The 56,839-nt window shown below is 70.0% G+C and carries 53 protein-coding genes and 1 tRNA gene (1 of these 54 cut by a window edge); 24 read left to right on the forward strand and 30 right to left on the reverse strand.

Features of this window, described 5'->3' with window-relative positions; all coding sequences use genetic code 11:
- From VNT50_RS13550 to VNT50_RS13570, 5 genes are all read left to right on the forward strand, one after another.
- On the forward strand, nt 1–448 hold a 448-nt coding region (locus VNT50_RS13550), incomplete at its 5' end, for a quinolinate synthase NadA (protein WP_325485638.1).
- Nucleotides 445–2,058, forward strand: coding sequence for an L-aspartate oxidase (gene nadB / locus VNT50_RS13555; protein ID WP_325485639.1), 1,614 nt, complete (start codon nt 445–447; stop codon nt 2,056–2,058). The genes VNT50_RS13550 and nadB, both read left to right, overlap by 4 nt.
- Nucleotides 2,052–2,909, forward strand: a complete 858-nt coding sequence (gene nadC / locus VNT50_RS13560; protein WP_325485640.1) for a carboxylating nicotinate-nucleotide diphosphorylase — start codon at nt 2,052–2,054, stop codon at nt 2,907–2,909. The genes nadB and nadC overlap by 7 nt, the downstream gene beginning before the upstream one ends.
- A 7-nt stretch (nt 2,910–2,916) precedes the next feature.
- The gene (locus VNT50_RS13565; protein ID WP_325485641.1) at nt 2,917–4,062 is read left to right on the forward strand and encodes a cysteine desulfurase family protein; all 1,146 of its coding nucleotides are present in this window, start codon (nt 2,917–2,919) and stop codon (nt 4,060–4,062) included.
- Nucleotides 4,059–5,024, forward strand: a complete 966-nt coding sequence (locus VNT50_RS13570; RefSeq protein ID WP_325485642.1) for a glycosyltransferase family 2 protein — start codon at nt 4,059–4,061, stop codon at nt 5,022–5,024. The genes VNT50_RS13565 and VNT50_RS13570 overlap by 4 nt, the downstream gene beginning before the upstream one ends.
- Nucleotides 5,025–5,506: 482 nt before the next feature.
- On the opposite strand, the gene VNT50_RS13575 is transcribed toward VNT50_RS13570, so the two are convergent.
- Entirely contained in the window at nt 5,507–7,540 is a 2,034-nt protein-coding gene (locus VNT50_RS13575; protein WP_325485689.1) for an ABC transporter ATP-binding protein, read from the reverse strand.
- 58 nt (nt 7,541–7,598) lie between these two features.
- Here VNT50_RS13575 and VNT50_RS13580 point away from each other — a divergent pair, with 58 nt between their 5' ends.
- Nucleotides 7,599–7,790 (forward strand): hypothetical protein, encoded by a 192-nt coding sequence (locus VNT50_RS13580; RefSeq protein WP_325485643.1) that lies wholly within the window; start codon nt 7,599–7,601, stop codon nt 7,788–7,790.
- A 16-nt stretch (nt 7,791–7,806) separates the two neighbouring features.
- Here VNT50_RS13580 and VNT50_RS13585 read toward each other — a convergent pair whose 3' ends face one another.
- Complete coding sequence (locus tag VNT50_RS13585) at nt 7,807–8,457, reverse strand: DUF1345 domain-containing protein (protein WP_325485644.1); 651 nt, start codon at nt 8,455–8,457, stop codon at nt 7,807–7,809.
- Nucleotides 8,458–8,569: 112 nt separating this feature from the next.
- Between VNT50_RS13585 and VNT50_RS13590 the strand changes: the two genes are divergently transcribed.
- Nucleotides 8,570–10,066 (forward strand): DHA2 family efflux MFS transporter permease subunit, encoded by a 1,497-nt coding sequence (locus tag VNT50_RS13590; protein ID WP_325485645.1) that lies wholly within the window; start codon nt 8,570–8,572, stop codon nt 10,064–10,066.
- Between the two features lie 212 nt (nt 10,067–10,278).
- On the opposite strand, the gene VNT50_RS13595 is transcribed toward VNT50_RS13590, so the two are convergent.
- Genes VNT50_RS13595 through VNT50_RS13605 form a run of 3 tightly spaced genes read right to left on the reverse strand, consistent with a single transcriptional unit; the run spans nt 10,279 to nt 12,945 of the window.
- Nucleotides 10,279–11,130, reverse strand: a complete 852-nt coding sequence (locus tag VNT50_RS13595; RefSeq protein WP_325485646.1) for an Fpg/Nei family DNA glycosylase — start codon at nt 11,128–11,130, stop codon at nt 10,279–10,281.
- A 58-nt stretch (nt 11,131–11,188) separates the two neighbouring features.
- The gene (gene sufU, locus VNT50_RS13600) at nt 11,189–11,617 is read right to left on the reverse strand and encodes a Fe-S cluster assembly sulfur transfer protein SufU (protein WP_325485690.1); all 429 of its coding nucleotides are present in this window, start codon (nt 11,615–11,617) and stop codon (nt 11,189–11,191) included.
- A gap of 20 nt (nt 11,618–11,637) precedes the next feature.
- Nucleotides 11,638–12,945: a cysteine desulfurase gene (locus VNT50_RS13605; RefSeq protein WP_325485647.1), complete on the reverse strand. Its 1,308-nt coding sequence runs from the start codon at nt 12,943–12,945 to the stop codon at nt 11,638–11,640.
- Between the two features lie 244 nt (nt 12,946–13,189).
- On the opposite strand from VNT50_RS13605, the gene VNT50_RS13610 reads away from it, so the two are divergent.
- The gene (locus VNT50_RS13610) at nt 13,190–13,630 is read left to right on the forward strand and encodes an iron chaperone (protein WP_325485648.1); all 441 of its coding nucleotides are present in this window, start codon (nt 13,190–13,192) and stop codon (nt 13,628–13,630) included.
- 55 nt (nt 13,631–13,685) lie between these two features.
- Here the strand turns inward: VNT50_RS13610 and VNT50_RS13615 are convergent, their stop codons facing one another.
- From VNT50_RS13615 to VNT50_RS13630, 4 genes are all read right to left on the reverse strand, one after another.
- Nucleotides 13,686–13,856, reverse strand: a complete 171-nt coding sequence (locus VNT50_RS13615) for a CsbD family protein (RefSeq protein ID WP_325485649.1) — start codon at nt 13,854–13,856, stop codon at nt 13,686–13,688.
- Nucleotides 13,857–13,973: 117 nt separating this feature from the next.
- Nucleotides 13,974–14,426: an SRPBCC family protein gene (locus VNT50_RS13620; RefSeq protein WP_325485650.1), complete on the reverse strand. Its 453-nt coding sequence runs from the start codon at nt 14,424–14,426 to the stop codon at nt 13,974–13,976.
- Nucleotides 14,427–14,520: 94 nt separating this feature from the next.
- Nucleotides 14,521–15,594 (reverse strand): redox-regulated ATPase YchF, encoded by a 1,074-nt coding sequence (ychF, locus tag VNT50_RS13625; RefSeq protein ID WP_325485651.1) that lies wholly within the window; start codon nt 15,592–15,594, stop codon nt 14,521–14,523.
- Between the two features lie 54 nt (nt 15,595–15,648).
- Nucleotides 15,649–16,398: a class I SAM-dependent methyltransferase gene (locus VNT50_RS13630; protein ID WP_325485652.1), complete on the reverse strand. Its 750-nt coding sequence runs from the start codon at nt 16,396–16,398 to the stop codon at nt 15,649–15,651.
- A gap of 68 nt (nt 16,399–16,466) precedes the next feature.
- On the opposite strand from VNT50_RS13630, the gene VNT50_RS13635 reads away from it, so the two are divergent.
- Nucleotides 16,467–17,087 carry an exonuclease domain-containing protein gene (locus VNT50_RS13635; protein ID WP_325485653.1) on the forward strand — a complete coding sequence of 207 codons (621 nt, stop codon included), beginning with the start codon at nt 16,467–16,469 and terminating at the stop codon, nt 17,085–17,087.
- A gap of 38 nt (nt 17,088–17,125) precedes the next feature.
- Nucleotides 17,126–18,421, forward strand: coding sequence for a DNA recombination protein RmuC (locus tag VNT50_RS13640; protein WP_325485654.1), 1,296 nt, complete (start codon nt 17,126–17,128; stop codon nt 18,419–18,421).
- 37 nt (nt 18,422–18,458) lie between these two features.
- Here VNT50_RS13640 and VNT50_RS13645 read toward each other — a convergent pair whose 3' ends face one another.
- Nucleotides 18,459–18,734, reverse strand: coding sequence for a hypothetical protein (locus tag VNT50_RS13645; RefSeq protein WP_325485655.1), 276 nt, complete (start codon nt 18,732–18,734; stop codon nt 18,459–18,461).
- A gap of 140 nt (nt 18,735–18,874) precedes the next feature.
- Nucleotides 18,875–19,861, reverse strand: a complete 987-nt coding sequence (glpX, locus tag VNT50_RS13650) for a class II fructose-bisphosphatase (RefSeq protein ID WP_325485656.1) — start codon at nt 19,859–19,861, stop codon at nt 18,875–18,877.
- Between the two features lie 220 nt (nt 19,862–20,081).
- Between glpX and fbaA the strand changes: the two genes are divergently transcribed.
- Nucleotides 20,082–21,110, forward strand: a complete 1,029-nt coding sequence (gene fbaA / locus VNT50_RS13655; protein WP_325485657.1) for a class II fructose-bisphosphate aldolase — start codon at nt 20,082–20,084, stop codon at nt 21,108–21,110.
- 51 nt (nt 21,111–21,161) lie between these two features.
- On the opposite strand, the gene VNT50_RS13660 is transcribed toward fbaA, so the two are convergent.
- Both VNT50_RS13660 and VNT50_RS13665 read right to left on the reverse strand, forming a co-directional pair.
- The gene (locus VNT50_RS13660) at nt 21,162–21,725 is read right to left on the reverse strand and encodes a DUF6264 family protein (RefSeq protein ID WP_325485658.1); all 564 of its coding nucleotides are present in this window, start codon (nt 21,723–21,725) and stop codon (nt 21,162–21,164) included.
- Nucleotides 21,722–22,753, reverse strand: a complete 1,032-nt coding sequence (locus VNT50_RS13665) for a 4-hydroxy-3-methylbut-2-enyl diphosphate reductase (RefSeq protein WP_414683973.1) — start codon at nt 22,751–22,753, stop codon at nt 21,722–21,724. The genes VNT50_RS13660 and VNT50_RS13665 overlap by 4 nt, the downstream gene beginning before the upstream one ends.
- A gap of 147 nt (nt 22,754–22,900) precedes the next feature.
- Between VNT50_RS13665 and xseA the strand changes: the two genes are divergently transcribed.
- Genes xseA through VNT50_RS13700 form a run of 7 tightly spaced genes read left to right on the forward strand, consistent with a single transcriptional unit; the run spans nt 22,901 to nt 29,417 of the window.
- On the forward strand, nt 22,901–24,193 hold the full coding sequence (gene xseA / locus VNT50_RS13670) for an exodeoxyribonuclease VII large subunit (protein ID WP_325485660.1): 1,293 nt from the start codon (nt 22,901–22,903) through the stop codon (nt 24,191–24,193).
- A 10-nt stretch (nt 24,194–24,203) separates the two neighbouring features.
- The gene (locus VNT50_RS13675; protein ID WP_325485661.1) at nt 24,204–24,473 is read left to right on the forward strand and encodes an exodeoxyribonuclease VII small subunit; all 270 of its coding nucleotides are present in this window, start codon (nt 24,204–24,206) and stop codon (nt 24,471–24,473) included.
- Nucleotides 24,473–25,102, forward strand: a complete 630-nt coding sequence (locus VNT50_RS13680) for a DUF4245 family protein (protein ID WP_325485691.1) — start codon at nt 24,473–24,475, stop codon at nt 25,100–25,102. Before VNT50_RS13675 ends, VNT50_RS13680 begins: the two co-directional genes overlap by 1 nt.
- A gap of 35 nt (nt 25,103–25,137) precedes the next feature.
- On the forward strand, nt 25,138–25,746 hold the full coding sequence (locus VNT50_RS13685) for a carbonic anhydrase (RefSeq protein WP_325485692.1): 609 nt from the start codon (nt 25,138–25,140) through the stop codon (nt 25,744–25,746).
- Nucleotides 25,747–25,785: 39 nt separating this feature from the next.
- On the forward strand, nt 25,786–27,180 hold the full coding sequence (locus tag VNT50_RS13690) for a class II fumarate hydratase (RefSeq protein ID WP_325485662.1): 1,395 nt from the start codon (nt 25,786–25,788) through the stop codon (nt 27,178–27,180).
- A gap of 45 nt (nt 27,181–27,225) precedes the next feature.
- Nucleotides 27,226–28,761 carry a sensor histidine kinase gene (locus VNT50_RS13695; RefSeq protein ID WP_325485663.1) on the forward strand — a complete coding sequence of 512 codons (1,536 nt, stop codon included), beginning with the start codon at nt 27,226–27,228 and terminating at the stop codon, nt 28,759–28,761.
- Entirely contained in the window at nt 28,758–29,417 is a 660-nt protein-coding gene (locus VNT50_RS13700; protein WP_325485664.1) for a response regulator transcription factor, read from the forward strand. Before VNT50_RS13695 ends, VNT50_RS13700 begins: the two co-directional genes overlap by 4 nt.
- Before the next feature lie 835 nt (nt 29,418–30,252).
- Here the strand turns inward: VNT50_RS13700 and phoH2 are convergent.
- The 3 genes from phoH2 to VNT50_RS13715 form a co-directional block, all read right to left on the reverse strand.
- Nucleotides 30,253–31,623: an RNA 5'-3' helicase PhoH2 gene (phoH2, locus tag VNT50_RS13705; protein WP_325485665.1), complete on the reverse strand. Its 1,371-nt coding sequence runs from the start codon at nt 31,621–31,623 to the stop codon at nt 30,253–30,255.
- Nucleotides 31,624–31,816: 193 nt separating this feature from the next.
- On the reverse strand, nt 31,817–32,941 hold the full coding sequence (locus VNT50_RS13710) for an aminotransferase class V-fold PLP-dependent enzyme (protein ID WP_325485666.1): 1,125 nt from the start codon (nt 32,939–32,941) through the stop codon (nt 31,817–31,819).
- Between the two features lie 60 nt (nt 32,942–33,001).
- Nucleotides 33,002–33,787, reverse strand: coding sequence for an isoprenyl transferase (locus VNT50_RS13715; RefSeq protein ID WP_325485667.1), 786 nt, complete (start codon nt 33,785–33,787; stop codon nt 33,002–33,004).
- Between the two features lie 81 nt (nt 33,788–33,868).
- Between VNT50_RS13715 and trhA the strand changes: the two genes are divergently transcribed.
- The gene (gene trhA / locus VNT50_RS13720) at nt 33,869–34,606 is read left to right on the forward strand and encodes a PAQR family membrane homeostasis protein TrhA (protein ID WP_325485668.1); all 738 of its coding nucleotides are present in this window, start codon (nt 33,869–33,871) and stop codon (nt 34,604–34,606) included.
- A 7-nt stretch (nt 34,607–34,613) separates the two neighbouring features.
- Here trhA and VNT50_RS13725 read toward each other — a convergent pair whose 3' ends face one another.
- Nucleotides 34,614–34,937: a hypothetical protein gene (locus VNT50_RS13725; protein WP_325485669.1), complete on the reverse strand. Its 324-nt coding sequence runs from the start codon at nt 34,935–34,937 to the stop codon at nt 34,614–34,616.
- A 66-nt stretch (nt 34,938–35,003) separates the two neighbouring features.
- Here VNT50_RS13725 and VNT50_RS13730 point away from each other — a divergent pair, with 66 nt between their 5' ends.
- Together VNT50_RS13730 and greA are read left to right on the forward strand one after the other, a co-directional pair.
- Entirely contained in the window at nt 35,004–35,399 is a 396-nt protein-coding gene (locus VNT50_RS13730) for a DUF4307 domain-containing protein (RefSeq protein ID WP_325485670.1), read from the forward strand.
- A gap of 120 nt (nt 35,400–35,519) precedes the next feature.
- On the forward strand, nt 35,520–36,011 hold the full coding sequence (gene greA, locus VNT50_RS13735) for a transcription elongation factor GreA (RefSeq protein WP_325485671.1): 492 nt from the start codon (nt 35,520–35,522) through the stop codon (nt 36,009–36,011).
- A gap of 33 nt (nt 36,012–36,044) precedes the next feature.
- Here greA and ilvA read toward each other — a convergent pair whose 3' ends face one another.
- Together ilvA and VNT50_RS13745 are read right to left on the reverse strand one after the other, a co-directional pair.
- Nucleotides 36,045–37,268 (reverse strand): threonine ammonia-lyase, encoded by a 1,224-nt coding sequence (gene ilvA, locus VNT50_RS13740; RefSeq protein ID WP_325485672.1) that lies wholly within the window; start codon nt 37,266–37,268, stop codon nt 36,045–36,047.
- A complete protein-coding gene (locus VNT50_RS13745) occupies nt 37,265–38,449 on the reverse strand; it encodes an AI-2E family transporter (protein WP_325485673.1) in 1,185 nt (394 codons plus the stop codon). Before VNT50_RS13745 ends, ilvA begins: the two co-directional genes overlap by 4 nt.
- 134 nt (nt 38,450–38,583) lie before the next feature.
- Between VNT50_RS13745 and VNT50_RS13750 the strand changes: the two genes are divergently transcribed.
- Both VNT50_RS13750 and VNT50_RS13755 read left to right on the forward strand, forming a co-directional pair.
- Nucleotides 38,584–39,867: a winged helix-turn-helix domain-containing protein gene (locus VNT50_RS13750; protein ID WP_325485674.1), complete on the forward strand. Its 1,284-nt coding sequence runs from the start codon at nt 38,584–38,586 to the stop codon at nt 39,865–39,867.
- Nucleotides 39,864–40,805, forward strand: coding sequence for a hypothetical protein (locus VNT50_RS13755; RefSeq protein WP_325485675.1), 942 nt, complete (start codon nt 39,864–39,866; stop codon nt 40,803–40,805). Before VNT50_RS13750 ends, VNT50_RS13755 begins: the two co-directional genes overlap by 4 nt.
- 24 nt (nt 40,806–40,829) lie before the next feature.
- Here VNT50_RS13755 and VNT50_RS13760 read toward each other — a convergent pair whose 3' ends face one another.
- From VNT50_RS13760 to VNT50_RS13810, 11 genes are all read right to left on the reverse strand, one after another.
- Nucleotides 40,830–41,399 carry a LemA family protein gene (locus tag VNT50_RS13760; protein ID WP_325485693.1) on the reverse strand — a complete coding sequence of 190 codons (570 nt, stop codon included), beginning with the start codon at nt 41,397–41,399 and terminating at the stop codon, nt 40,830–40,832.
- Nucleotides 41,400–41,500: 101 nt separating this feature from the next.
- On the reverse strand, nt 41,501–42,811 hold the full coding sequence (locus VNT50_RS13765) for a D-arabinono-1,4-lactone oxidase (RefSeq protein WP_325485676.1): 1,311 nt from the start codon (nt 42,809–42,811) through the stop codon (nt 41,501–41,503).
- Nucleotides 42,808–44,049 carry an alanine racemase gene (locus tag VNT50_RS13770; protein WP_414683974.1) on the reverse strand — a complete coding sequence of 414 codons (1,242 nt, stop codon included), beginning with the start codon at nt 44,047–44,049 and terminating at the stop codon, nt 42,808–42,810. The genes VNT50_RS13765 and VNT50_RS13770 overlap by 4 nt, the downstream gene beginning before the upstream one ends.
- 55 nt (nt 44,050–44,104) lie before the next feature.
- Entirely contained in the window at nt 44,105–50,491 is a 6,387-nt protein-coding gene (locus VNT50_RS13775) for an SdrD B-like domain-containing protein (RefSeq protein WP_325485678.1), read from the reverse strand.
- Nucleotides 50,492–50,629: 138 nt separating this feature from the next.
- Nucleotides 50,630–50,703 (reverse strand) — tRNA-Leu (locus VNT50_RS13780).
- A 6-nt stretch (nt 50,704–50,709) separates the two neighbouring features.
- Nucleotides 50,710–52,107 carry an NAD(P)/FAD-dependent oxidoreductase gene (locus VNT50_RS13785; protein WP_325485679.1) on the reverse strand — a complete coding sequence of 466 codons (1,398 nt, stop codon included), beginning with the start codon at nt 52,105–52,107 and terminating at the stop codon, nt 50,710–50,712.
- 7 nt (nt 52,108–52,114) lie between these two features.
- A complete protein-coding gene (locus VNT50_RS13790; RefSeq protein WP_414683972.1) occupies nt 52,115–53,419 on the reverse strand; it encodes a S8 family peptidase in 1,305 nt (434 codons plus the stop codon).
- On the reverse strand, nt 53,416–53,934 hold the full coding sequence (locus tag VNT50_RS13795; RefSeq protein ID WP_325485680.1) for a DUF501 domain-containing protein: 519 nt from the start codon (nt 53,932–53,934) through the stop codon (nt 53,416–53,418). The genes VNT50_RS13790 and VNT50_RS13795 overlap by 4 nt, the downstream gene beginning before the upstream one ends.
- A 40-nt stretch (nt 53,935–53,974) precedes the next feature.
- Nucleotides 53,975–54,505 (reverse strand): FtsB family cell division protein, encoded by a 531-nt coding sequence (locus tag VNT50_RS13800; protein WP_325485681.1) that lies wholly within the window; start codon nt 54,503–54,505, stop codon nt 53,975–53,977.
- A 65-nt stretch (nt 54,506–54,570) separates the two neighbouring features.
- On the reverse strand, nt 54,571–55,851 hold the full coding sequence (gene eno, locus VNT50_RS13805) for a phosphopyruvate hydratase (protein WP_325485682.1): 1,281 nt from the start codon (nt 55,849–55,851) through the stop codon (nt 54,571–54,573).
- 71 nt (nt 55,852–55,922) lie between these two features.
- Nucleotides 55,923–56,591 (reverse strand): O-methyltransferase, encoded by a 669-nt coding sequence (locus tag VNT50_RS13810; RefSeq protein WP_325485683.1) that lies wholly within the window; start codon nt 56,589–56,591, stop codon nt 55,923–55,925.
- Nucleotides 56,592–56,729: 138 nt separating this feature from the next.
- Here VNT50_RS13810 and VNT50_RS13815 point away from each other — a divergent pair, with 138 nt between their 5' ends.
- On the forward strand, nt 56,730–56,839 hold the 5' portion of the coding sequence (locus VNT50_RS13815) for a DUF4442 domain-containing protein (protein ID WP_325485684.1). The gene runs 370 nt beyond the window's last position; 110 of the gene's 480 nt are visible here — the first part of the coding sequence; its start codon is at nt 56,730–56,732; the stop codon falls past the right edge of the window.

Genomic DNA, 56,839 nt, shown 5'->3' on the forward strand with positions numbered 1-56,839 from the left:
GCACGGCTTCTGCTCCGTGCACCGGCGCTTCACCGTGGCGCAGATCGACCAGGCTCGCGCCGAGCACCCCGGCGTGCGCGTGATCGTGCACCCGGAGTGCCCGATGGAGGTCGTCGACGCCGCCGATGAGGCCGGTTCCACCGACTACATCCGCCGGGCGATCGAGGCGGCGACCGAACCCACCACCTTCGCGATCGGCACCGAGATCAACCTGGTGCAGCGCCTCGCCGCCCAGTACCCGCAGCACACGATCTTCTGCCTCGACGACGTGGTCTGCCCGTGCTCGACGATGTACCGCATCCACCCGGGCTACCTCGCCTGGGTGCTCGAGGGGCTGGTCGCCGGCGAGGTGCTGAACCGCGTCACCGTGCCGCAGGACGTCGCCGACCCCGCGCGTCTCGCGCTCGAGCGGATGCTTGCCGCGAGGCCGCCCGAGGTGGTCGCATGACCCGCGCCCTCATCGTCGGCAGCGGCATCGCCGGGCTGACGGTCGCGCTCCACGCCGTTCACACCGGAGTGGATGTCACCCTCGTCACGAAGGACGTGCTCGAGCACGCCAACACCCGCTACGCGCAGGGCGGCATCGCCGGTGTGATGTTCGACGACGATCGCGCCGCCGACCACATCGCCGACACCCTGCGGGCGGGGGCCGGCATCGCCGACCCCGAGGCCGTCCGCGTGCTCGTCGATGAGGGGCCCGCGCGGATCCGCGAGCTGGTCGCCCTCGGCGTCGCGTTCGACCGCGACGAGGAGGGCGCGTTCGTGAAGGGCCTGGAGGCCGCCCACTCCTACCCGCGCATCCTGCACGCGGGAGGGGATGCCACGGGCACGGCGATCGAGAAGGCACTGGTGGGCCGCCTTCGGGCCAGTGGCGCCCGCGTCATCGAGCACGCGTTCCTCGTCGACCTCGTGGTGGCCTCCGGCCGCGTCACCGGCGCCGACCTGCTCGTGGACGACCCGTCGACGGCGACGGGGACCGGGACGAGCCGCGTCGTGATCGAGGCGGATGCGGTCGTGCTGGCGACCGGCGGGGCCGGACAGCTGTACGCCCACACCACGAACCCGACGGTCGCGACGGGCGACGGCATCGCGGCGGCCCTGCGCGCCGGCGTGGCCGTGACCGAGCTCGAGTTCATGCAGTTCCACCCCACCGTGCTCGCGGCCGGGGAGCCGTTCCTGATCTCCGAGGCCGTACGCGGCGAGGGTGCGACGCTCATCGATGAGGACGGCTGCCGCTTCGCCTTCGATTTCCACCCGGACGGCGAACTCGCGCCGCGGGATGTCGTGGCACGCGCGATCGTCCGTCAGATGGAGCTGCAGGACGGACGCCCCGTGCGCCTCGACGCCACGGCGCTCGGCGCCGCCTTCCTCGCGAAGCGGTTCCCGACGATCGACGCGGCAGTGCGGGCGCGCGGGCTCGACTGGGCACGCGACGCGATCCCCGTGACACCGGCGGCGCACTACCTGATGGGCGGCGTGACGACCGATCTGTTCGGGCGAACGAGCCTGCCCGGGCTCTACGCCGTCGGCGAGGTCGCCCGCACGGGTGTGCACGGCGCCAACCGCCTCGCGTCGAACTCGCTGCTCGAGGGCGCGGTGTTCGGCGCGCGTGCCGGCTCGGTGATCGCGACCGATGCGGCCGGTGGTGCGTGGCCCGTAGCATCCGCTGCCCCCATCGTCACCGCTGCCCACCCGGTCCCTGCGCCCCACCCGGTGCCTGCGCCCCACCCGGTGCCTGCGCCCCACCCGGTGAGCGGTGCCTCCGGATTCTCACGCGCGGCCCTTCAGCGGCTGATGTGGGAAGACGCGGGTCTCGTCCGCGACGAGCCCGGCCTCGCGCACGCGGCGGCGGTGCTGGAGGCGTGGGCGTCGGCCGCACGCGCGCCCGTCACCGAGGCCGAGTTCGAGGACGAGAACCTGCTGGAGGTGGCGATCGCCCTCGTCGACGCCGCGCGGGCACGCCGCGGATCGGTGGGTGCCCACTTCCGTTCCGACGAGAACGTGGCGCACGATGGTGTGGATGCCGCATCCCCCTCGATCGGAGCCCCTGCATGCTGACGCGCACGATCATCGACCGCACCGTCGCGGCCGCGCTCGAGGAGGACGCGCCGTGGGGCGACCTCACGAGCGAGGCCCTGATCACTGCGGAGGCGACCGCGCGGGCGGAGCTCGTGGGACGCGAGACCGGCGTCTTCTCGGGCGGTGAGGTCTTCGCCGCGGCGTTCCGCCTCACCGATCCGCGCATCGAGGTCGAGCTCATCGTCGAAGATGGCGAGTTCTTCCCCGCGGGCACCACCTTGGCGGTCGTATCGGGCCCGGCTCGCGGCATCCTGACGGGCGAGCGCGTCGGGCTGAACTTCGCCCAGCGCATGAGCGGCATCGCCACGCTGACCAGCCTCTATGTCGCCGAGGTCGCACACACCGGCGCGCGCATCGCCGACACGCGGAAGACGACGCCCGGTCTGCGTGCCTTCGAGCGGCACGCGGTGGTCAACGGCGGCGGACACAACCACCGGCACTCGCTGTCGGACGCCGTGATGGCCAAAGACAACCACCTCGCGGTGCTCGCGCAGAAGGGCGTGTCGGTGACCGCGGCTCTGCAGGGCGCGATCGCGAGGCTCCCCCACACGACGCACGTCGAGGTCGAGGTCGATCGACTCGACCAGATCGACGCGGTGCTCGCCGCCGGCGTCGGCACGATCATGCTCGACAACTTCTCGCTCGGTGACCTGCGCCGCGGAGTCGAGCAGGTGGGCGGCCGCACCACGGTCGAGGCCAGCGGCGGGGTGTCGCTGGCGTCGGTGCGCGCGATCGCCGAGACCGGCGTCGACGTCATCTCGGTCGGGGCCCTCACCCACTCGGCGCCCGCGCTCGACCTCGGCCTCGACATCCGGATCGACGCCCCTTGAGCCGGCCATGAGCGTCCTCTACCTCGACAACGCGGCGACGACGCCCGTGCGCGCCGAGGTCCTCGAGGCGATGATGCCGTACCTCACCGGGGTCTACGGAAATCCCTCGAGCCACCACACCCTCGGCGAACGCGCCGCGCAGGCCCTCGCCGACGCGCGGGCCCGGATCGCCACCGTGCTCGGGATGCGGCAGGGCGACATCGTCTTCACCTCGGGCGGCACAGAGGCCAACAACCTCGCGGTCAAAGGGATCGCGATCGCCGCCCAGATCGGGCGCGACGCCGGCCACGTCGTCACGACGCCGATCGAGCACGAATCGATCCTGGAGTCGGTGGACTACCTCGCCCGGGTGCACGGCTTCGACGCCTCACGAGTGCGGGTCGACGCGACCGGGGTGGTCGATCCGGATGCCGTCGCGGCGGCGCTCCGCGAAGACACGGCCCTCGTCAGCGTCGGCTACGCGAACAACGAGGTGGGAACGATCCAGGATGTCGCGGCCATCGCCCGCGTGGCCCACGACCACGGGGCGCCCCTTCACGTCGACGCCGTCCAGGCGGCCGGCTGGCTGCCCCTTGCCGGCCTCGGCGCCGACGCGATCTCGATCGCGGGACACAAGATCGGCGCCCCGAAGGGCACCGGCGCTCTCGGCGTGCGCGGGCGCATCCCGGTGGAGCCGCTTCTGCACGGCGGCGGGCAGGAGCGCGGCCGCCGCAGCGGCACCGAGCACGTCGCGGGGGCCGTCGCCCTCGCCACGGCGCTCGAGCTTGCCGAGGCCGAGCGGGACGAGGCATCCGTTCGGGTCGCGCGCCTGCGCGACGCATTCATCGCGCGCGTGCTCGACCTCGTGCCCTCGGCCGCGCTGACCGGCCACCCCGTCGAGCGCCTGCCCGGCACCGCGAGCTTCACGTTCGCGGGGACGAGCGGAGAAGCCGTCCTCCTCGAGCTCGAACGCCGAGGGATCGTCTCATCGAGCGGGTCGGCCTGCGCCGCCGGAAGCGACGAAGCATCCCACGTGCTGGTGGCGATGGGCGTCGATCCGACGATCGCGCAGACCGCCGTGCGCTTCACACTCGCCCACGGTGCGAAGACGCCGCTGGACGCCGTCGCGGACGCGGTCGCGGCCTCCGTGGCCGCCGTACAATCGACCGGGTGACCCTCGCCCGAGCCACCGTGACCGTCATCGTGCCCGGCCATGATGTGGCACCGTACGCGCAAGAGGCCATCGACTCCCTGACCGCGCAGACCCTGACACACTGGCGCGCCGTGCTCGTCGACGACGCGTCGAAGGATGCCACGGGTGAGATCTTCGCCGCGGCCTGTTCGGCCGATCCGCGTTTCCGCGTCGTGACCCAGGACAGGCGGCGCGGCCTCGGCGCCGCGCGCAACGCGGGGCTCGACCTCGTCGACACGGAGTTCATCGGCTTCCTCGACGCCGACGATGTGCTGGAGCCGGGAGCGCTCGAGCGGCTCGTCGGGGTGCTGCGCCGCTCTGGCAGCGACTTCGCCGCGGGCGCGTACGTCCGTCTTCACCCGGAGGGCACGGGCTACACGCCGGGCCCGGTGCAGCCATGGGTGGCCGCCGCCACCGATCCGGAGCGACTCGGCACCACGATCGACGCGCACCCCGAGGCGACGTCGAACATCGTCGCATGGTCGAAGGTGAGCCGGCGCGCCTTCTGGGAACGGACCGGCCTGCGCTTTCCCGAGGGGATGCTCTACGAAGACCAGGTGCTGGCGCAGCGGATGTACGCCGCGGCGGATGCCTTCGACGTCGTGCCCGATGTCGTCGTGCAGTGGCGCATCCGGGCCGACGGGTCATCGATCACTCAGCGCGAGGCGGCGCTCGCGGTGCTGCACGACTGCCTCGACGCGATGGCTGCGGGCCTCGCGGTGCTGACCGACGGCGGGCACAGCGCCGCCGCGGCGGCACGGCGGCGCGCGATTCTGAGCATGGACGTACCCCGGCTCGCCGGAATCGCGACGGGACACCCGGATGCCGCCTACCGCAGCGCCCTCGGCGCCTTCACCCGCGACATCTGGGACGGATCCGGAGCAGAGCGCGACGGCCTGCCCGAGGCATCCGCCGCAGCCGTCGAGGACGCACGGGGCTGGTAGCCGCCCCCGCGCCCGGCGTCAGGCCGCACCTCCGGGTTTGGGGCGCGTCAGCGCCGCACACCCGGGTTTGGGGCGCGTCAGCGACATCGGGGCGCATCTCGTGCGCCCCAAAGGAGGGAATGCGCCCCAAACCCGGTTCCCCGCGCCCCAAGCCCGCGGCGCGCCGGTGTCGACGCGGCCCGAAGGAGGAAACGCGCCCCGAACCGAGGCATCCGCCGCAGCCGTCGAGGACCCACGGGGCTGGTACGCGCCCCGTCCCCGGCGTCAGGCCGCACACCCGGGTTTGGGGCGCGTCAGCGCCGCACACCCTGGTTTGGGGCGCGTCAGCGACATTGGGGCGCATCCCGTGCGCCCCAAAGGAGGGAATGCGCCCCAAACCCGGTTTCGTCGCGCGCGGAAAGATCGGCGCGCGCGGAAAGAGCGTCGCGCCCGGAAAGAGCGCTGCGCCCGACGGAGGAAACGCGCCCCGAGGGCGCGGTCGGTCAGCGTGCGTCGGGCAGCACCGGCGAGCCGAGGTCGTTCACATGCGGCCAGTCCGGCTCGACCGCGGGCGCATCGGTGACCGGCGAAGCCGCGTCGGTCGGCGAACGGTCCGCGCGGCGGTCGGGGTGGTCTGCGGGGGGCACCGATTCCTCGACCTCGAGGATGCGGGAGGCGGCCAACTGCTCCGCCGCGAGCTCGGAGTAGAGGCCGCCGGCCGCGAGAAGCGAGGAGTGGGTGCCGGTCTCGACGATGCGACCCCCGTCGACGACGTGGATGACGTCGGCGCCGATGACGGTGGACAGCCGGTGCGCGATCGACAGTGTCGTGCGTCCCGCCGCGGCGGTGTCGAGCGCCTCCTGAACGACCCGCTCCGACACCGTGTCGAGGGCGCTCGTCGCCTCGTCGAGAAGCAGCACCGGCGGATCCTTGAGCAGCACGCGCGCGATCGCGATGCGCTGCTTCTCGCCGCCGGACAGGCGATAGCCGCGCTCCCCCACGATCGTGTCGTAGCCGTGCTCGAACTGCTCGATGATGTGGTGGATGTTGGCCGCCCGGCACGCCGCGACCAGCTCCTCATCGGTCGCATCCGCCTTGGCGTAACGCAGATTCTCGCGGATCGTGGCGTGGAACAGATACGTCTCCTGGCTCACGATGCCGACGTGATCGATGATCGATTCCTGGGTGAGGCCGCGGACGTCCTCCCCCGAGAACAGCACCGTGCCGTCGGAGGCCTCGTACATGCGCGGGGTGAGGTAGATCACCGTCGTCTTGCCGGCGCCGCTCGGCCCGACGAAGGCCACGTGCTGCCCTGGTTCGGCCGTGAACGACACACCTCGGAGTGTCGGGCGCGAGTCGGCCGCGGCATCCGGATAACGGAACACGACGTCGCGGAACTCGATCTGCCCGACCGGACCCGGTGCCTGATCGACGCCGATCGCGTCGGGCGCGTCGCTGATCGCGGGCACCATGTCGAGGTACTCGAAGATCCGCGCGAAGAGGGCGGCGGATGTCTGGATGTCGAGCGCGACGCGCATCAGCCCGAGCAGCGGCTGCAGCAGCCGTGCCTGCACCGTCGTGAACGCGACGATGGTGCCAGCGGTGATCGCGTCGGTTCCCCCGGTGATGAGGTACCCCGACACGAGGTAGATCACGGCGGGCACGCTCGCGATCATGACGTGCACGACGCCGAAGAACCATTGCCCGCTCATCGCCCAGCGCACCTGCAGGCGCACCTGGTTGAGATTCTCGACGCGGTAGCGGGCGGATTCGGCGCGCTGCCGGTTGAACGACTTCGAGAGCAGGATGCCGGAGACGCTCAGGGTCTCCTGCGTGATGGAGGTCAGCTCCGACAGCGATTCCTGCGTCTCGCCGGCGATGCGGGCGCGCACCTGGCCGACCCGCCGCTGCACGATCACGAGGATCGGCATCATCACGATCGCGATGATCGTGAGCCGCCAGTCGATGAGGACCATCGCGACGACCGACGCGATCACGGTGACGACGTTTCCGAGGATGCTGGTCACGGTGTTGGTGAGAACCCCGGCCACACCCCCGACGTCGTTCTGCAGGCGCGACTGGATGACGCCGGTCTTGGTGCGGGTGAAGAAGCTCAGCTCCATCGCCTGGAGGTGCTCGAACAGGCGCACGCGCAGGTCGCCCGTGACCCGGTTGCCGACCGTCGCCGTGAGCCACGTCTGGATGACGCCGAGCCCCGCGCCGACGAGGAAAAGCAGCACCATGACGCAGACGAGGCGCAGCAGCAGCGCAAGATCGGGTCCCGAGCCGTCGACCGGGAAGAGCGCCCGGTCGAAGATCGCCTGTACGAGCAGGGGCGGGACCACCGCGATGGCGGCGCTGACGATGACGAGCAGCGCCGTGAAGGCGATCTGCACGCGGTATGGGCGAAAGAGCGCCACCACCCGCCGGCCGAGGTCGGGGATCTGCGGCGCCTGGGCGTTGAGCTTCTTCTGGGTCTCGACATCCACCGCGCGGAAGCCGCCCCCGCCTCGGGGCCCACCGCCCCCGCCGCCCATGCTCACGCAGTCAGCCTAGCCACGGGTCCGGACGATGGGGCCGAGTATGGTGGGGGCCATGTCCTCGACGCCCGATTCCCCCGCCCACGACGGCGACGATCTCGCGAAGCTGCGGGAGGAGATCGACGAGCTGAAGTCGCACTCGACGCAGGATCTCATCGACCCGCCTCTGGGCGATCTCGCGCAGGACGCGCCGGAGCCCGCGCCGACCGATGCGATCGGGTCGGAGCCTTCGTCAGAGGACGAGTAGCGACGGCGTCCGAGCGCTAGTCGGGACCGATTCCCGTCACGAGGTTGATGACGGTGGCGATGATGACGGTCGCGAAGATCCAGGCCAGCACGGTCTGACCGATCACGATCCGCCGGATCCCGTTCGTGCTGACGTTCGTGTCGGCGACCTGGTAGGTCATTCCGAGGCCGATCGCGAAGTAGATGAAATCCGTGTACATCGGCGCGGACCCGCCGTGGAAGTCGATGCCTCCGACGGGATCGTCGAAGTACACATGGGCGTAGCGGAGCATGTAGTTGGTCTGGATCAGGAACCAGGATGCCGCGACGCTGCCGACCGCGATCGTCGCCAGCAGCGCCGACTCGAAGAGCGGCGCCGACTTGGTCTGGACGAGCACGACGGCAACGGCCCCGAGGCTCGCGATACTGCCGATGATCGAGATGAGCCGCGACAGCCTTCGCCCCGGATCCTCCCGCGTGGCGTGCTCGCGTGTGCGCTCGGCATCCATCGGCCATGTGTAGATCAGGACCCACAGCACCACGATCATCGCCCCGGTACCCCAGCCGGCGAGCAGTCCGGCGGCCAAGCCCAGGGGCGGCGAGACCAGGATGCCGACGGCCACGCCGCTCGCGATCGACACCACGAACCGCCAGAGCACATCGGTTGGAAGAGAACTCGTGCGGGACATACGACGGATCTTTCCACGCCCGGACGGGAATGCCCTGTCGGTGCCCCCGGTTAGCCTCGAATGACGCCATCCCGGTGACGTCTTCGATGTGGCACCCCGAGGAGACCGATACATGACCGCAGCTACCGACAGCATCCGAATCTCCGCAGCGTCCACCTCCCCCACGGGCCTCACGTCCCGCGAGACGCGCGTCATCTGGCTCCTGCTCGGTGCGGCCTTCGTCGCGATCCTCAACGAGACCACGATGGGCGTGGCGATCCCGCACCTGATCACCGACCTCGGGATCACCGCCCTGGCCGCCCAGTGGCTGACGACCGCGTTCATGCTGACGATGGCGGTCGTGATCCCGGTGACGGGCTTCCTCCTGCAGCGCTTCACCACCCGCGCCGTCTTCCTCACGGCCATGAGCCTCTTCTCGCTGGGCACGCTTCTCGCGTTTCTGTCGCCGGGATTCCCGATGCTGCTGGTCGCACGCGTCGTCCAGGCTTCCGGCACGGCGATCATGATGCCCCTGCTCATGACGACCCTCATGACGCTCGTTCCGCCGCATGCGCGGGGGAGGATGATGGGCCGCGTGAGCGTCGTCATCTCGCTCGCACCCGCCATCGGCCCCACCGTCTCGGGCATCCTGCTCGACACCGTCGGCTGGCGCTGGATCTTCGGGCTGATCCTGCCGATCGCCCTCGTGGCGCTCGCCGCGGGTGCGCGCTGGATGGTGAACCTCGGCGAGACCTCGAAAGCGCCCATCGACGTCTGGTCGGTCATCCTCTCCGCCTTCGGCTTCGGGGGGCTGGTCTTCGGGCTGAGTCAGATCGGCGGAGCCGCCCATGGCGGAGACGCGTCGGCCGAGGCGCTCTCGACGACGACTCTCGTCACGTCGCTGGGCATCGGCGCCATCGCCCTGGGCCTGTTCGTGTGGCGCCAGCTGCGGCTGCAGCGGCGCGACGACGCGCTTCTCGACCTGCGGGTCTTCCGCTCCGCCAACTTCTCGATCTCGATCGTGCAGATGCTGCTCGTTTCGATGTCGTTCTTCGGAACGATCACCCTGCTGCCGATCTACCTGCAGGGAGTGCTCGGCGTCAGCGCGTTCGCGACGGGTCTCATCGTGCTGCCCGGCGCGCTCGTGATGGGGCTGCTCGGCCCGGCCGTCGGCCGCATCTACGACAACTACGGCACCCGCGTGCTGCTCGTCCCGGGCTCGATCATCTCGAGCGGCGTGCTCTGGTTCTACGCGACCCTCGGTCCCGCGACGCCCGTGTGGGCGATCGCGATCGCCCAGATCGTCCTCTCCGTCGGGCTCGCGCTCTCGTTCACCCCGCTGTTCACCGCTTCGCTCGGCTCACTGCCGCCGCGCCAGTACTCCCACGGCAGCGCGGTACTCGCGACCGTGCAGCAGGTGGCCGGCGCGGCCGGCATCGCCCTGATGGTGGCGATCCTCTCCGGTGTGTCCGCGGGCATGCTGGCCGACGGGGCGGTTCAGGTCGACGCGGATGCCGCGGGCTCGCAGGCAGCCTTCATGACCGCGGCGATCGTGTCGCTTCCCGCGATCATCGGGGCATTCCTCATTCGAAAGCCGGCGGATTCCATCGGCGCCCCGATGGCCCACTGACGCGACTGCGCGATCCCCGGCTCAGCTGGTCGAGCAGGAGGAGCCGCCGCAGCACGACCCCGCATCCGACTCCGGCGCGAGCAGATTGAGGCCGACGGGGGCCTGCAGGGGCGTGGCGGGGGTCTCGGTAGGAGTCGTCATGTCTCCAACATAGCCGCGCTCGCCGGACACGAGCTCCGCGACGCCCCGATCCGCACCGGGCCCGCGCATGCCTACCGATCCAGCGCGACGCCGCCGGTCTGGCACGTGGGGCAGTACTGGGCGGAGGCGCCTGAGAACGTCATCTCGCGGATGGTGTCACCGCACACCGGACACCGTTCCCCCGTGCGGCGGTGCACGGTGAGCGCCGCACGCTTGGCGGCCTTGAGATCGGCCGGCGGCACACCCCGCCGTGCCGCGGTGGCATCGAGGAGGATCCCGCGCATCGCGGCGTAGAGCGTCGCGACCTCGTCGTCCGACAGCACCGCCGCGTGCGTGACCGGCGAAATGCGCGCCGCGTGAAGGATCTCGTCGGAGTAGGCGTTGCCGATCCCGGCCACCGCGGTCTGATCCTGGATCAGCGCCTTGATCTGCTTCTTCCGCCCCACGAGGATGCCGGCGAAGCGGTCGAGCGCGAAGCCGGGATCGAGTGCGTCCGGACCGAGCTTGGCGACGGCGGGCACGTCGGACGCGCGATCAACGACGTGGATGGTGAGCGCCTTCCACTGGCCGGAGTCCGTCAGGTCGAAGCCGGTGCCGTCATCGAGCCGCACGCGGGCCATCAGTGTGGCCTCCCCTGCCCGCGTGATCCCCGCGGGGACGACGTCGTGCCAGATCACCCAGCCGTCGTGCCCGAAGTGCACGATGACATGCCGCACGGCACCCGCGGCGTCGAGCACGGCGATGTCGATCATCTTCGCGATGCGGGTGACTCCCGTGACGGTCGCGCCGACGAGATCGGCGGCACCGGCATCCGGGGTCTTGACGATCTTGCCGAGTGCGACGTCGACTCCGACGATCCGGCGCCCGCTCGCACGCGCGTCGAGGAAGGATGCGAGTTCGTGGACCTCGGGCGCCTCTGGCATGGCACCCATGATTCCACGGGGAACCGACGCCCGGCCGAATGGCGTCAGCGATCACCCGCTACGACGCCGTCGAGGCCTGAGCGAGCGCGTCCTCCGCGGCGACCCACGCGAGCATCGCGCACTTGACCCGGGCGACGTACTTCGACACGCCGCCGAGCGCGACGGCGTCGCCGAGCAGCTGCTCGTCGGGTTCGATCTGTCCCCGCGAGCGCATCGCGACGCGGAAGGCGTCGATGCGCGTCGTCATCTCAGCGGGAGTCAGGTGCTCGGCAAGGTCGGCAAGCAGCGACGCCGACGCCTGCGAGATGGCGCAGCCGCGGCCCTCCCAGCGCACCTCCTCGATCTCTCCGGCGTCGCCGAGGTGCAGCTCGAGCGTGATCTCGTCGCCGCACGTGGGGTTGACCTGATGCGAGCTTCCCGCTGCGTCGCCGCGGAGGCCGACGCCGTGCGGCGTGCGCGAATGGTCGAGGATCACCTGCTGATACATGCCCTGCAGATCGGACGAACTCACCGGGCACCTCCGAAGAAGTCGATCGTGTCGGCGACGCCGGCGAGCAGCTGGTCGACCTCGTCGGCGGTCGTGTACAGGTAGGCGCTCGCCCGGGTCGTGGAGGTGACGCCGAACCGGCGGTGCAGCGGCTGCGCGCAATGATGGCCGACGCGCACCGCGATGCCGCGGTCATCGAGGAACTGTCCCACATCGTGCGAGTGGATGCCGGCGACGTCGAAGCTCGCCAGGCCGACGCGTGGCAGCGGCGCGTCGCCGCCCAGCACCCGCACGCCGGGGATGACGGCGAGGCCGTCGACGAGGCGGCGGCCGACCTCGTGCTCGTGTGCGGCGATGCGCGGCATCCCGATCGCCGTCAGGTAGTCGATGGCCGCTGCCAGGGCGATCGCCTGCGAGACCCGCTGCGTGCCCGCCTCGAACCGCTGGGGCGGCGGCATGTAGGCCGCGGTCTCCATCGAAACCGTGGTGATCATCGAGCCGCCGGTGAGGAAGGGGGGCATCGCCGCGAGCAGTTCGCGGCGCCCGTAGAGGGCGCCGATGCCGGTCGGGGCGAGCATCTTGTGCCCCGAGAAGACGGCGAAGTCGACGTCCAGCGCCGTGACGTCGAGCGGCAGATGCGGCGCCGACTGGCACGCGTCCAGCAGCACGAGCGCACCGACCGCGTGCGCGCGGGCGATCACGTCCTCCACCGGATTGATCAGGCCGAGCACGTTCGAGACGTGGGTCACAGCGACGAGCTTCGCGCGATCGGTCACGATCTCATCGAGCTCGGCGAGCCTCAGAGTGCCGTCGTCCTCGAGCGGGATGAAGCGCAGTGCCGCCCCGGTGCGGGCGGCGAGCTCCTGCCAGGGGATGAGGTTCGCGTGGTGCTCGGCCTCGGTGACCACGATCTCGTCACCGGGTCCGAGGCGGAGGGCGGAGGCCGCCTCTCCCCCGCGACCGAGGCTGGCATTGGAGAGCGCGTACGCGACGAGGTTGATCGCCTCGGTGGCATTCGAGGTCCAGACGATCTCGTCGTCGTGCGCCCCGACGAACCGGGCAACGGTGGCCCTGGCATCCTCGAACAGCTCGGTCGCCTCCGCGGCGAGCGCGTGCGCACCGCGGTGCACGGCCGCGTTGTGCGCCTCGTAGTACGACCGCTCGGCGTCGAGCACGGCCAGCGGTTTCTGCGAGGTCGCGCCCGAATCGAGGTAGACGAGCGGGTGTCCGTTCACCTTCGTGGACAGGAGCGGGAAGTCGGCTCGGATGCCGCGGACCTCGGCATCTGTCAGGGGACCCGAGGTCGTGGCCGGCGCACTGATGGTCATCGTTCTAGCCTCTCGGAGACGGCGAGGCAGGGCAAACAGCCTGCACTCCGTCGCCAACGATAACCCTCCGGGACCCGCGGCTATTCCGTGGTCGCCGCGAACCATGGCGCGCGTGCATCCGACGGCGGTCAGACGGCGAATCGGTCAGGATCGGAGAAGCGTCGCCGAACCGCGCTGTCTAGCCTGGCATTGACGTCGCACCGATCGCGGCGTCGGGAGCACGCAACCCGCGAAGGAGCACGTGATGGGCACGACCGACACATCCGGTGGACTGACCAAGGAAGAGCGCGACGCCGTCAAGGACCGCGCGAAGGAGCTTCGCGAGGAGGCGAAGGCGGGCAAGAACCGCGCCGCCGGCGAGAAGGCGGTCCAGGATGCGATCAAGGACATGCCGAAGGGGGACGCCGAGATCGCCACGCGCCTGCACGAGATCGTGGCGGATGCCGCGCCCCAGCTGACCCCCAAGACCTGGTACGGCCAGCCCGCCTATGCAGACAAGGACGGCAAGGTGATCGCGTTCTTCCAGAGCGCCGCCAAGTTCAAGACCCGGTATGCCACGCTCGGCTTCAACGAGGACGCGAGCCTCGATGACGGTGAGATGTGGGCCACGTCCTTCGCGGTGACGAAGCTGACCCCTGCCGTCGAGAAGAAGATCACGGAACTGATCACGCGCGCGGCGGGCTGACCGCCGCGCACCGGAACGGCCAGGGTCGTGTGACCCTGGCCGTGTTCGGTGCAGGCTACTTGAAGGCGTCCTTGACGTCTTCGCCGGCCTTCTTCACGCCGGCTTTGGCCTGGTCCATGTCGCCTTCGGCCTCGAGGCGCTCGTTGTCGGTGGCTTTGCCCACCGCTTCCTTGGCCTTGCCCTTGAGGTCTTCGGCGGTGTTCTTGATCTTGTCGTCGACACCCATGTTCGTCTCCTTCGTGATGGCCGCGCCAGGGATCCTCCTCGCGGCTCGCATGCCATTTCACGTGCTCGGGGCGAACGCGTACAGGGGGTTGACGTCCGGCGATCCGCGATGTCTCATTCACCTCGCGCCCGGCGCCCCCTCGGCTTCCAGTAGCTCCTTCAGCCGCTGCAGGTGGTCGCCGTCTTCTTTCCTCAGTTCGGCGACCACCAGCGGGAGGAGCAGCTTCTTCGCGCCCCCCGCCTTGACATCGCAGAGCAGGTCGACGCGCGTGCCATCGGCTTCGGGCCGAAACGCATACTGATAGACGGTCTCGATTCCCTCGGTCAGGTTCTGCACGGCATACTTCTGACCCGGTTCGTAGGCGACGACCTCGAGCTCGGCGTGTTCTTCCTTGCCCCTCATCACGCGGGTCTCGCGGTAGCGCGTCCCCACGTGGATGGGTCCGTCGGTCAGCGTGACCATGCTCTTGACGGTCGGAACGACCCTGGGAGCATTCTCGGGCGCGGTGATGAATTCGAAAACGTCTTGCGGCGGACGGGAGATCCACTCGCTCATCTTGAACCCGGCCAATTTGCTCTCCTCGAGGTAGTGAGCAGGATGGGTTGCCGACATCGAGGGCGTGGCCTCACGCTACGCGAGGGTGCTCGCCACGTCGAGGGGGGGTCTACACGTTGAAGCGGAACTCCACGACGTCGCCGTCCTTCATGACGTACTCCTTGCCCTCGAGGCGGGCCTTGCCGCGGTGCCTGGCCTCGAGCACCGAGCCGGCATCCACGAGGTCATCGAACGAGATGACCTCCGCCTTGATGAAGCCCTTCTCGAAGTCGGTGTGGATGACACCGGCCGCCTGCGGGGCCTTCCAGCCCTGGCCGATCGTCCACGCGCGGGCCTCCTTGGGCCCGGCGGTCAGGTAGGTCTGCAGCCCGAGGGTGTCGAACCCGATTCTGGCGAGCTGGTCGAGCCCCGACTCGTCCTGGCCGGTGGACGCGAGCAGCTCGGCCGCATCCTCGGGGTCGAGGTCGATCAGCTCCGATTCGATCTTCGCGTCGAGGAAAACCGCGTGCGCGGGCGCGACCAGAGCTTCGAGGGCGTCTTTGGCCGCGGCATCCGTCAGTACCGCCTCGTCGACGTTGAAGACGTAGATGTAGGGCTTGGCGGTCAGCAGACCGAGTTCGCGGATCGGCGCGAGGTCGATTCCGGAGGAGGAGAGCAGGATGCCGCGCTCCAGCGCGTCCTGCGCGGCCTTGGCGGCCTCGAGCGCGGCGGGCTCTGCCCGCTTGGTCTTGACCTCCTTCTCGATGCGCGGCACGGCCCTCTCGAGGGTCTGAAGGTCGGCGAGCATGAGCTCTGCGTTGATCGTCTCGAGGTCATCCTTCGGGTTCACCGCACCCTCGACGTGCACGACGTCATCGTCGGTGAAGCCGCGCACCACCTGGGCGATCGCATCCGCCTCGCGGATGTTCGCGAGGAACTGGTTGCCGAGCCCCTCCCCCTCGCTCGCGCCGCGAACAATCCCCGCGATGTCGACGAACGACACCGTCGCCGGAAGAATGCGCTCCGAGTGGAACACCTCGGCGAGCTTCGCGAGCCGCGGATCCGGAAGGCTCACCACGCCCACGTTCGGCTCGATCGTCGCGAACGGATAGTTCGCCGCGAGCACGTTGTTCTTGGTCAGTGCGTTGAACAGGGTGGACTTGCCGACGTTGGGCAGGCCGACGATGCCGATAGTGAGAGCCACGGGCATCCAGTCTACGTGCGCGGGCACACGCGTCCGGAGGCCCGGCTCGGCGCGTCAGGGCCGAACCGCTCGGTACGCGCGGGTGACGTACGGCAGTTCGATCGTGGCCTCGCCGTGCAGCCCCATCTCGTCGAGGAGCGCCCCGAGCCCGGCCTCGATCATGGCGCGGTCGCCGGGTTCTGCGGTGATGATGTAGCTGCGCGAGCGCGCCATGTCGAGCATCGCGGCGCGGGTCATCGTGCGCGTCCAGTGCCACACCCGGCCCTCGAGCGCATCGAACGGGGCGCGGATGGGCGGATCGCCGCCCTCGAGCATCACCTCCGCGTGGCTGCCGTGCATGACCGCGGTGAGCCGGCGCACCCACGGGTCGGACTCGTCGCGCACATTCCAGATGAGTCCCAGGATGCCGCCGCTCCGGAGCACGCGGGCCGCCTCGAGCGAACCGGCGACCGGCTCGACCCAGTGCCACGCCTGGCCGAGCACGACGGCGTCGAGCGCGGCGTCAGGGAGCGGCAGGCGTTCGGCCCTGCCGACGAAGGTCGGGATGCCGGGCACGGCGTCGCGCAGGGCCGCGAGCATGTCCGGATCCGGATCGATCGCGACGACCTCGGCGCCGGTCGCGGCCACGGCACGCGTGAGCTTGCCGGTCCCGGCCCCGACATCGGCGACGCGAGGGCGATGCTCGTGCGAGGCGACGGGTGCCAGCATCCATTCGACGGCCTCGGCCGGATACTCGGGCCGACCCGATTCGTAGGTTCCGGCGGCGACGCCGAACGACGTGGACATCTCATCGCGACTGGCCATGCGTCGAGCCTACGACGAGCGCGGCGCGCCTACAGGGGGGTATGCGAACTCCGGGCGAGGCTGGCCCCGTGGCCCTGGACTTCACCGCGATCGACTTCGAGACGGCGAATTCCAGCCCCGCGTCCGCGTGCGCAGTGGGCCTCGCCCGCGTGCGGAACGGACGCATCGTCGCCACCGCCGGGTGGCTCATCCAGCCTCCGCCGGGACACGACGAGTTCCACGAGTTCAACACCCGCATCCACGGCATCCGCGTCGGCGACGTGGCGACGGCGAAGGGATGGAGCGCGCAGCTCGACGACCTGTGCGCGTTCGCAGGCTCCGACGTGCTCGTCGCACACAACGCCGGGTTCGATATGAACGTGCTGCGCCGGGCGTGCGCGGCCACGGGCGATTCATGCCCGCCCTACCGCTACCTCTGCAGCCTGCAGGTGGCGCGCAAGACGTATCGGCTCGATTCCTACCGGCTGCCCCTCGTGGCGGAGGAGGCCGGCTTCGGTCCGTTCCCGCACCACGACGCCGCCGCCGACGCCCTCGCGTGCGCGCACGTCGTCATCGATGCCGCTCGACGCGCAGGGGCCGCGGATGTCGGGGCCTTGGCCGACGCGATGAGCGTCAGGGTCTGCCGCATCGCGGTTGGGGAGGCGGTCACGGTGCCGCCGGCGGTCGACGCGCTGGCCGCGGTCGCCTGAATCCACGGGATGTCGGGGGCCACCGCCATCATGGGATCATGGACGCCCTCACCGCTTCGCTTCTCGCCGTGGCCTGCCTGGCCGCCGGCATCCTGGCCGGCTGGTTCGCGCGCGCGGCGCGCGCGTCGGAGGGCGCCGCCCGGTCCGAGGCCGGGCTGCTCGCGCGGCTCGCCGCCGCGGAGACATCTGCCGCGAGCCTGCGCGAACAGCTCGACGTGCGCACCGATGAGTATCGCGAGCTGATCGATCGGGCACGCCAAGACCACGCCGTGCAGAACGAGCGGGAACGGCGCGAGGCGGCCGTGCTGAGCGCCCTCTCCCCCGTGCGCGAGACTCTCGCCTCGATGCAGCAGAAGGTCGCAGAACTCGAGCGCGACCGGCACGCGCAGTTCAGCTCGCTCGCCGAGCAGCTTCGACGCGCGCACGAGTCCGACGAGTCGCTGCGGGCGACGACCGAATCGCTCGCGAGCGCGCTCCGGTCCAACACCACACGCGGTGTGTGGGGCGAGACGCAGCTGCGCCGAGTCGTCGAGGCGGCGGGTCTCACCCGGTACGTCGACTTCGACGTCCAGACGTCGGTGTCATCGGATGCCGGGGCGGGACGACCCGACATGATCATCCGGCTCCCGGGCGACAAGGCGATCGCCGTCGACGCCAAGGTCCCCCTCGACGCCTACCTCGAGGCCAGCAGCATCGCGCTCACCGCGACTGGTGACGAGGGAGCCCGCCGCAAGTCTCTGCTCGGCAAGCACGTGCGGGCCGTCCGCGCGCACGTCGATGCCCTCGCCAAGAAGGCGTACTGGGCCGGACTCTCATCGAGCCCCGAGTTCGTCATCTGCTTCGTCCCCAGCGAGTCGCTGCTCTCCGCCGCTCTCGAGGAGGATCCGACGCTCCTCGACTACGCCTTCTCCAAGCGCGTCGCGCTCGCCTCCCCCGTCAACCTGTGGGCGGTGCTGAAGACCGTCGCCTACACGTGGACGCAGCAGGATGTATCCGACGAGGCGAGGGCGCTCTTCGACCTCGGCAATCAGCTGTACGACCGTCTCGGCGGGCTCGCGCGGCATGCCGATGACCTGCGTCGCGCGATCGAGCGCACCGTCGACTCGTACAACAAGTTCGCGGGGTCGCTCGAATCGCGAGTGCTGGTCACCGCCCGGCGCTTCCCCGGTATCGATCAGACCAAGCTGGACGCCGTCGCCGCGCCCGCCGTCATCCACTCGGCGCCGCGACGCCTGTCGGCGGTCGAGCTGCTCGACGCGCTCGAACACGCGGACGACGAAGACCACGCCATCACCGCCGACGTGGGGCCGTTGCGGTCGCGACTGGACGACTGAGCGTCCCGCGCATCCGGCACCGACGCGCCGCGTCGGCTCAGGAACCTCCGGGGACGAAGCTGAGCAGCGCGATCACCGCCGCCGACACGGCGACGAACGCCCCGATCAGCCACCACGCGTTGACCTCGTGGTCTTCGTCGCGCCGCACCCGGAAGAGCACGTCTGCGCGCCGGGAGGGATCGACGATGATCTTGTGCGACCCGGTGCCGGTGGGGATCGACCCCGTGCTCGTCGGGATCGAACCCGTGCCCGGGGGAACTCGGGGCGCGGGGCTCGACGCGGACGAAGAGCCCGCGGGCGTCTGATCCGTCATTGCGTTCCTCCCACTGCACATCGTCGCCGAGCGGTGCGCGGCACCGTCCGACATCCATTGTGCCAGCAGGGCGTCGCCTCCCGCGCCCGACCCGCAGGAGCGGCGCGGGCGCCCTCAGGAGCCGCCGGCCGGGCGGTCGCTCAAAGCCACTTCGACGTCAGGTGCTCCGATGCGATGCGGCGGAGAGTGCCCGATGCGCTGCGCAGCACGACGCTCTCGGTGTAGAGGTAGTCGCCCTGGCGGGTCACCCCGGCGACGAGCTGTCCGTCGGTCACACCCGTTGCCACGAAGATCGTGTTCTTGCCCGTGACGAGCTCGTCGGCCTCATAGACGTGATCCATCTTGAGTCCGGCATCGATCCCCCGCTGGGTCTCGTCGTCGGTCTGCGGCCACATGATGCCCTGGATGTGACCCCCGAGCGCCTTGATCGCGCACGCCGTGACGATGCCCTCCGGACTGCCGCCGACGCCGACGCACATGTCGGTCTTCGCGTTGTGGCGCGCCGCGTTGATGCCGCCGGCGACGTCGCCGTCCGACATGAGTCGCGTGCCCGCACCCGCCTCGCGGATGTCGGCGATCAGCTTCTCGTGCCTCGGACGATTGAGCACCGAGACCACGATCTCGTCGATCGGCTTGCCGAGCGCCTTCGAGAGCAGGCGGATGTTCTCGCCGATCGGAAGGCGGATGTCGACCACGCCGACGCCGGCGGGGCCGGTCACGAGCTTGTCCATATAGAAGACGCTCGACGCGTCGAGCATCGTGCCCCGGTCGGAGACCGCGATGACCGACAGCGCGTTCTGGCGCCCGGCGGCGGTCAGCGATGTGCCGTCGATCGGGTCGACGGCGATGTCGCACGCGGGCCCACGCCCATTGCCGACGTGCTCCCCGTTGAAGAGCATCGGCGCGTGATCCTTCTCGCCCTCGCCGATGACGATGACGCCGTCGAAGTTGACGGTGCTGAGGAACGCGCGCATCGCGTCGACGGCCGCCCCGTCTGCGGCCTCCTTCGCGCCCCGTCCGACGAACGGAACGGCGCGGATCGCGGCTGCCTCCGTCGCCCGGACGAGCTCGAGTGCGAGGTTGCGGTCAGGGTGCAACGGGCTCATGTCTGCGGTAAGGCTCACCATGAGGTCAGCCTAGCCAGCGCGGGGTCACGTCCCCGGTCATTTCCGTGAACCGGCCGTGAAGGAAGCGCGGTTCTTAACCGGAGACCAGCAGATCACGCGCTCTCTCGCCCGGCGCCCCCGCCCCGGATGATGGGCCACCGCATCGCTAGACTCAGCAGTGCGCACGTCCCCGCACCGATACCATGCCCACGAGTACCGTGCCCAAGACCAAGGAGCCGTCATGCCCGTCGCCACCCCCGAGCAGTACGCCGAGATGCTGGACCGAGCGAAGGCCGGCGGCTTCGCCTACCCCGCGTTCAACGCGTCGAGCTCGCAGAGTGTGAACGCCATCCTCCAGGGCCTCACCGAGGCCGGATCCGACGGCATCATCCAGGTGACGACCGGAGGCGCCGACTACTTCGCCGGGCACACGGTCAAGGGCCGCGCCACCGGCGCTCTCGCATTCGCGAAGTTCGTCCACGAGGTCGCGAAGAGCTACCCGATCACCGTTGCGCTGCACACCGACCACTGCCCCAAGCCCGCGCTCGAGGACTTCGTCCTCCCCCTCATCGCCGAGTCGGAGAAGGTCGTCGCCGACGGCGGCAACCCGATCTTCCAGTCCCACATGTGGGACGGATCGGCCGTGCCGCTCGATGAGAACATCGAGATCGCCCAGCAGCTGCTCCCCCGGCTCAAGGCGATCAACGCCATCCTCGAGGTCGAGATCGGCGTCGTCGGCGGCGAGGAGGACGGCGTCAAGCACGAAGGCTCCAACGAGGCGCTCTACACGACCGTCGCCGATGTCAGCAAGGCCGTGGAGGGCCTCGGGCTCGGAGAGCAGGGCCGCTGGATCGCCGCGCTCACGTTCGGCAATGTGCACGGCGTCTACAAGCCCGGCAACGTCAAGCTCCGGCCCGAACTGCTCGGCGAGATCCAGGACGGGATCGCCTCGAAGTTCGCGACCGACGCGAAGCCCCTCGACCTCGTCTTCCACGGCGGCAGCGGCTCCACCGACGAGGAGATCGCGCTCGCGGTGCGCAACGGTGTCATCAAGATGAACATCGACACCGACACCCAGTACGCGTTCACCCGCGCGGTCGCCGGTTTCATGTTCACCAACTACGACGGCGTCCTGAAGGTCGACGGCGAGGTAGGGAGCAAGAAGGCCTACGACCCGCGCGCGTGGGGCAAGGTCGCGGAGTCCGCGATGGCCGCCCGCGTCGTGGAGGCCACCCGCCAGCTCGGTTCCGCCGCCCAGTCGCGAAGCTAGTCGGCACACCCGCCGGTGCCCTCCCGGCCGCGTGGCCGGCCACCGCGGCGATCAGCCGGCGGGCGTGAGGTACTGGATGATCGCGGGGTCGCCGAGCAGCGGGATCATGAGCAGGGCGGTGAGCGCGACGTAGCTGACGGCGGCGCCGGCGAGCGGCACCCAGAAGCTCAGCCGACCGCTGCGGAGCCTCCGCCACGTCAGCACGGCGGTCACGACCCAGCCGATCACGAAGGCCACGGCCGCGACCGTGCCCCACAGGCGACCCGAGGCGACGTTCGTGAACTCGCCCTCGATGCCGACCATGCCCATCCAGGTGTCCGCGAACGTCGAGAAATCCAGCAGGGTCGCGAGCGATGACACGACCGCGAAGAGACCGTAGCCGAGCAGGGCGATCGTGATGACGCGGTCGACGACGTTGCCGGGGGCGGCGGCGCGGGCCACGGGCGCCGCGGCTCCCGCCTTCGGATCGGCGGCGGACGACGCGGGTTCCTCGGTCACCGCCTGCCCCTGTTCCAGCGCCCAGGTGGCATCGGGCTGCTGGATGCGTGCCCGCTGCTCCTCGGGAGTGGCGTACTCGCCGTATTGCGGTCTCGGCCTCTCGATCGGATCGCTCACGCCTGCCGCCCGCCGAGCGCCCGCGCATCGCGGTTGCCCGCGGCATCCTGACGCAGTTCTTTGGGAAGCGAGAAGATCAGATCCTCCTCGGCCGTCTTGATCTCTTCGACGTCGCGGTAGCCCGCGCCGGCGAGCTCCTCGAGCACCTGGGCGACCAGCACCTCGGGCACGGACGCGCCGCTCGTGACACCGACCGTCTGAACGCCCTCGAACCACTCCTGCCGCATCTCGTCGGCGTAGTCGATGCGGTGCGCCGCCTTCGCGCCGTACTCGAGTGCCACCTCGACGAGCCGAACGCTGTTCGAGGAGTTCGAGGAGCCCACCACGATCACGAGGTCGGCGCCCTGCGCGACCTTCTTGATCGCGACCTGGCGGTTCTGGGTGGCGTAGCAGATGTCATCCGACGGCGGATCCTGGAGCTGCGGGAAGCGCACGCGCAGGCGGCGCACCGTATCCATCGTCTCGTCGACCGACAGGGTGGTCTGCGAGAGCCAGACGACTTTGGAGGGATCCCGCACCTCGATGGTGTCGGCCTCTTCGGGGGAATTGACGATCGTGACGTGGTCGGGCGCCTCGCCCGCCGTGCCCTCCACCTCTTCGTGCCCCTCATGGCCGATCAGGAGGATCTCGAAGTCGTCGCGGGCGAACCGCACGGCCTCCCGGTGCACCTTCGTCACGAGGGGGCACGTCGCATCGATGGCCTGCAGCCCGCGATCGGATGCCGCGGCGACGACGGCCGGCGATACACCGTGCGCGCTGAAGACGACGTGCGCACCCGGGGGCACCTCGTCGACCTCGTCGACGAAGACCGCCCCCGCCGCCTCGAGCTCGGTGACGACGTGGATGTTGTGCACGATCTGCTTGCGCACGTACACCGGGGCGCCGTAGCGCTCGAGCGCCTTCTCGACGGCGATCACGGCGCGGTCGACGCCGGCGCAGTAACCGCGGGGCGCCGCGAGCAGCACCCGCTTCTGTCCGGGGACGGGGATATCCTGGAGGCGTCCACGCCGCCGCGGAACACGGGGCACGGGCAAGCGGACGGCAGGAGTGGTCACGGGTCGATTCTACGTGGGGCCCCTGGGCGCGGGCCGAGTCCCCGCACCGGCTCCGACGCCATGCCGATGCCGACGCACCCAAGACCAGACGATGGGCAGACCAGACGACGTGAGGATGCGATGACGACCTTCCAGGCCGCCGCCTCCCCGGGCGCGCCGCCGCCCGATTCGGTGGCTCCGCGGGACTCCACCCCGGCGGCACCGACATCGGTGTCGCGCTTGAACGATTCGATCCGCGACTTCGTCTCGCGCTGGGGCGCCGTGTGGGTCGAGGGCGAGATCACCGGGTGGAACGTGCGGGGCAACGCCGTGTACGGACGCATCAAAGATCTCGCCTCCGACGCCACGATCGCCGTGCGGGTGTGGTCGAGCGCGCGCACGCGCATGCCGGCCGACCTGAAGGTCGGCGATCACGTCATCGCGTGCGTCAAGGCCGACTACTTCATCAAGACGGGCGACTTCAGCTTCCAGGTCTCGTCGCTGCGCCATGTCGGTCTGGGCGATCAGCTCGAGCGCCTCGAGCGCTTGCGCGTGCAGCTGCGCCAGGAGGGCCTCTTCGACCCCGCTCGCAAGAAGCCGCTCCCGTTCCTGCCCCGCACGATCGGCCTGATCACCGGCGAACGCTCGGATGCCGAGAAGGACGTTCACCGCAACGCCGAGCTCCGCTGGCCGCACGTGCGGTTCCGCACGGAGTACGCCGCCGTACAGGGCGATCGGTGCGTTCCCGAGACGCTTGCGGCGCTGAAGCGGCTGGATGCCGACCCCGAGGTCGACGTCATCGTCATCGCCCGGGGCGGCGGCGACCCGCAGACGCTCCTCGGGTTCAGCGACGAGCGCCTCGTGCGCGCGGTGGCCGCGGCATCCACCCCCGTCGTCAGCGCCATCGGCCACGAGAACGATCGGCCGCTGCTCGACGACGTCGCCGACCTCCGGGCCTCGACGCCCACGGATGCCGCGAAGCGCGTCGTGTCCGATGTCGCCGAGCAGCTCAATCTGGTGCGCCAGCTGCGTTCGCGCCTGACCACCCGGCTCGTGCATCGCGTCTCGAACGACATGGAGCGCTTGGAGCAGCTGCGCTCGCGGCCCGTGCTGCGCGCACCCGAGGGCATGCTGGTGGGGAGGTCGCAAGAGGTGTGGCTGGTGGTGTCGCGCGGTCGCGATCGCATCGACCGCCAGATCGAGGCCGGACGCCGCCGCACGACCGAGCTCCAGGCGTCGCTGCGGGCGCTGTCGCCCGCGGCGACCCTCGCCCGCGGCTACGCGATCGCGCATATCGCGGGCGGCGTCATCGTGCGCGACGCGGCTCAGGCGCCCGCCGGCACCTCGCTCGTCGTGACGCTCGACCGCGGTTCGCTGGCTGCCCGCTCCGAGGGCGAGCTTCCGGAGTCCGGCGACGACGCAGCCCCGATTTAGGATGGAAGACATGACCCAGACCGCTCCGCTCACCGGCGACGAGACGGCCGGCGGCCCCGCAGGGGCTACGGACGTCGCGAACATGTCGTTCGAGCAGGCGCGCGACGAGCTCGTGCGCGTCGTCGCGGAACTCGAGCAGGGCTCCCCCACGCTCGAGCACTCGCTCGCGCTCTGGGAACGTGGCGAAGCCCTGGCCGCCCGCTGCGAGGAGTGGCTCCGCGGTGCGAAGCAGCGTCTCGACGCGGCGCGGGCCACGCCCGACGAGGGGGCCACCACGTGATGGCGAGACGCGGGAACTCCACGCTTTCGCGCCAGTCCGACGACGAGATCGCCGCCGACAAGGCCGAGCGCTCACGCAACTACCGGGCGAGCCAGACGATGCGCAACCTCGTCGCGGCACTGCTCGCGACGCTCGTCGTGGTGGTGGTCATCGTGCTCGGGGTCCCCCGCGGCGAGCCCGCGCCCCGCCCGGCGATCGATGTGGCCGCGGTCGCACACGGCGTCGAGGACACATACGGCCGCGAGGTCATCGTGCCCGTCGTTCCCGAGTCGTGGCGCGTGAACGGCGCGCAGGTCGAGGCGGACGCGGTCGCGACCTGGGGGATCATCTACGTTCCCGACGAGAACAGCTTCCTGCGCGTCGCGCAGGGATTCGACGCCGACCGCACCTGGGCCGCGCAGCTGCTCAAGGGTGCCGCGCCCAACGGCACGATCACGCTCGACGGTCTCTCGTGGGACCGCTACGAGATCGCCGACCCGTCACGCAACGCGAACGTGTCGTACGCGCTCGGCATCCAGGCGGGCCCCGACCACATCGTGGTCTACGGTTCGGCCGATCCCGAGACGACGGCGCAGGTCGCCGGGAGCATCGCAGACCAGGTGCGCGCGCTTCAGGAGGCCGCCGAGTGACCGATAGACCCTCGCCCCGCAAGGTGTGGAAAGAGATGCTCCGGGGCAACGCCCGCTTCGTGGCGGGCGAGCCGCGGCATCCGCGCCAGGACATCGATCGCCGCAACGAGGTCGCGGAGGCGCAGACCCCACGCGCCGCCCTGTTCGGCTGTTCCGATTCCCGGCTGGCCGCCGAGATCATCTTCGACAAGGGCCTCGGCGACCTCTTCGTCGTGCGCAACGCGGGGCAAGTGATCTCCGACTCCGTCGTCGGCAGCCTCGAGTATGCGGTGGCCGTGCTGAAGGTATCGCTCATCGTCGTCTTGGGTCACGACGAGTGCGGCGCCGTTCGCGCCGCGATCTCGTCGCAGGGCCCCGATGCCACCCCGCTCCCCCCGCACATCCAGCGGCTGATCGAGCCGATCATCCCGGCGGTCCGGCGGGTGGTCGGCGCCGGCGCCGTCGACCCCGCGGCGGTCGACGCCGAGCGCGTGGGCCGGGAGCACCTGCGCGACACGGTCGCCGAGCTGCTGGAGAAGTCCGAGCTCATCGGCGAGGCGATCGCGGCGGGGCAGCTCGCGATCGTCGGCGCAAACTATCGACTGGCCCAGGGCACGGTCCTGGCCGACGTCATCGTCGGGCCGGCGACCGGCTCGGCCGACTGAGAACCTACCACCCCACACCCGAGGCAGAGGAACAACGACGTGACTGACACCGAGTACCGCATCGAGCACGACACCATGGGCGAGGTGCGGGTTCCGTCATCCGCCCTGTACGGGGCTCAGACGCAGCGCGCCGTCGAGAACTTCCCCATCTCGGGAGACAGCCTCGACCCCGCGCAGCTCGTGGCGCTGGCCCGCATCAAGAAGGCCGCCGCCCTCGCGAACAAGGAGCTGGGGACCCTGGACGGCTCGATCGCGGACGCGATCGCGGGGGCCGCCGACGAGGTCATCACCGGCGACCTGTTCGCGCACTTCCCGATCGACGTGTACCAGACCGGCAGCGGCACCTCGTCGAACATGAACATGAACGAAGTGCTGGCGACGCTCGCGACGCGGCGCCTCGGCGCGCCCGTGCACCCGAACGACCACGTCAACGCATCGCAGTCGTCGAACGACGTGTTTCCCACCTCGGTGCACATCGCGGTCACCCAAGAGCTGATCGACGATCTGATCCCCGCCCTCGACCACCTCGCCGTCGCCCTCGAGGGGAAGGCCGAGCTGTGGAAGGGGGCCGTCAAGTCCGGGCGCACCCACCTGATGGACGCCACACCCGTCACCCTCGGCCAGGAGTTCGGCGGCTACGCCCGCCAGATGCGCCTCGGCATCGAGCGTGTCCAATCGGTGCTGCCCCGCGTCGCCGAGGTTCCGCTCGGCGGCACGGCGGTCGGCACCGGCATCAACACCCCCCTCGGCTTTCCCCAGAAGGTCATCGAGCTGCTCGTGTCCGAGACGGAGCTGCCCATCACGGAGGCCAAGGATCACTTCGAGGCCCAGGCCAACCGCGACGGCCTCGTCGAGGCATCCGGCGCCCTCCGCACGATCGCGGTCTCGCTGACGAAGATCAACAACGATCTCCGCTGGATGGGGTCCGGCCCGAACACGGGCCTCGGCGAGCTGCGCATCCCCGACCTCCAGCCCGGGTCATCGATCATGCCCGGCAAGGTGAATCCGGTCGTTCCCGAGGCGACGCTCATGGTCTGCGCCCGCGTGATCGGCAACGACGCCACGATCGCGTGGGCGGGTGCATCGGGGGCCTTCGAGCTGAATGTCGCGATCCCGGTCATGGGCACGGCCCTGCTCGAATCGATCCGGCTGCTCGCCAACACCGTGCGGGTGCTGGCCGACAAGACGATCGTCGGGCTCGAGGCGAACCTCGAGCGTGCGGCGGCCTTCGCGGGTATGTCCCCATCGATCGTCACCCCCCTCAACAAGCTCATCGGCTACGAGGCCGCGGCCAAGATCGCCAAGCACTCGGTGGCGAAGGGGATCACGATCCGCGAGGCCGTCATCGACCTCGGATATGTCGACCGCGGCGACCTGACGCTCGATCAGCTCGACGAGAAGCTCGACCTCCTGTCGATGACGCACCCGGGTTGAGGCGGCAACAGCGTGATAATCGGCCCGCGGGTCGATAATCAGAAGATGAGCAGCACGTCGAGACCGATCTCGGCACGCACGCGGATCCTGGGGGCCATCCTCTCTGTGGCGTGCGTGGGGCTCGTCATCGCCGGCGGGATCACCTTCGTCGCGGAACGAGAGCGCGTGCTGAGCGATGTCGATGCCCGCCTGCGCACCCAGGTCTCGAGCCTGCTGACGGTCGCGGAGATCAGCTCGGTCGAGCCTCTGCCGGCGCCCGACTCGACGGATCCTCCCGCGACCGCGCGCGAAGAGCTGCGGGAGGGGGATTTCTCCACGGTCGACGAGTACCTGTACGCCGCCGTAGCCCGGCTCGTCCCTGGCCGCAACGAGGCCTCCGTGGCCATCATCGACGGCGTGCCGCGCTACCGCCCCGAGACGCTCTCCGGATTCGACATCTCCGACAACGAGGAACTCATCGATCGGGTGATCTCCGAGACCGAGGCGGAGAAGACCACCGTCATCGGAACGTCCGTCACGGACGACGGGGCCCTTCGGTACATCGCGATCCCGGTGACGATGGAGGGGGACGACAGCGTCGGCGTGTACCTCCGGGCGATCGACCTCGACTCGGAGCTCGAGACCGTCGACACATCCATCATCATCTTCTCGGTCGCCGCGCTGGCGACCCTTGCGGCAACGGGGATCGTGGGCTGGTTCGTCGTGGGCCGTCTCCTCTCCCCGATCCGTCGCCTGCAGGAGACCGCAGACTCCATCACCCTCACCGACCTGGGCGCGCGCATCCCCACCGGCGGCAACGACGACATCTCCGATGTCACGCGCACGGTCAACTCCATGCTCGACCGGTTGGAGGGCTCCGTCGATGTGCAGCGGCAGCTTCTCGATGACGTGCGACACGAGCTCAAGACCCCGATCACGATCGTGCGGGGACATCTCGAGATGATGGATCCGGCGGACTCGACTGATGTCGCGGTGACCCGCGATATCGGGATCGCCGAGCTCGACCGCATGACCCGCCTGGTCGATGACATCGACATGCTCGCAAACGTCGAAGGCGATCAGTACACGATGGTGACGATCGACCTGGCGGGCCTGACCGCGCGGGTCGGCGAGCTCGTAGCGGTCATTCCCGATCACACGTGGTCGCTGGAATCCTTCGGCCGGGGAACCGTCGAGGGCGACGACGATCGCCTCCTTCAGGCATGGCTCCAGCTCGCAGACAACGCGGCGAAATACTCGCCCCCTGGCACTCCCATCGAGCTGGGCAGCACGAGCGAGAATGGCGAAGTCCAGTTGTGGGTGCGCGACCACGGCCCGGGCATCCCCCCGGCCGCCCGGCATCGCATCTTCCGCCGGTTCGACCGCGCCCACGAGCGGCGCACGGTGGGCGGCTCCGGTCTCGGCCTGGCGATCGTGGATGCCATCGCCAAGGCTCACGACGGACACTGCACCGTCACGGACACTCCCGGCGGCGGCGTGATCTTCACCATCCACCTCCCCGTCCGTCAGGGATCTCCCGCCGAGCTCCCCGCGCCCGTGCGCGCGGGTGACGTCGTGATGCAACGGGAGGCCACCGGATGACGCGCATTCTGATCGCAGAGGACGAACCGAGGATCTCGGCGTTCGTCGCGCGGGGTCTCGAGTCCGCCGGGTACGCGACGACGGTCGTGGAGAGCGGCCAGGAGGCCCTCGAGCTGGCCCTCGCCGGCGACGTGGATCTCCTCCTGCTCGATGTGGGCCTGCCCGGTATGGACGGCTTCGAAGTGCTGGCGCAGCTGCGGGGACAGGGCTCACCCATTCCGATCATCATGCTCACGGCACGCACAGGAACCCGCGACACGGTGGCGGGCCTGGATGCCGGCGCCAACGACTACATCCCCAAGCCCTTCAAGTTCGACGAGCTGCTCGCGCGCGTGCGCTCGCGTCTGCGGGAGGGTTCCTCGCCGGCGGATTCGACGATCATCGTCCATGGCGACGTGAGCCTCAGCGTGCTGACGCGGCGGGCGACCGTCGACGGGCGCGGCGTGGACCTCTCGGCGCGCGAGTTCGCACTCGCCGAGCAGTTCCTCCGTCATCCCGGCCAGGTGCTGAGCAGGGAGCAGCTTCTCAGCCGTGTCTGGGGACTCGACTTCGACCCGGGTTCGAACGTCGTGGACGTGTACGTGCGGTATCTCCGTGGCAAGTTCGGGTCGGCACGGATCGAAACGGTGCGCGGAGCGGGATACCGCTGGCTCTGACGCCGGCAGCCGCTGCGTCGATCCCACACGAAAAGCCCCCGGCGCTGGGGGACGCCGGGGGCTGGAGCTGCACGGAGTTGGGGGACTCCGCCAGCTGTCAATCGCGTCTGTCCGGAAAGACGCGCGATTGCTCTCCCTCGAATCCGGACAGAGGGCTGGGGGAACCGTGTCCGGATGGGGAACCCGCGTTAGCGGGCGTCTGTGGGATGTCTCGGGAACGGACCCATCGATCGACCTTCCGATCCCACGTGCGGTCGACATCGACCTCACCCGGAATTCTCTGCTCGATCTCGTGGCGGACCTGCGAGGCCGCGGGGGAATCGATCTCGACCGGGGCGGGCGGGGGAACGACGACGGGCGCCTCGGAAGGCCGAGAGGCGCTATCGGAAGCCTCCGGCGCGGAAGGGGCCGGGGCTGAAACGGTGCCAGGTGCTTGCGCATCGGGTTCCACGAGCGACGGTCCTGATGCGACATCCGTCGCGGCGTTCGTGAACGAGTCGCCGGCATGTCCCGAGGACGGCACGACGACGGTGCTGCCCGCCGGAACGCCGACCGTGTCGCTGATCGCGACGGCGCGCGCCGCCCAGAGCACGCCAGCCATGGCGAGCACGGCGACGACCGTCACCGTGCTGCCCATCACCAGCGCTTCCCGGGCCAAAACGTCCTCTCCTGCTGCCGTCGCCCTGCCGGGGCCACAGCAAACACCATCTTCTTCCCACGATCCTGGGCCGACGCCATGAGATGACCGGGTGACCGCAATGAGACTGTTCTCATTGCCCTCTGACGTGCACGGAAGGAGGCCCCGGGCTGCGCCCGAGGCCTCCCCGTCGCGGGATCAGGCCAGTTCGCCGGCTTCGAGCAGTTCCGTCACGAGAGCGGCGATCGCCGAGCGCTCCGAACGCATCAGTGTGACGTGACCGAAGAGCGAGTGCCCCTTCAGCGTCTCGATGACCGAGGCGACCCCGTCGTGGCGCCCGACCCGCAGGTTGTCGCGCTGGCCCACGTCGTGGGTGAGGACGACGCGGGAGTTCTGCCCGATGCGGCTGAGCACGGTGAGCAGCACGTTGCGCTCGAGCGACTGCGCCTCGTCCACGATCACGAACGCGTCGTGCAGCGAGCGCCCGCGGATGTGCGTGAGCGGCAGCACCTCGAGCAGTCCCCGCGCGACGACCTCTTCGACGACGTTGCTGGAGACGACCGAGCCGAGCGTGTCGAAGATCGCCTGGCCCCACGGTCCCATCTTCTCGCCCTGGTCGCCGGGCAGGTAGCCGAGCTCCTGGCCGCCGACCGCGAAGAGCGGCCGGAACACGATGATCTTCCGCTGCTGCTGACGCTCGAGCACCGACTCGAGGCCCGCGCAGAGCGCCAGCGCCGACTTGCCCGTTCCGGCGCGCCCGCCGAGCGAGACGATGCCGACCTCGGGGTCGAGAAGCAGGTCGATCGCGATCCGCTGCTCGGCCGACCGGCCGTGCATGCCGAAGATCTCGCGGTCGCCCCGCACGAGGCGGTACTCCCCCGCGCTCGTGACGCGGCCGAGCGCCGACCCGCGCTCGGAGTGGATGATGAGACCCGTGTTGACCGGCAGCCCCCGCACATCATCGCTCGATGCGACATCGCTCTCGTAGAGGTCGCTGATGTCGTCGCCCGAGACCGCGATCGTCGCGATGCCGGTCCAGCCCGAATCGACCGCTTGCTCGGCGAGGTACTCCTCGGCGCTCAGCCCGAGCGATGCCGCCTTGACGCGCATCGGGAGGTCCTTCGAGACGATCGTGACGTCCTGGCCGTCCTGAGCGAGGTGCATCGCGACCGCGAGGATGCGGCTGTCGTTGTCTCCGAGCCGGATGCCCGAAGGGAGCACGCCGCTGTCGGTGTTGTTGAGCTCGACACGAAGCGTGCCGCCCTCCCCGACGGGGACGGCGAAATCCAGTCGGCCGTGCTCGATGCGCAGCTCGTCCAGGTGCCGCAGCGCCTGTCGGGCGAAGTAGCCGATCTCGGGGTCATGCCGCTTGCCCTCGAGTTCCGAGATCACCACCACGGGGATGACGACGGAGTGCTCGGCGAAGCGGAAGAACGCCCGCGGATCAGACAGCAGCACCGACGTGTCGAGCACATAGGTGCGGAGGTCCGTTGCGGACGCGTCCTGCCCCTGGGTGCTCTCGCGGCGGGTGGCCTGACGGCCTGGCTGCTCTGGTGCTCGTGTGGTCACAACCGACTCCCGACCCGGGACGAATCCCGGCAGTCTCGAGTCGACCAGGGCCACGAGTCGCGATCCATGAGGCCGACTCGACCGGGCGCCTTGCCCGATGAGATGAACGTACGTCCGCCACGCCGCACCCACACCCTCGACACGCCCGCGACCGGTTACTGGCGGGTAAATTCCCCGCGATCGGAGCCGCGTGTCACCAGACGCGGGACTGCGCGAACGCGGCCAGGGCGTCGCTGAACAGGCGCAGCGTCTCGGCCCCCGTGCCGACGTGCGGGGCGACCCTGATCAGTCCGGCTCGCGCGGTGACGGTGAGCCCCTGGTTCGCGAGCGCGGCGCCGAGGGGCGCGACGTCCTGGGGGCTCGGCGCGAGCGCGACAATGCCGGCCCGGCGCGCCGCGTCGCGAGGGGTGACCACGGGGATCTCGAAGCGATCCGCGCTCAGGATCACATCGCGCGCACGATCGGAGAGCTCGGACTCGATCATCGCGACGCCCGCGTCGCGGACCTCGCGAAGCGCGGTGGCCAGCCGAGCGGCGGCGAGGGTGTCGGGATTCGTCACGGTGAAAGCCGAGGCGGATGCCGATGGCCGCGGCACCTCGTCAAGGGGCAGCTCTTCGTCGGTTCCGGTGAAGCCCGACAGCACGGGAGCGATGCGCTCGAGCGCACGGTCGCCGAACCATGCGAAACCCGTGCCTCTGCCGGCGCGGAGCCATTTGTAGCCATTGGCGCACACGACGTCGGCCGCCGAGTACTCGGCCTCGATGACCCCGAAGCCCTGGATGGCGTCGACGATGAGCAGCCGATCGGGGCCGATGACCTCGCGCAGGGCGCCCAGGTCGGCGCGGTAGCCCGTGCGGAAGTCGACGAGGCTGACGACCACGGCCGTGACCTCGTCGTCGAGCGCTTCGCGCACGGCATCCGGCGTGACGGCACCGCCCTCTGGTGCGATCCAGCGCGGCGACAGGCGCCCGAGTGCCTCGGCGGCGCGCGTCAGGGAGACCGTGATGCTGGGGAATTCGGCCGAGGAGGCCAGAACGGCGCCCGACAGCCCATAGAGGGCCTGCATGAGCCCGTAGGTCGTCGACGGCTGGAGCGTCACCTGATCTTCCTGACCACCGACGAGTTCGGCCACGAGCGATCTCGCCTCTCTCGCGTGATCCGCCACGAGATCGATGCTCGACGAACGGCCCGAGCCCAGAAGCTCGGCATCCGCGTGCACCTCGCTGCGGACCCCGGGCGACAGCGGCCCGAACGCCGCCCAGTCCAGGTATCCGGGTTCCCCATCGAAAGAGGACTGGTACGCCTCCAAGGTGCTCACGCTGTCATTCTGGCACGGTGGCTCCTGCGCACGCGCCGATGGGCGGGCGCCGACTCGGGATCAGCTCCCGTACCGGCGGTCACGCGAGGCGAAGTCGCGGATCGCGCGGAGGAAATCGACCTCGCGCAGATCGGGTCCCAGCGCCTCCACGAAGTAGAACTCGCTGTGGGCGCTCTGCCACAGGAGGAAGTCCGACAGGCGCTGCTCCCCCGACGTCCGGATGACGAGATCGGGGTCGGGCTGCCCTCCGGTGTAGAGGTGCTCGCCGATCGTCTCGGGAGTGAGGTTTGCCGCGAGATCCTCGAGCGTTCCTCCGGTCTGCTCGTGCTGCGCGATGATGCTCCGGACCGCGTCGACGATCTCACTGCGTCCGCCGTATCCCACCATCAGATTCACGTGCATTCCCTGATGCCCGCGCGTGCGCTCGTCGGCGGCGGTGAGCACGCGCGCGAGCTCGGGAGGCAGCAGATCCCGGCGCCCGACATGCTGCACGCGCCAGTCCCGTCCCGTCGACAGCTCGTCGGCCAGGTCGGCGATGATCTCGGAGAGATCGGTCAGCTCGCGGGAGTCCCGCTTGCGAAGGTTGTCGTTGGAGAGCAGATAGAGCGATACGACACGGATCCCGACGTCATCGCACCACTCCAGGAACTCACGCATCTTCGCGGCCCCGGCGCGGTGGCCGTGCGCGGCGGTGGAGTATCCGAGCTGCTTGGCCCAGCGGCGATTGCCGTCGATCATCATGGCGACGTGCTTGGGGACGTTGTCCGCCGAGAGGTGGCGTCGCAGCCGGTTGATGTAGAGCCGATAGAGGGGGCCGCGTCCCTCGTTCGATGCGGCTCGGCTCACCCCCCTACGCTACCGCCCCGCGGCCCCGTTCGCCCCTGACATGTGCCGTGGGCGGCATGCCGCAGGGCCTACGCTCGAGGCATGATTCGACGCGCGAAGACACGCAGGCACGACGTGCCGGAACTTCCCCTGCTGGAGGTCGCGGCGATCGATGCCAACGTCGAACCGAAGCCGTCATGGCGCGGCTGGATCCATGCGGGCACGTTCCCCATCGCCATCCTGACGGGCATCGTCCTGATCTTCGCCGCCCAGGGCGCCACGGCGAAGTGGGCGTGCGCCGTGTACATGGCGTCGTCGCTGCTGCTCTTCGGCAACTCGGCGCTCTACCACCGCTTCGACTGGGGCCCCAGGACGCGGGCCGTACTGAAGCGCATCGACCATGCCAACATCCTGCTCCTCATCGCGGGCACCTACACCCCGATCGCGGTGCTCGCGCTGCCCCCGCAGCAGGGGACGCTGCTGCTCGTCGTCGTGTGGTCGGGCGCGCTGCTCGGCATCCTGTTCCGCGTCTTCTGGCTGCACGCGCCGCGCTGGCTCTATGTCGCCCTCTACCTCGCCCTCGGCTGGGCGGCCGTCATGTACCTGCCCGACCTGCTCCGCGCGAATGCGGCGATGATGGTGCTCGTGATCGTCGGAGGTCTGCTCTACACCGGCGGCGCGATCGTCTACGCGGTGAAGAAACCCAACCCCTGGCCGGGCCACTTCGGGTTCCATGAGATCTTCCACGTCTGCACGGTGCTCGCGTTCCTGTGCCACTGGACCGCGTGCCTGCTGATCGCGCTCAACCCGTTCGCACCCTCACTCGGCCTGCCGACCTGACCTGAGCTCACGGACGCGCGGTGTCGTCCCCGGGATCGATGGCCTGATCGTCGGCGTCGGTCGCCGCGGCGGCGGCCTCCGCTTGACGCTGTGCCTTCTGCTCGGCATCCAGCTCGTCGTTGATCTCTTCGCGATACCGGGTGCGGCGAATGCGGCGCATCATGTCGGCCACGAGGAGCACGACGGCGAGTGCGACGAAGGCGATCACGGCGAAACCCCACGGACCCGGGGTGACCAGCACGGGATCGACCGTCGGTGTGGGGGTGGGAGTCGCCGCCGCCGCGGTGAGCGCGGCCTGGACCCCGCCGAATGCGGCGGCGAGTAGGTGCATCGTGTCCTTCGATCCGCGCCGCAGCGCATAGCCTGGATTCCAGCCTAACCACTCGATGGAGACCCCGTGACGACCCAGGAAGAGCTCGACGAGCGCTATGGCCGCGGCCCGCGCCCCGCCCGCCGCCGGGCCTTCTGGATCATCGTCGCGCTTGTGGCCGCGGCATCCGTCGGCGCACTCGCGTGGAGCACGATCGCCGGCTCTGTGCAGCAGGTGGGATACGACGGAACGGGCCACGAGATCGTCGATGACCGCACCGTCACCGTGTCGTTCCAGGTGACGCCGCCGGCGGGCGCCGCCTTCGCGTGCGCCCTCGAAGCACTCGATGAGGACTTCGGCGTCGTGGGCTGGCGCGTGGTCGAGTTCCCGGCGTCCGATGCGAACGCGCGCGCCTTCGTCGAGACGATCCCAACCCTCGCCCGGGCGACCACGGGTTTGGTCCACTCCTGCTGGGTCACGTAGTCTGTTCGGACTGCAATTCATCGACGCCCTGGCGGGAGCCGGGGCGTCTCCGCATATCTGAGGGTGCCCCGCGCGGGCACACCGGCGGCGCGACCGCCGCACCGAACGAAGGAGAACCCCGTGGTAGACGATGCCCCGGTCACGTTCCTCACCCAGGAGGCGTTCGACCGCCTGCATGCCGAACTCGAGCAGCTCTCGACGACCGGCCGCGAAGAGATCGCCGCACGCATTGCGTCCGCTCGTGAAGAGGGCGACCTGAAGGAGAACGGCGGCTATCACGCCGCCAAGGATGAGCAGGGCAAGCAAGAGGCCCGCATCCGCACGCTCCAGCACCTGCTCAAGACGGCGACCGTCAGCGAGGCCCCCGCGAGCCACGGCGTCGTCGAGCCCGGCACGGTGGTGACGGCGATCGTCGCGGGCGGCGAAGAGGTCTTCCTGCTCGGCAATCGCGAGATCGCGGTCGACTCCGAGCTCGACGTCTACAGCGAGGCGAGTCCCCTGGGCGCCGCCATCCTGGGCCTGAAGGAAGGCCAGTCCTCGAGCTACAGCGCGCCCAACGGCAAGCAGATCGGCGTCGAGATCGTCAAGGTCGAGACGTACTCCGGGCAGTAGCCGCGCCGGGGTGGTCGCCGGCGGCGAGCCGACTCAGTCGGCGACGACGCTCGGGGTGAATCCCGCCTCGTGCAGGGTGTCGATCACGAGTGCCCGGTGCTCTTCGCCGCGGGTCTCGACGCTGACCTGCAGCACGACCTCGCTGATCTGCATCCCCTGCCCGTGGCGGGTGTGCATGACCTCGATCACATTCGCGCCCGCTCCGGCGATCAGTTCGGCGACCCGGGCGAGCATGCCGGGCCGGTCGGGCAGCGGGATGCGCAGCGTCATGTAGCGTCCCGACGCCGAGAGCCCGTGCGCGACGACGCGCTGGAGAAGCAGCGGGTCGATGTTGCCGCCCGAGAGCACCGAGATCGTGGGTCCGCTCGCCTGGATCTCGCCGGCGAGCATCGCCGCGACACCGACGGCACCCGCGGGCTCCACGACCTGCTTGGCGCGCTCGAGCAGCACCAGGAGGGCGCGGGCGATGTCGTCCTCGGTGACAGTGACGACGTCGTCGACCAGCTCCCTGATCATCGCGAAGGGCAGGTCTCCCGGCCGGGCGACCGCGATGCCGTCGGCGATCGTGGGACGCGTCTGAACCTGGAGCGGGCGCCCCGCCGCGAGCGAGGACGGATAGGCGGCCGAGTTCTCGGCCTGCACGCCGATGATCCGCACGGTGCGCCCGAGCGCGGCGGCCTTCGCCTTGACCGCGGCGGCGACACCGGCGATGAGCCCTCCCCCGCCGATGCCCATGACGATCGTTTCGACCTCGGGCAGCTGCTCCATGAGCTCGAGGCCGAGGGTGCCCTGGCCGGTGATGATGTCGAGGTGGTCGAACGGGTGGATGAGCACCGCCCCGGTGCGCTCCGCGTACTCGGCGGCGAGCCGGAGGGGCGTCTCGACCGTGGCGCCCTCGAGCACGACCTCGGCACCGTAGCCCCGCGTCGCCAGGAGCTTCGGGACGGGTACGCCGAGGGGCATGAAGATCGTGGCGGGGATGCCGAGCTGCTGCGCCGCGAGCGCCACGCCCTGTGCGTGATTGCCCGCGGAGGCAGCGACCACCCCGCGCGCCCGCTCGGAGGCGGTGAGGCGCGACAGCCGGTGGAACGCGCCGCGGATCTTGAACGATCCGGTGCGCTGCAGGTTCTCGAGCTTCAGGTGGACGGGGACGCCGAGAAGGTCGGTCAGGTGCTGCGACTGGTCGAGCGGGGTGTGCGTGATCACACCCTTCAGACCGGCCGCCGCATCCTCGAACTCTGCGAGCGTCGGCCTCATCGCGTGACTCCCCTGGGTGTGCGTGGAACGGTGCTCCAGATCACGTCGCTGGAGGGCGGTCGCGCTCCCGTGCGCCAGGACCCGGAGGTGAGCGAGACCGCGACGACGTTGACGAACGCGGCGAGCGGCACCGCGAACAGCGCGCCGGGGATGCCGCCGACCATGGCGCCGCCGGCGACCACGAGCACGACGGCGAGCGGGTGCACCTTCACGGCCGACCCCATCAAGAGGGGCTGCAGCACGTGGCCCTCGAGCTGCTGGACGCCGAGGACGACGATCAGCATCCACAGGGCGATCCACGGCCCGTTGTAGACGAGGGCGAGGAACACCGCGAGCGCACCGGTGACCACGGCCCCGACGATCGGCACGAAGGAGCCGAGGAACACGAGGACGGCGATCGGGATCGCCAGCGGAACGCCGAGGAAGAAGGCACCGAGCCCGATGCCGACCGCGTCGATCGACGCGACGAGCAGCTGAGTGCGCGCGAAGTTGACGACCGTGACCCAGCCGTTTCGTGCCGCGCCGTCGACCGCGGGCCGCGCCTCGCGGGGGAAAAGCCGGACGGTCCAGCGCCAGATGCCGCGGCCGTCGGCCAGGATGCACAACAGGATGAAGAGGGAGAGGAGGGCGCCGACTACGACGTGACCGAGGGTCGAGCCGAGCGCGAGAGCGCCCGACCACAGGAGTTCCGCCTGCTCCTGGATGAGCGTCCAGCCCTGCGCCAGCAGATCGTCGATCTCCGCCGCGGAGAGATTGAGGGGGCCACTGATGAGGTACTGCCGGAACTCGTCCATCGCTTCGACGGTGCGGTCCTGCACCGATCCCCACTGACGTGACACCTGCCAGACGATCAGCCACACCAGGCCGCCCACGATCGCGACGGTGCCGAGCACGGCGATCACGATGGCGAGCCACCGCGGCACCCGGTGGCGGAGCATCCAGGTGAAGGCTGGCCACAGCAGGGCGGTGACCAGGATCGCGACGAGCAGCGGGATGACGAGCAGCTTGAGCTGGATGACGAGCCACACGCCGACGCCGATCGCCGCGGCGATCACGAGGAAGCGCCACGCGTAGGCGGTGGCGACGCGGAGCCCGCGGGGCAGTCCGGACGCGACGTCGGGGGTGGTGGTGCGATGGCGCAGATTGTCGAGGAAGCTCGCGCGCGGCTTGTCTTCGGTCACCCGCCTCAGTCTAGGCGCGCGAGCAGGCCCTCCTCGTGGGGTCGAGGCCCAAGGGAGCCGCGCCAGCAAGCCGGGGGGTTGTGGGGCGGAGCCCCACAAAGGCCTTGTCGGATGCCGCAGCTAGGCTGGCCCGCGTGAAAGACACGCTCAGCGCGGCCGAAGCGCGCAGGGTCGCGCTGGCCGCGCAGGGGTTCGGCAGGCCGCGGCCCCGCGTCGTGGGAACCCGCCAGCTCAACCTGACTGCGGCACGCATGGGCGTGACACAGATCGACTCGGTGAACGTCTTCGCGCGGTCTCACTACATGCCGTACTTCGCGAGGCTCGGTTCCTACGACCCGGCGGCACTCGATCGACTCCTGTTCGGTCGGCGGGGCCCCTACGTGGAGTACTGGGCGCACGTCGCCGCGTTCATTCCGATCGAGGACTGGGGTTTGTGGCGCTTCCGCATGGACGATATGCGGGCGAAGTACGGAGGCCCGGACGGCTGGCTCGCCCAGAACGCCGCAACGGTCGAGTGGGTACGCGCCGAGCTCGCCGCACGGGGGCCGCTGCGGCCCGCGCAGATCGAGACCGACGCGCATCGCGGGCGTCGCGGCCCGTGGTGGGACTGGAACGTCGTGAAGGCGGCTCTGGAGTACCTCTTCATGTTCGGCGAGGTCGCGATCGCCGGTCGCCGCGGCTTCGAGCGGCGGTACGGGCTCGCCGAGCACGTCATCCCCGCCGACGTTCTGGAGCGCACGGTGCCCCGCAGCGACGCCATCCGGGAGCTCGTCCGCCGCGCCGCGCGGTCGTACGGCGTCGCGTCGGCCGCCGACCTCGCCGACTACTACCGGCTCCGGGATCGGCCCGCGGTGATGACCGCCGTGCACGAACTGGTCGACCAGGGCGAGCTCCGCCCGGTGCGGGTGGTCGGCTGGGACCGCGGGGCGAGACCGCTCCCCGCCTGGCTGCACACGGATGCCGTCATCCCGAGGGCGCTCGAGACCGCGGCCCTGCTCAGCCCGTTCGATCCGGTGGTGTGGTTCCGCGACCGCGCGGAACGACTCTTCGACTTCGAGTACCGCATCGAGATCTACACCCCGGCGCCCCGGCGGGTCTTCGGCTACTACTCGCTTCCCGTGCTCGTCGGCGATGCCATCGTGGGCCGGATCGACCTCAAGGCCGACAGGGCGTCGTCCACGCTGCTCGTGCAATCGGCGTGGTGGGAGCATTCCGCTCCTCGGGCGGCGGCCGAACGCGTCGCCGACGAGCTGCGCCTCGCGGCGCACTGGCAGGGGCTCGACCGTGTGTCGCTCTCGACGTGGGGCGACGCCGTGCCCGACCTCGCGCGCGTCATGCCCGACGCCGGACGCCACGAGCGTGTCACGACCGAACCCGCCGCAGCGCCCGAAGACGAGGCGCTCGAGGAGGCGTCGTGACGGCGCCCTCGCCCGCGCGGCGCCGGCGCCCGCGAAGGGCCGTCGTGATCGGCGTCCTCGTCGCCGTCATGGCCCTCGTCGGCGCCGCCGCGGCGGTGTGGGCGCTCACCCGCCCGCCGAGCGCCGCGGATGCCGCCGAGAAGTACCTGACAGCACTCAGCGAGGGCGACTTCGAAACCATCTCCGAGATGCGGGAGCCCCTGGCCGACGCCGCGTCGGAAGCCGCTCTCGTCGACGCCTTCGCCGGGGCGACATACGGCTCTGCGCCGCGCGTCGAGCACGAGACGGCGACGAGCGATGCGACCGTTTTCCGTGGGAGCCTCGACCTCGACGGCGAGCGCCGCGACGTCGCGTTCGCCCTCAGCGTGCGCGATGGCCGGTGGATGCTGAGGAACGACTACCTCGCGACCCTCGCTGTGACCACGACCCTCGGGGACTCGGTGTGGGTCGGTGACGCGCTCGTGCCGGCGGGCACGGTGTCTCTGCTTCCGGCTGTATATCCGGTCCACCCGGCGCCGACCGGCATCCTGACCGGCGGATCCGCCGCCGTCGTGACGAACACCGAGGACGTCACGGTGCAAGTGGAGGCGATGCTCGCCGACGACGCCGTCGCGCAGGCTCAGACCCGCCTGGACGTCTACCTCGATCAGTGCACGGTGCCGGCGACCAGCCTGCCGGAGGCATGCGGCATCCGGGTCCCGTGGGCGGCGGATCTCGCGACGCTCGACGGTCTCGCCTACCGTGTCGAGCAGCGGCCGAGCATCAGCCTCTCCCCCACCGATGGCACCTTCGCGGCGACGGGCGGCGTGCTTGTCGCGACGGCTTCGGGCACAACCCGCGACGGCACGGCAGGGAGCTTCACGTACCGGGCGGATGACTGGGCGCTCTACGGCTCCCTGACGTTCACCGGCGACGAGATGCTGCTGGCCGTCCGGTGACGCGGACCATGCCGTGGCGTCGGGTCAGAACTGGACGCGAGGCGGTTCCGAGATCGCGGCGCCGTCGATGACCTCGAAGAACTCCCGCTCCTGGAAGCCGAGGTTGCGGGCGAACAGGTTGTTCGGGAAGATCTTGATCTTCGTGTTCAGCTCGCGCACCCCGCCGTTGTAGAAGCGTCGGGAGGCCTGGATCTTGTCTTCGGTGTCGACGATCGAGTGCTGAAGCTGCAGGAAGTTCTGGCTCGCCTGCAGCTGCGGATAGGCCTCGGCCACCGCGAACAGACTCTTCAGGGCCTGCTGGATGTGTCCCTCGGCCACACCGGCCTCGGCGGGTCCGGTGGCGCTCAACGTCTCGGCGCGTGCGCGCGTGACGTTCTCGAACACCGCCTTCTCGTGGGCGGCGTAGCCCTTCACTGTCTCGATCAGCTGCGGAATCAGATCCGCCCGGCGTTTGAGCTGCACGGTGATGTCGCTCCACGCCTCATCGACGCGGACATTCAGCTGCACGAGCGAGTTGTATGTCGCCCACAGGTAGATGCCGGCGATCACGACCAGCGCGACCACGATCAGAACCGGAATCAACCATTCCCACATATCCACAGAGCCCCCTCATAGTGATCCCCTCATCCTAGCCGGAGCGTCGCGTACGCCCAGGCGATGTTGGGAGCCTTCCCAGGCGCCCCGGAGCGCCGTGCTCACGCGCCGAGCACGCGCTCCAGGTAGCGGTTCTGAAACATGCGCCCCGGGTCGAGGCGGTCGCGGAGGGCGACGAAATCACCGAACCGCGGATAGCGCTCGCGCAGCGCGCCCGCGTCGAGGGTGTGCATCTTGCCCCAGTGCGGTCGCCCGCCGTGGGCGAGCATGATCTGCTCGACCGCCTCGAAGTAGGCCTTCGGATCTTCGCGCCAGTAGCGGTGCACCGCGATGTATGCCGAGGCTCGGCCGTGCGCCGTCGAGAGCCACAGGTCATCGGCGGCCGCGAACCGCACCTCGACCGGGAACGAGATCTTCCAGGCGCGCGCCTCGATGAGCGCCCGCAGCTCTGCGAACGCGGTCTTCACGTTCGCGGCGGGGAGCGCGTACTCCATCTCACGGAAGCGCACGTTTCGGCGCTGGGTGAAGACGCGGGTCGAGGCGTCGGTGTACTCCCGGCCGCCGGTCAGCTTCACCGCGAGGCGGCTGACCGACGGCACGACGACGGGGGCTGCGACACCCGCCGCGCAGACGATCCGGTAGAGCCCGTTGGAGAGCACCGACTCGTCGAGCCACTTGCCGACGCGCGGGAGCGGGGCGCGCACGGCGCTCTCGGCTAGGCGTGTGTTGGTCTTGGTGAGGGCGAGATCGGTGTGCGGGAACCAGTAGAACTCGAAATGATCGGATGCCGAGGCGCGCTCATCGAGCGTCTGGAGAACGTCATCGAGCGATTCCCGCCGGTCGAGCGCGTGCAGCAGGAAGGCGGGCACGCACTGCAGCGTGACATCGACCAGGATGCCGAGGGCACCGAGCCCCAGGGCGACCGCCGGCAGCAGCTCGGCGTTCTGGCTCTCATTCACCGTGAGGATGTCGCCATCCGCCGTCACGAGGGTCGCGCCGACGACCTGCGTGCTGATCCCGCCGAACCGCGCGCCGGTGCCGTGGGTGCCCGTCGAGATCGCTCCCGAAATGGACTGGCGGTCGATGTCGCCGAGGTTGGGCATCGCGAGCCCGTACGGGGCGAGCAGCGCGGGGATGCGGTGCAGGCGGGTGCCGGCGAGCAGGCGCGCCCGCGCCCTTTCCCGGTCGACCTCGACGAGGCCCGCGAGGTCGCTCAGATCGAGCAGGACGCCCGGGGCGACCGCGATCTCGGTGAAGCTGTGGCCGGCGCCGATCGCCTTGAGGCGCATGCCACGGGACCCCGCGGCCTGCACCGCGCGCTGGACCGCCGCTGCGCTCGGAGGGGTTTCCACCCGCTGCGGGCGCACCTTCGCGGTGCGACCCCAGTTCTGCCACTCGCCGCCGGGTCTCACAGGAAGGCCCTTCCCTCGCCGCGGTACGTGGACAGCTCCCCGCGCACCTGGTCGCCATCCACGAGGTGGAACGCGTTCACTCGCTCCGATGCCTCGCCGCTCTTGGCGTGCCGGAACCACACCCGGTCGCCGATTGCAAGCCGGCGCGCGGACTGCCCCTGGAGGGGCGTCTGCACCTCCCCCGCGCCTTCGCGGGCAAGGGTCTTCAGCCCTTCCGGCCACACCGGGAGGGGCTGGCGCGATGCCACGGGCGGCCCCGAGGCGATCCACCCTCCCCCGAGCACGGTCGCGACATCGGGCAGGGGCTTGCGGACCACGTCGAGCCCGAACGCTGCTGCTGGGGCGGGGGCGAACGCTCGATAGCCGTCGAACAGGTGCCCGCCGAACAGACCGCTTCCGGCGGTGACCTCGGTGACCGCGGTGTCGCCTGCCGTGTACTCGAGAGAACCGGTGCCACCGCCGTTGACGAACTCGAGGGGCGCGATGCGGTTCACGCCCTCGACGATCGCGGCGCGGCGGCCGAGCAGTTCGTCGCGGGAGCGGCGCTGCATCCAACGGATGACGGCATCCCCCGACCCGGTGTCATCTCCCTGGCCGGCGATCTGGGCCTCGTACATCATCAGGCCGACGAGCCGGAAGCCCGGCCGGCGGGCCACCGCGCGCGCGAACGCCGACACCTCTTCGGGCGTGTGCAGGGGCGAGCGACGCACGCCGATGTGCCCGAGCCCCGGGGCGCGCCACGACGCATCGGCGTCGATCGCCACGCGGACCTCCGCCCGCGCGCTCGGAGCGGCGATCGCATCCACGAGGTCGAGCTGGGCGAGATCGTCGACCATGAGGGTCACGCGCGATGCGGTGGCGTCGTCGGCGACGAGCCGCGCGAGGGCGGCTCGGTCGGTCGTCGGATACCCGAGGACGATGTCGTCGTGCGTCTCGGCGAGCCAGAGAGCTTCGGCGAGGGTGAACGCCAGGATGCCCCGGTATCCCGGGAGCCGCAGCGCGGCATCCAGCACTTCCCGCACGCGGACCGACTTGCTCGCCACGCGGATCGGGACTCCGCTCGATCGCACCAGCAGATCGAGGGCGTTGAAGCGCAGTGCGTCGAGGTCGATGACGGCGACCGGTGCCGACAGGCCGGCAGCGGCGTCCGAGATCCGCCCCCACCAGCGGGGCGGATCGTCCCATGCGCGTGCGGGAATGGACGGGGCCGGAGCGGTCAGGTCGAGCACGGAGCCCAGCCTAGGGCCGCGCAACGCGATCGAGCCTGCGGCACAACCGGGGCACGGAAGCGCCTCACCCGCAGTCCGCGACCCTCCGCGGCAGGTCACGCCTCACGAACAGCAGGATGGCTCCGAGCAGGAGCAGCAGAGCCCCGATAGCGAGCCACGAACCGTCGAAGTTCGCACCGGTCTGAGCGATGGCCGGCGGCACAATCCCCGGTTCCATGACCATATAGAACGCGTTGGCTCCCACTTCGAGGACGGTGTCCGCGGTCAGGCCGGCGACATCCGTCGCATCCGGGGCGAGGAGCACCAGGGCTAGCAGATGGTCGTAGTTGCCCGATGCCGGACGGAGCGTCGTCGTGCACTCGAGTATTCCGCCCGGCGGGACGGGGCCGACGGGCGTGCAGTCGAGCGAGCCGAGCCCGTCGGTGTCGAGCGTGTCGAGAGTGAGCGGCACGTTGCCGGTGTTCTCGACGACGACCCGCACCAGCGCGGTCCCGCCGTTGGCGACCACCGGTCCGGGCGTCGCCCGGGCGTCCTCGCCGTTGACGGTGACGGTCACGGTCGCGCCGGTCCGCATCCCGAAGTAGTGGGAGAGGTCACTGGCCTGCACCTCTACGACCTCGAGCAGCCCGGCACCACCCGCGCCGACCTCGGAGTCATCGACGGTTCCGGTGACGGTGCCCGTGTTCTCGTACTGGCCGGCGACAGCGACACCGTCGACCACGCAATCCATCGTCGCCGCCGGTGCCAGCGTCGTCGACGGGCAGTCGACCGCGCCGGTCTCGCTGTCGGTGACGACGATCCCGCTGATGGAGGTGTCGCCGTTGTTCACGACCGTGTAGGTCCAGCGCACGGGCGAACCGACCGGGACGTACGGGCCGGGCGCGAGATCGGCATCCACGGTCTGCGTGTCGACGAAGACCTGAAGCTCCGCCTCCCGCTCGCCGAAGCCGTACCCGGTGGCGAACGTGTCGGGGCCCAGCACGATATCGCTGATCGTGTTCTTGCTCGTGTCGCCACCCTCGGTTCCGGCCACCACGGCGCCGTCGGCCCAGTTGTCGGGCTGCGTCTGGACCAGCGTGTAGGTTCCGGGCACGAGATCGGCGAACACAAATGAGCCATCCGCATTGGTGAGCGTGGTCCTGCCCGCGGCGCCGCTCAGCGTGATCTCCGCGGCGGCGATCGGCGTCTCAGTGGCGTCGAACGCCCCGTCGTCGTTCGCATCGTGCCACACGACGCCCGAGATGGCGGCGAGCGCGATCTCGGAGAACAGGTAGCCGGTCGCATCGCTGTCCAGGAGGATGCCGGTCACCTCATCCACGCCCGCGGTTCCGCCCGCGGTTCCCGCAACGGACGCGCCGTTCGCGTAACCCGCCGGCTGCGTCTCCTCGACGCCGTAGGTGAGGCCGGGCTCGAGGCCGGTGAACTCCCACGATCCGTCCGCCAGCGTCACTGTCGTGTCGAGCGTGACGGCGCCCGTCGCGTCGACGAGGTCGATGGTCACGCCCGCAATGCCCGGCTCGCCCGGATCCTGCGCGCCGTTGCCGTTGAGGTCGGAGAACACGAGTCCTGCGAGCGAAACGCCCGTGCGCTCACCGAACAGGTACCCGGTCGCGGCCGTGCCGGACTCGAGCAGGATGCCACTCACCGAGTCATTGGCGAGTGTTCCCCCGGCGTCGCCCTGGGTGTCGATCCCGTCGAAGTACGCACTCGGCTGGGTCTCGGTCACGGTGTAGGTGCCGGGCCTCAGGCCGGCGAACGCGTAGGTGCCGTTGGACAGGGTCAGGACCGTGGCGGATGCCGCAGCGCCGAAGTCATCCGTGCCGGTCAGTGTGAGCTCGACACCCGCGATCCCGGCCTCGCCGGGTTGCTGTGCGCCGTCGTTGTCGTCGTCCTCGAAGACCAGACCAGCGAGGCTCGCCGGCAGCACGTCGCCGAAGAGGTTGCCGGTTGCGGCAACGCCAACCCCGACGGTGATGTCCGAGATGGTCTTCGAGCCGGGGGCGGAGTTGTCCACGATGCCTCCGGCCCCTCCGGCCGTCTCCTTGCCGTCGAGATACCCAGCCGGGTCGGTCTCCGACAGGGTGTACGTGCCAGGGCGCACCTGCACGAACTCGTACGAGCCGTCGACTCCGGTCTGGAGCGTCTCCGAGACTGCCGCGCCGAGGTCGTCGACGCCATCGAGGTCGACGACGACATCCGCGAGACCGGGTTCACCGGCGTCCTGCACGCCGTTGCCGTCGATGTCGTTGTAGACGACACCGGAGACAGTCGCCGGCGGGATCTCGCCGAATGAGTAGGTCCGGGTCTCGGTCAGCGGGTCGCCATCGAGGTCGATGTCGCTGATCGTGTCGCCCGACACGTCGCCGTCGGCGCCGTTCGTCGCCGTCATGCCCTGCAGGTATGTGCCCGGCTGATCCTCGCTCAGCGAGTACGTGCCCACCCGCAGCGCGGTGAACGTGAACGACCCGTCGGCGAGCGTCTGCCGCGTCTGCGCGACGGGGCCGAGATCGTCGGTGCCGCTGAGGTCGATCGTGACGTTCGGGATGCCCGGTTCGCCGGGATCCTGCACGCCGTCGTTGTCGTCATCGACATACACCACGCCCGCGACCACCTCGGGGACGAGCTCGCCGAACAGGTAGCCGATCCCGTTCTCGGCCACCTCCAGCGCGATCCCCGTGATGGTGTTCGTGCCGGGCGCGCCCGCCGTGCCGCCGGCGGTGCCGGACGTGTTCTTGCCCGCGAGGGTGGCCGGGAGCTGCGTCTTGACGAGGTCGTAGGTTCCCGGTCGCACGTCGTCGAACCCGTACGTGCCGTCGCCCGCGGTCACGGTCGAGCGGTTGACCGAGCTGCCGAGGTCATCCGTGCCCGTGAGCGTCACGGTGACGCCGCCGTTGCCGCTCTCGTCGGCGTCCAGGACGCCGTCGTTGTCATCGTCGTCGTACACGGTGCCGCTGAGCGACTGGGACGCGAAACCGACGTTGCGCAGATTCACGGTGCTGTCGAGACCGAGCACGACCGGGAAGGCCCCGTCGGGGCCCGCGGTGCCGCTCTCGGGGTCGTAGGTCAGCGCGTACCCGGGATTGATCGCGCGGACGTCCGCCTGGTCGACGGTCACCGTGTAGTTGCCGGCACGCAGGTTCGGCAACACGTAGAACCCGTCGGCATCCGTCTGCACCGTGAGGTTCACGGCACTGCCGTCGTTCGCCGTGCCGGTGAGCACGACATCGACGCCGTCGAGACGCGTCGCCTCCGCGCCGTCGATCACGCCGTCGGCGTTCGGGTCCTCCCAGATGGTTCCGGTGATCTCCGAGCCGACGACCGTGAACGACGCGGGCGACACGGTGACCAGCGTGGTCAGGCCGATGGCCTGGGCCTGCGCACCGTTCGTGTACACGTCGCCGTCGGCGTTGCCGCTCGTGGTCACGCCGATCCGCACCGTGCGCTCGGCGAGCGAGGCGAGCGATCCGGAGATCGTGCGGAACGCGGTTGCCGCAGCGAGGGTCGCCGGGCATCCGGGGTCGCCGATGTCGACGAGCAGGCACCACTGGGTAGAGCCCCCCTGCAGGTTGCTCGCCGCATACGGGTCGGTGGCGATGGATGCCGGAGCCGCCGCGGTCACGTAGAAGGTCGTGCCCGCGCGTGGCGGGAACGGCCCTCCCGCATTCGTGGGCAGCGCGTTCGGCGACACGGAGAGTGCGTCGTTCGTGGTGAGGTTCGCGAGCCCGATCGTGCCGGAGAAGTCCGACGCAGGCGTCATGGTGTCGCCGTTGTACGGGAGCACGTCGACGATGTCCACACCGCCGAGCGCGTTGCTCGTCGTGTTCTTGATCGTCATGTTCCAGCCGACCTGCGCCCCGGAGACGCCGTCGGTCGAGTTCGGTTCGACCTGCAGCGACAGCGCGGTCTTCGCGGCGCCGAGCTCGAGGAACGCGTTGCCGATGACCAGCGCCGCGTAGTGGAACCTGGCTTGCTGGCCCTGGCTGACGCATCCTGCGTAATTCGCTGGCGGCGCGATCCTCACCGTCGTCTGCACGGGCACGCTCGGCGTCGGCGGCACGGTGACGTTCACGTGATTGGCGCACGACGAGATCCTCGGATCGAGCAGTGTGCCGTCCGGCGCGACCGCCTCAACCTGGGCGATGTTGTAGTTCGTCGCCGGGGTGGGAGCGAGCGGGTCGGCGCTGGCCTTGAACGTGATGTTCGGCAGGACGACGTTGACGTTCGTCGTGCCCTGCACGAGACCGAGATCCCACACGAGCACCGTCGAGCCGTCGTTCTGCGGCAGCACCGCACTCGGTGCCTTGATGACGGAGTTCACCGTCGAGGAGCCGACCACGTAGCGCATACCGACGGGAAGGAAGTCGTACACCCGCACGAGTTGCTGGGTGGCGACATCCTCGCCGACCCGGATCCGTGGGGAGATCGTATAGGTCGCGGTGTCGAGCCCGGGCGCACCAGCCTGCACGTTTCCGGGGCTCACCGACTTGACCACCGATACTGCGATGCCGAGGGTTCCGGAGATGGCCGGGGCCGCGACCGCGGACTTCGACCAGTCCGGGATGGCAGCGGGCAGCTGCGGGTAGTTGTAGGCGGCGACATCCCGGATCGGCGTCGTCGCGGGCAGCGTCTCCCCCGCCTCGGTCGTCGAGTCGCGGAACACCGTCCTCGTCTCGAACCGGAGCTTGGCCCCGACGAGCGTGCCCGGCAGCACCGGACCGCCGATGAAGGTGATGCGCACCCGGTTGATGACGTCGAACGGGTCGGTCAGTCCGCGCGCGGTCGCGTACGCGAGAATCGCGGGATCGTTCGGGTTGCTGTGCCATCCCGTGGCGTTCCCGCCATCCGAGCAGTCGGCGGCGGTCAACGAAGCAGCGGATTGCGGTGTCGGCGTCGGGATGCCCCCCTCGAGGTCCCCCGCCGCGAACTCCACGATGTAGGAGGCCGGGTCGATCGCGAAGTTGTTGGTGTTGTTGTAGCCGGCCGCGGGGTCATAGGGCGGCGCGAGGATCGGGTCGCCGGCCGGACCGCGCGTCACACCAACGGCGTACGCGCCAGACGTGAATGGCACGAGGCGCGCCACGGTGCTGTCGAAGATGTCGCAGATCTGCACGGGATCCTGGGCGACGGTGCCCGTGTTGGAGAAGTGCAGCGCGGTCTGGAACTTTGTGGCGCGGTTCAGCGCACTGACGCCAGAGCCGGTGTAGTTCGACGCGGGATTCGCGGCGTCGGCGATCGCCCCCTTCGTGAGGCTCCGGTTGTCCTGGTTGATGATGGTGCCGCTCGTGCGCGAGTTGTCGCCCGTCGGCTCGAGTGCCGCGAGGTAGTTGCTCACCCCGAAGATGTCGACCGGGTCGGGGCTGAACCCGCCGGTGCTGAGCGTGACGGTCGAGTTTCCCGCCGGCACGGATGTCGCCGGGATCCACAGCATGATCCAGGCATGCGCGAACCCGGTCGTGCTGGCCGGTGGGTTGGTCCAGCTCATCTGGATCGCGGTGTTGGCTCCCCCGGGCTGGCTGCAGAGGAAGTTCGCATCGGCGATCGACGACAGCTGGTTGGTGATGGGCACCGCGGTGTTCACGTACCCGGGATTCGCCACCACCGACGCGGCCGACTGGCGGCCGCAGCCGTTGCCGTAGTTGCCCCAGTTCAGCAGGCGGGTGCCGACCGGCATCGCCGCGGTGTTCTCGATCCAGGTGACGGGGCCCTGCAGCGGAGAGTAGCCTCCCACTCTTCCGGGCTGCACGCCGGTCGTGCTCGGCACCGCGAATCCCGCCTCACCGGTCGGGGAGTTGTAGGCGAACGGCGCAGGGAGGACGTTGCGCGACATGGTCTTGTTCAGGTTCCAGAAGGGCGCGTTCGATGACGTGAACGTGGCACCGCCCGTGCTCGCGACCGGCGCGCTGCCGTTGGAGTCGATCGTCGCCTGCACGGTGAAGGTGAAGCCGTCCTGAGCGGCCGGCGCCATCTGCAGGTTCGCCGTCACCGAGCCGTCGGTCGCGCCCGCCGGGGATGCGATCACGCAGTTGAGGGTGCGGTTCGCGTTCGTGCGCGTCGACCCACTGGCGCAGGCCGCCGGGATGGAGGTCCACACGGCCGCGGGGTTCGCACCGAACAGCGGCAGCGTCGAGGTCAGCACGACGCCGGTATCGGCGGCATCGATTGAGAAGTCGAAGCGAACGTTCGCGTTGTCGCCGGTGCGGACGATCTGGTCGATGGCGAGCGTGGACGTGTCGTACCCCGCGCAGTGGCTGTCCGGAGTGGGCGTACCCTGGGTCGGACAGGTCGAAGCGGCGTCGGCACTGCCGCCCGAGCTCGAACGCGTGGCGGAGAGCGTCAGGGTGGCCGCGCTGGCAGACGTGGCCGGAGCGACGATCAGCGCCGCGACGAGGAGAAGCGCCGTGAGCGCTGCCGCGAACGTCCTGACGATCTCCCACCGTGCCGGCTGCATCATCGTCGGTGCGCATCCCCTCGTCCACAGCAATGAGGATGCTCGACTGATACCCCCCGAGGGGAGTATGGCAGTGCGCCGATAGCGGAGGCAACTTCGGGACCTCAACCACTACGGCGAAGCCGGTGAGCGTGGTACCCGTACCCCCGCCGGGATTCGAACCCGGACTGGAGCGAGTTTAAGTCGCCTGCCTCTGCCGGTTGGGCTACGGGGGCCCCGACCTATCCGGCCGCCGCTCTGACCTTCGCCGGCTCTGCCTTCGGCGCCTCGGCGGGCGCGGGGGCGACGGCGGCCTGCGCGGGACGCGGACGCGCCGCGAACTCCTCGAAGACATAGCGGGGATCCTGCACCGCCTGCAGGCTCACGATGTCCCGGCCGAGCCAGAGGTTGTTCCACCAGCCCCACAGCACGCGGAACTTGCGCTCCCAAGACGGCATGGCGAGGCCGTGATAGCCGCGGTGTGCGACCCAGGCCACGATGCCCTTGAGGGCGAGCCTTCCCGATTGGAAGACGCCGTTGTAGAGACCCAGGCCCGCGACGGCACCCATGTTCTTGTGGACGTACTCGCGGGGCAGCTCGCCACGCAGGACGGCGGTGAGGTTCTTCGCGAGCAGCTTGGCCTGGCGGACGGCGTGCTGCGCGTTCGGCACGCAGTAGCCGCCCACGCCGCCGCCGGAGAGGTCGGGAACCGCCGAGACGTCGCCGGCCGCCCACGCGCCCTCGACGACCTCGTCGTCGGATCCGACGCGCAGGTCGGCCCGGGTGCGGATGCGGCCGCGCTCCTCCACGGGGAGGTCCCCACCGCGGACCACGGTGGGGTTGGCCATGACGCCGGCGGTCCAGATGATCAGGTCGGTCGGGATGACCTCGCCCGTGGAGAGCTCGATGTTGCCGCCGACCGCGCCCGTCACCTGCGTGTCGAGGTGGATGAAGGCGCCGCGCTTGGCGAGGTCCTTGAGCACCCATTCGCTCGTCTTCAGGGACACCTCGGGCATGATGCGCCCCATGGCCTCGATCAGGTGGAAGTGCGTGTCTTCGAACGTGACCTGCGGGTAGCTCTTGATGAGCGCCGAGGCGAACGAGCGCAGCTCGGCGAAGACCTCGATGCCGGCGAATCCACCGCCGACCACGACGACCGTCAGGAGGCGGTCGCGCTCCGGTCCGGGAGGCAGCAGGGCGGCCTTGTCGAAGTTGGTGAGGATGCGGTCGCGGATCGCGACGGCCTCCTCGATCGTCTTGAGCCCGATCGCATTGTCGGCGATGCCGGGGATCGGGAACGTGCGGGAGACCGCTCCGGCGGTGACCACGATCTGGTCGTACTCCTGCTGCCAGGAATCGCCGTCGTTCGTCGTGATCGTCGCGGTCTTGTGGGCGTGATCGATCCCGGTGACCTTCGCGGTGATGATCGTCGTGCGCTTGAGGTGGCGGCGCAGGGCCACCACCGAGTGGCGTGCCTCGATCGAACCGGCGGCCACTTCGGGAAGGAAGGGCTGGTAGGTCATGTAGGGCAGGGGGTCGACGATCGTGACCTCTGCTTCGCCCTTGCGAAGGTGCTTCTCGAGCTTCCACGCGGTGTAGAAGCCGGCATAGCCGCCGCCGACGATAAGGATCTTGGGCACGGGGATGCTACTCCTTGGGGGACTCTTGGCTCGGCGTGCGCGGGGCGCGCGCCATTCGAATGCGCCGGGCAGCAGCGGTGACGCCGAGCCCGATAAGGATAGCAGGGACGGTGAGAGCCAGAAGCGGCAGCGTCCCGTAGCGCACGGTGTTCTCGGACGGCAGCAGCGCCGACGGCTCCTCCTCCGGACCGCCCGGATCCGGGAGCGGGGGAATCTCGACCGGCGCGGTCGACGCGTCGGGCTGCGGGGTCGACTCCGCCCGGCGATAGAGCCGGATCCATTCGGCGAGACTGCCCATCGGGTTCTCGTCGACGAGCGCGACCTCGGCGGTCACGGCGGCCGCGGCATCCACGAGCCCGTAGCCGTAGATCGGATCGCGATCCTGCGTCGCGCCGGCGGCGGGGCGGGCCGTCTCGATGATGCGGTTGATGACGTTGTCCGCATCGAGCGACGGATGGGCGGCCCGCACGAGCGCGGCGATGCCCGCCACGATCGGCGCGGCCCCGCTGGTCCCGCTCCAGGTGACGAGGCGTCCGTCGGCGGAGACGCCGAGAAGCTGCTCGCTCGGTGCCGACACCCCGATGACGATTCCCTGCGTGGATGCCTCGACGCTGGCCGCCCCGGTGGGGTCGACACCGGCGACCGTGAGCACGCCGGGGATCGTGGCCGGTGCCCCGACCGCCGTCGTTCCGCTTCCCCGGTTGCCCGCCGCCACGACCACGACGACGTCGTGGTCGAAGGCGTACAGGAAGGCATCGTCCCAGCTCTCGTCCCAGTCCAGGGTGTTCGTCGTGAGCGACAGGTTGATCACGTCGGCGCCGTTGTCGACGGCCCACACGACGGCATCCGCGATCTGCTCGCTGAAATCCACCGATGCCGACGCACCGAACCCCACGGAGATCGACAACAGGTCCGCTTCGGGCGCGACCCCGATCATCCCGCCGCCTGCCCCGTTGCCGCGCCCGGAGGCCAGCGAGGCCACCCAGCTGCCGTGGCTTCGGTCGACCGCGCCGATCGGCGTGCGGCCGTCGGAGCTTCCGACCCCCGAGACGTCGGTGCCGCCGACCACGGCACCCTCGAACTCGATGGGTCCCTTCGCGATCCCCGTGTCGATCACCGCGATGCGGACGCCGGCGCCGCGCGTCGTCTGCCATGCCTGGCGCACACCGTACGAGTCGAGCCAGTACTCGGCCTTTCGGACCGGGTCGTTGGGGTCCTCGGGAACGAGGGGCGGCGGCGCGGCCGCGGTCAGCGCGATCATCGCGAGGGCCGCCATCGCCACGACCCGCAGCGCCCGCGCGGCGCCCCTCATCCGCCGGTCCCGGGGTCGGCGCACTCGCAGCGCTGCGGCGACCAGGCGCCGCGGGCGAGCGCGGCATCGCCGATCGGATTGACTCCGGGGCCGGCCGCCAGGGCGTGGCCGGCGAGCGCGTGCAGGCACTTCACCCGCGTCGGCATTCCCCCGGCCGAGATCCCGTCGATCTCGGGGACGTCGCCGAACGGCGCGCGGTCGCGGAGGTAGGCCTCGTGTGCGCGGGCGTATGCCGCGCGAAGCTCGTCGTCTGCTTCGAGCCCGGCGTTGAACTCGTTCATCACCTGGGTGGCCTCGAGTGCCGACATCGCCGCGGTCGCGCCGGGGTGGGTGAGGTAATAGAACGTGGGGAACGGCGTGCCATCCGGGAGGCCCGGTGAGGTCGCGACGACGGTGGGGTTGCCGCACACACAACGCGCCGCGATGCCCACGACGCCGCGCGCGGGGCGTCCGAGCTGTGCGGAGACCACGTCGATGTCACGTGCGCTCGGGGGCGCGAAGGAGGCGGTCGTCACCTCCCCAGGTTACCCGCGCCGCGCGGGATGAGCCGCTGGATCAGCCGCCGGGCGCTGAGCTGGGGACGGGATCCGGCACCCCGATGGTCGGGGGCTTGATGACCTCTGCCACCCCCGCCGAGGTCACCGATCGCACGAACTGCGACATCCAGTCGGTGCGCGTCTCTGCCACCTCGTCGCTCACCGGCTCCGGCTCCTGAGGCAGCAGTGCCGCCTCGAGGTCGTTGTCGACGAGGTACGCGACCTCACCCGGTCGCACGTAGTAGAGCCGCTCACGGGCCTGGGTCGTGATGTACGCGGGATCCCGCCACCGCTCGCTCTCGGCCTCGAGTGCGGCGACCTCTTCGCGACTGGCCACGACGGCCTGCTCGAGCGCGTCGATCCGCTGACGCTGGTCGAGGTACGTCCCGAGCGTGGGCACGAGCACGAAGGCCGCGAGAACGACCAGACCGAGCATGATGACCATGAACCCGGAGAGACGGATGCCGCCGAGCCAGTCGCGCACGTCCACCTGACGTCGCGCGGTCGTCGCGCGTCGGAAACGAGCGGGGGGAGCCGTCGTCTTCGCCACGGCTCCCCCCTCTCGTGCTCGGTGATCGAGTAGCCCGCGCAGCGGGCATATCGAGTCCGCTGCCCTTATCCGCGGTAGCGGGGGAACGCCGCGCGACCGACGTACTCCGCCGCGTCGCCCAGCTCCTCCTCGATGCGCAGAAGCTGATTGTATTTCGCCACGCGCTCGCTGCGGGCTGGCGCGCCGCTCTTGATCTGACCCGAGTTCGTCGCAACGACGAGGTCGGCGATCGTGGTGTCCTCGGTCTCGCCGGAGCGGTGCGAGAACATCGTCGTGTAGCCCGAGCGGTGCGCCAGGTCGACGGCATCCAGGGTCTCGGACAGGGTGCCGATCTGGTTGACCTTCACGAGGAGCGAGTTGGCGACGCCGCGCGTGATGCCATCCGCCAGGCGCACCGGGTTCGTCACGAACAGATCGTCGCCGACGAGCTGGATCTTCGATCCGAGCTTCTCGGTGAGGAGCTTCCAGCTGTCCCAGTCATCCTCGGCGAGGGCGTCCTCGATCGTGACGATCGGGTAGGCATCGGCGAGCTCGATGTAGTAGTCGGTGAGCTGCTCGGCGGTCCAGTTCTTGCCCTCGAAGACGTACGACCCGTCCTTGAAGAATTCGGTGGCCGCGACATCCATGCCCAGGGCGATCTCGGTGCCGGGCGCGAAGCCGGCCTTCTCGATCGCCTTGATGAGGAAGTCGAGCCCCTCGCGGTTGCTCTTCAGGTCGGGGGCGAAGCCGCCCTCGTCGCCGAGGCCCGTCGCGTAGCCCGCTGCCAGAAGCTCGCTCTTGAGGACGTGGTACACCTCGGTGCCCCAGCGCAGTGCCTCGGAGAACGTGGAGGCGCCGATGGGCGCGAGGAAGAACTCCTGCATATCGATGCCGTTGTCTGCGTGCGAGCCGCCGTTGATGACGTTGAAGAGAGGAACGGGCAGGATGTGCGCGTTGGGTCCGCCGAGGTAGCGGAACAACGGCAGGTCGGCCGAGTCGGCGGCCGCCTTCGCGACGGCGAGGCTCACGCCGAGGATGGCGTTCGCACCGACGCGGCCCTTGTTCTCGGTGCCGTCGACCTCGATGAGAATCTCGTCGACGATGCGCTGCTCGCTGGCCTCGATGCCCTCCAGGGCGGGGCCGAGCTCATCGATGACGGCGGCAACGGCCTTCAGGACGCCCTTGCCGTTGTAACGGGTCTTATCGCCGTCCCGCAGCTCGTAGGCCTCGAAGGCCCCCGTCGACGCTCCCGAGGGGACGGCGGCGCGCTGCACGATGCCGTCGTCGAGGAGCACCTCCACTTCGACGGTCGGGTTACCGCGCGAATCCAGGATCTCGCGTGCGCCTACTGCCTCGATCAATGCCACGGGAATTACTCCTTGCTCAGTGGAAGTTGCGTGGAGCGTCGTCGATCCGCGGCCAGTCTAGCGACGGCGGATCACACGACGAGAGCGATGGCGACGCCGTCCCAGCCCTTGAGCCCGACGGTCTGCAGCGCCGTGCCATCGAAGCGCGGGTCGGAGCCGAGCATGGCGAGCGCGTCGCGAGTGCCGATGACCTGCGGGTTCGTCGACCGCCCGTTCGCGATCTCCCCCTCGCGCCCGACGTTGTCGAGCACGATGACGGTGCCCGGCCGGCCGAGGCGGGCGGCCCAGTCGAGGTAGATCGTGTTCGACTCCTTGTCGGCGTCGATGAAGACGAGATCGAACGGCGTCGAGCCCTCGAGGGTAGGCAGCACATCGGCCGCGCGCCCGACCAGGATGTCGACCCGCTGGCCGACGCCGGCGGCGTCGATGTTCGCCCGGGCGATCGCCGCGTTGCGTGCTTCCGCCTCGATCGTCACCACTTCGCCGTCGGGGCCGAGCCCGCGCGCCATCCAGATCGTGGAATAGCCGCCGAGGGTTCCGATCTCGAGCACGCGCCGGGCACCGCAGATGCGCACGAGCAGGTTCAGGAGCTTGCCCGACACAGGCGCCACCTCGATCGGCGGCAGTCCCTCGCGCTCCTGCGAGGCGATCACGGCCTCGAGCGCCGGATCGTGCCCCACGAGCGTCTCGGCGAGGTAGGCGTCGGCACGCCGCCAGTTCTGCTTCGTCGGCTCGGCCATGCCGCCAGCCAAGCGGCTCGGCGGCGGCTCGTCAAGGGCACGATCTGCTTGTCGACATCCGACAATCGAATCGACCCTGCGCGACGCGTCGGCACAATGGAATTCATGCGGATCACACCTCGAAGACTGGCCATCGGCATGAGCCTGTGGGCGCCCAACCTGTTCAGCGGCATCCGGGTGCGGCGATTCGCGGAGGACTGGACCAGCGCCACCGTCGAGCTGCACGTGAATGCGATCACCCGCAACTT

Source organism: Microbacterium sp. (assembly GCF_035554235.1).
Lineage (GTDB): Bacteria > Actinomycetota > Actinomycetes > Actinomycetales > Microbacteriaceae > Microbacterium.

What these genes read in the sequence shown, in the direction of transcription:
- VNT50_RS13760 (WP_325485693.1), bottom strand. Translation starts at nt 41,399, where the DNA reads ATGTGGGAATGGTTGATTCCGGTTCTGATCGTGGTCGCGCTGGTCGTG.
- VNT50_RS13615 (WP_325485649.1), bottom strand. Translation starts at nt 13,856, where the DNA reads ATGGGTGTCGACGACAAGATCAAGAACACCGCCGAAGACCTCAAGGGC.
- xseA (WP_325485660.1), top strand. Translation starts at nt 22,901, where the DNA reads ATGACGACCTTCCAGGCCGCCGCCTCCCCGGGCGCGCCGCCGCCCGAT.
- ilvA (WP_325485672.1), bottom strand. Translation starts at nt 37,268, where the DNA reads ATGAGGCCGACGCTCGCAGAGTTCGAGGATGCGGCGGCCGGTCTGAAG.
- VNT50_RS13565 (WP_325485641.1), top strand. Translation starts at nt 2,917, where the DNA reads ATGAGCGTCCTCTACCTCGACAACGCGGCGACGACGCCCGTGCGCGCC.
- VNT50_RS13630 (WP_325485652.1), bottom strand. Translation starts at nt 16,398, where the DNA reads ATGGCCAGTCGCGATGAGATGTCCACGTCGTTCGGCGTCGCCGCCGGA.
- VNT50_RS13775 (WP_325485678.1), bottom strand. Translation starts at nt 50,491, where the DNA reads ATGATGCAGCCGGCACGGTGGGAGATCGTCAGGACGTTCGCGGCAGCG.
- nadC (WP_325485640.1), top strand. Translation starts at nt 2,052, where the DNA reads ATGCTGACGCGCACGATCATCGACCGCACCGTCGCGGCCGCGCTCGAG.
- VNT50_RS13675 (WP_325485661.1), top strand. Translation starts at nt 24,204, where the DNA reads ATGACCCAGACCGCTCCGCTCACCGGCGACGAGACGGCCGGCGGCCCC.
- fbaA (WP_325485657.1), top strand. Translation starts at nt 20,082, where the DNA reads ATGCCCGTCGCCACCCCCGAGCAGTACGCCGAGATGCTGGACCGAGCG.
- VNT50_RS13680 (WP_325485691.1), top strand. Translation starts at nt 24,473, where the DNA reads ATGGCGAGACGCGGGAACTCCACGCTTTCGCGCCAGTCCGACGACGAG.
- sufU (WP_325485690.1), bottom strand. Translation starts at nt 11,617, where the DNA reads ATGTATCAGCAGGTGATCCTCGACCATTCGCGCACGCCGCACGGCGTC.
- VNT50_RS13810 (WP_325485683.1), bottom strand. Translation starts at nt 56,591, where the DNA reads ATGGCCGAGCCGACGAAGCAGAACTGGCGGCGTGCCGACGCCTACCTC.
- VNT50_RS13605 (WP_325485647.1), bottom strand. Translation starts at nt 12,945, where the DNA reads ATGACCATCAGTGCGCCGGCCACGACCTCGGGTCCCCTGACAGATGCC.
- VNT50_RS13685 (WP_325485692.1), top strand. Translation starts at nt 25,138, where the DNA reads ATGCTCCGGGGCAACGCCCGCTTCGTGGCGGGCGAGCCGCGGCATCCG.
- VNT50_RS13590 (WP_325485645.1), top strand. Translation starts at nt 8,570, where the DNA reads ATGACCGCAGCTACCGACAGCATCCGAATCTCCGCAGCGTCCACCTCC.
- nadB (WP_325485639.1), top strand. Translation starts at nt 445, where the DNA reads ATGACCCGCGCCCTCATCGTCGGCAGCGGCATCGCCGGGCTGACGGTC.
- VNT50_RS13640 (WP_325485654.1), top strand. Translation starts at nt 17,126, where the DNA reads ATGGACGCCCTCACCGCTTCGCTTCTCGCCGTGGCCTGCCTGGCCGCC.
- VNT50_RS13610 (WP_325485648.1), top strand. Translation starts at nt 13,190, where the DNA reads ATGGGCACGACCGACACATCCGGTGGACTGACCAAGGAAGAGCGCGAC.
- VNT50_RS13725 (WP_325485669.1), bottom strand. Translation starts at nt 34,937, where the DNA reads ATGCACCTACTCGCCGCCGCATTCGGCGGGGTCCAGGCCGCGCTCACC.
- VNT50_RS13585 (WP_325485644.1), bottom strand. Translation starts at nt 8,457, where the DNA reads ATGTCCCGCACGAGTTCTCTTCCAACCGATGTGCTCTGGCGGTTCGTG.
- VNT50_RS13790 (WP_414683972.1), bottom strand. Translation starts at nt 53,419, where the DNA reads ATGAGGGGCGCCGCGCGGGCGCTGCGGGTCGTGGCGATGGCGGCCCTC.
- glpX (WP_325485656.1), bottom strand. Translation starts at nt 19,861, where the DNA reads ATGGTGAGCCTTACCGCAGACATGAGCCCGTTGCACCCTGACCGCAAC.
- trhA (WP_325485668.1), top strand. Translation starts at nt 33,869, where the DNA reads ATGATTCGACGCGCGAAGACACGCAGGCACGACGTGCCGGAACTTCCC.
- VNT50_RS13695 (WP_325485663.1), top strand. Translation starts at nt 27,226, where the DNA reads ATGAGCAGCACGTCGAGACCGATCTCGGCACGCACGCGGATCCTGGGG.
- VNT50_RS13700 (WP_325485664.1), top strand. Translation starts at nt 28,758, where the DNA reads ATGACGCGCATTCTGATCGCAGAGGACGAACCGAGGATCTCGGCGTTC.
- VNT50_RS13575 (WP_325485689.1), bottom strand. Translation starts at nt 7,540, where the DNA reads ATGGGCGGCGGGGGCGGTGGGCCCCGAGGCGGGGGCGGCTTCCGCGCG.
- VNT50_RS13595 (WP_325485646.1), bottom strand. Translation starts at nt 11,130, where the DNA reads ATGCCAGAGGCGCCCGAGGTCCACGAACTCGCATCCTTCCTCGACGCG.
- VNT50_RS13645 (WP_325485655.1), bottom strand. Translation starts at nt 18,734, where the DNA reads ATGACGGATCAGACGCCCGCGGGCTCTTCGTCCGCGTCGAGCCCCGCG.
- VNT50_RS13580 (WP_325485643.1), top strand. Translation starts at nt 7,599, where the DNA reads ATGTCCTCGACGCCCGATTCCCCCGCCCACGACGGCGACGATCTCGCG.